The 55,277-nt window shown below is 66.2% G+C and carries 56 protein-coding genes and 2 pseudogenes (1 of these 58 running past the window's edge); 34 read left to right on the top strand and 24 right to left on the bottom strand.

The annotated features are described in order from the left end of the window. Nucleotides 1-558, bottom strand: the 5' portion of a protein-coding gene (locus tag ACIHAX_RS19875) for a M23 family metallopeptidase (RefSeq protein ID WP_364428162.1). The gene continues 159 nt to the left of window position 1, outside the view; the window shows 558 of its 717 coding nt (coding positions 1-558); the start codon lies at nucleotides 556-558; its stop codon lies off the left edge, out of view. 183 nt (nucleotides 559-741) lie between these two features. Between ACIHAX_RS19875 and ACIHAX_RS19870 the strand changes: the two genes are divergently transcribed. After that, nucleotides 742-1,062, top strand: a complete 321-nt coding sequence (locus ACIHAX_RS19870; RefSeq protein WP_397278943.1) for an ArsR/SmtB family transcription factor — start codon at nucleotides 742-744, stop codon at nucleotides 1,060-1,062. A gap of 30 nt (nucleotides 1,063-1,092) precedes the next feature. Here ACIHAX_RS19870 and ACIHAX_RS19865 read toward each other — a convergent pair whose 3' ends face one another. Next, on the bottom strand, nucleotides 1,093-2,079 hold the full coding sequence (locus ACIHAX_RS19865; protein WP_356962128.1) for a glycosyltransferase family 9 protein: 987 nt from the start codon (nucleotides 2,077-2,079) through the stop codon (nucleotides 1,093-1,095). 213 nt (nucleotides 2,080-2,292) lie between these two features. Here ACIHAX_RS19865 and ACIHAX_RS19860 point away from each other — a divergent pair, with 213 nt between their 5' ends. Next, complete coding sequence (locus tag ACIHAX_RS19860) at nucleotides 2,293-2,883, top strand: HdeD family acid-resistance protein (protein WP_355077672.1); 591 nt, start codon at nucleotides 2,293-2,295, stop codon at nucleotides 2,881-2,883. Between the two features lie 172 nt (nucleotides 2,884-3,055). Further along, nucleotides 3,056-3,361, top strand: a complete 306-nt coding sequence (locus ACIHAX_RS19855) for a hypothetical protein (RefSeq protein WP_355077673.1) — start codon at nucleotides 3,056-3,058, stop codon at nucleotides 3,359-3,361. Between the two features lie 108 nt (nucleotides 3,362-3,469). Here ACIHAX_RS19855 and ACIHAX_RS19850 read toward each other — a convergent pair whose 3' ends face one another. Both ACIHAX_RS19850 and ACIHAX_RS19845 read right to left on the bottom strand, forming a co-directional pair. After that, complete coding sequence (locus ACIHAX_RS19850) at nucleotides 3,470-5,305, bottom strand: ABC transporter ATP-binding protein (RefSeq protein WP_397278941.1); 1,836 nt, start codon at nucleotides 5,303-5,305, stop codon at nucleotides 3,470-3,472. Next, a complete protein-coding gene (locus ACIHAX_RS19845) occupies nucleotides 5,302-7,146 on the bottom strand; it encodes an ABC transporter ATP-binding protein (RefSeq protein WP_364428152.1) in 1,845 nt (614 codons plus the stop codon). The genes ACIHAX_RS19850 and ACIHAX_RS19845 overlap by 4 nt, the downstream gene beginning before the upstream one ends. A gap of 1,033 nt (nucleotides 7,147-8,179) precedes the next feature. On the opposite strand from ACIHAX_RS19845, the gene ACIHAX_RS19840 reads away from it, so the two are divergent. The 6 genes and pseudogenes from ACIHAX_RS19840 to ACIHAX_RS19815 all read left to right on the top strand — a co-directional run bounded on the left by ACIHAX_RS19840 (nucleotide 8,180) and on the right by ACIHAX_RS19815 (nucleotide 11,709). Beyond that, a complete protein-coding gene (locus ACIHAX_RS19840) occupies nucleotides 8,180-8,665 on the top strand; it encodes a DUF4383 domain-containing protein (RefSeq protein WP_397278938.1) in 486 nt (161 codons plus the stop codon). 338 nt (nucleotides 8,666-9,003) lie between these two features. Beyond that, nucleotides 9,004-9,330: a hypothetical protein gene (locus ACIHAX_RS19835; protein WP_355080913.1), complete on the top strand. Its 327-nt coding sequence runs from the start codon at nucleotides 9,004-9,006 to the stop codon at nucleotides 9,328-9,330. A gap of 25 nt (nucleotides 9,331-9,355) precedes the next feature. Next, nucleotides 9,356-10,383: pseudogene (locus ACIHAX_RS19830) on the top strand (adenylate/guanylate cyclase domain-containing protein). Nucleotides 10,384-10,421: 38 nt separating this feature from the next. Further along, nucleotides 10,422-10,622 (top strand): hypothetical protein, encoded by a 201-nt coding sequence (locus tag ACIHAX_RS19825; RefSeq protein WP_364428142.1) that lies wholly within the window; start codon nucleotides 10,422-10,424, stop codon nucleotides 10,620-10,622. Next, the gene (locus ACIHAX_RS19820) at nucleotides 10,610-10,789 is read left to right on the top strand and encodes a hypothetical protein (RefSeq protein WP_364428139.1); all 180 of its coding nucleotides are present in this window, start codon (nucleotides 10,610-10,612) and stop codon (nucleotides 10,787-10,789) included. Before ACIHAX_RS19825 ends, ACIHAX_RS19820 begins: the two co-directional genes overlap by 13 nt. A 77-nt stretch (nucleotides 10,790-10,866) precedes the next feature. Continuing rightward, entirely contained in the window at nucleotides 10,867-11,709 is an 843-nt protein-coding gene (locus ACIHAX_RS19815) for a patatin-like phospholipase family protein (protein WP_397278936.1), read from the top strand. Nucleotides 11,710-11,801: 92 nt separating this feature from the next. On the opposite strand, the gene ACIHAX_RS19810 is transcribed toward ACIHAX_RS19815, so the two are convergent. From ACIHAX_RS19810 to ACIHAX_RS19795, 4 genes are all read right to left on the bottom strand, one after another. Next, nucleotides 11,802-11,963: a hypothetical protein gene (locus ACIHAX_RS19810; RefSeq protein ID WP_397278934.1), complete on the bottom strand. Its 162-nt coding sequence runs from the start codon at nucleotides 11,961-11,963 to the stop codon at nucleotides 11,802-11,804. A 91-nt stretch (nucleotides 11,964-12,054) separates the two neighbouring features. Continuing rightward, nucleotides 12,055-12,534: a bacterioferritin gene (bfr, locus tag ACIHAX_RS19805; RefSeq protein ID WP_039801806.1), complete on the bottom strand. Its 480-nt coding sequence runs from the start codon at nucleotides 12,532-12,534 to the stop codon at nucleotides 12,055-12,057. A 58-nt stretch (nucleotides 12,535-12,592) separates the two neighbouring features. Continuing rightward, complete coding sequence (locus ACIHAX_RS19800) at nucleotides 12,593-12,784, bottom strand: (2Fe-2S)-binding protein (RefSeq protein ID WP_355080904.1); 192 nt, start codon at nucleotides 12,782-12,784, stop codon at nucleotides 12,593-12,595. 137 nt (nucleotides 12,785-12,921) lie between these two features. Next, the gene (locus ACIHAX_RS19795; protein WP_397279111.1) at nucleotides 12,922-13,092 is read right to left on the bottom strand and encodes a hypothetical protein; all 171 of its coding nucleotides are present in this window, start codon (nucleotides 13,090-13,092) and stop codon (nucleotides 12,922-12,924) included. On the opposite strand from ACIHAX_RS19795, the gene ACIHAX_RS19790 reads away from it, so the two are divergent. Beyond that, complete coding sequence (locus ACIHAX_RS19790; RefSeq protein WP_397278932.1) at nucleotides 13,013-13,543, top strand: TetR/AcrR family transcriptional regulator; 531 nt, start codon at nucleotides 13,013-13,015, stop codon at nucleotides 13,541-13,543. The two genes, ACIHAX_RS19795 and ACIHAX_RS19790, sit on opposite strands and share 80 nt — an antisense overlap. Nucleotides 13,544-13,669: 126 nt before the next feature. On the opposite strand, the gene ACIHAX_RS19785 is transcribed toward ACIHAX_RS19790, so the two are convergent. Continuing rightward, on the bottom strand, nucleotides 13,670-15,133 hold the full coding sequence (locus tag ACIHAX_RS19785) for a DUF6345 domain-containing protein (RefSeq protein ID WP_397278930.1): 1,464 nt from the start codon (nucleotides 15,131-15,133) through the stop codon (nucleotides 13,670-13,672). Between the two features lie 347 nt (nucleotides 15,134-15,480). Between ACIHAX_RS19785 and ACIHAX_RS19780 the strand changes: the two genes are divergently transcribed. Then, a complete protein-coding gene (locus ACIHAX_RS19780) occupies nucleotides 15,481-17,076 on the top strand; it encodes a GMC oxidoreductase (RefSeq protein ID WP_397278928.1) in 1,596 nt (531 codons plus the stop codon). 27 nt (nucleotides 17,077-17,103) lie between these two features. Here the strand turns inward: ACIHAX_RS19780 and ACIHAX_RS19775 are convergent, their stop codons facing one another. The 3 genes from ACIHAX_RS19775 to ACIHAX_RS19765 form a co-directional block, all read right to left on the bottom strand. Next, a complete protein-coding gene (locus ACIHAX_RS19775) occupies nucleotides 17,104-17,361 on the bottom strand; it encodes a cold-shock protein (protein WP_397278926.1) in 258 nt (85 codons plus the stop codon). A 23-nt stretch (nucleotides 17,362-17,384) separates the two neighbouring features. Beyond that, the gene (locus ACIHAX_RS19770) at nucleotides 17,385-17,525 is read right to left on the bottom strand and encodes a hypothetical protein (protein WP_397278924.1); all 141 of its coding nucleotides are present in this window, start codon (nucleotides 17,523-17,525) and stop codon (nucleotides 17,385-17,387) included. Between the two features lie 207 nt (nucleotides 17,526-17,732). Then, on the bottom strand, nucleotides 17,733-18,152 hold the full coding sequence (locus tag ACIHAX_RS19765) for an HSP20 family small heat-shock protein (protein ID WP_355080895.1): 420 nt from the start codon (nucleotides 18,150-18,152) through the stop codon (nucleotides 17,733-17,735). Between the two features lie 145 nt (nucleotides 18,153-18,297). Between ACIHAX_RS19765 and ACIHAX_RS19760 the strand changes: the two genes are divergently transcribed. Beyond that, entirely contained in the window at nucleotides 18,298-18,675 is a 378-nt protein-coding gene (locus ACIHAX_RS19760) for a MerR family transcriptional regulator (protein ID WP_355080893.1), read from the top strand. Nucleotides 18,676-18,683: 8 nt separating this feature from the next. Here the strand turns inward: ACIHAX_RS19760 and ACIHAX_RS19755 are convergent, their stop codons facing one another. The 7 genes from ACIHAX_RS19755 to ACIHAX_RS19725 form a co-directional block, all read right to left on the bottom strand. Then, nucleotides 18,684-19,103 (bottom strand): ATP-binding protein, encoded by a 420-nt coding sequence (locus tag ACIHAX_RS19755; protein ID WP_364428119.1) that lies wholly within the window; start codon nucleotides 19,101-19,103, stop codon nucleotides 18,684-18,686. Nucleotides 19,104-19,388: 285 nt separating this feature from the next. After that, nucleotides 19,389-19,835, bottom strand: coding sequence for a response regulator (locus ACIHAX_RS19750; RefSeq protein WP_355080889.1), 447 nt, complete (start codon nucleotides 19,833-19,835; stop codon nucleotides 19,389-19,391). Next, the gene (locus ACIHAX_RS19745; protein ID WP_355080887.1) at nucleotides 19,832-21,457 is read right to left on the bottom strand and encodes a CHASE3 domain-containing protein; all 1,626 of its coding nucleotides are present in this window, start codon (nucleotides 21,455-21,457) and stop codon (nucleotides 19,832-19,834) included. The genes ACIHAX_RS19750 and ACIHAX_RS19745 overlap by 4 nt, the downstream gene beginning before the upstream one ends. Then, nucleotides 21,454-22,653: a fused response regulator/phosphatase gene (locus ACIHAX_RS19740; RefSeq protein ID WP_364428565.1), complete on the bottom strand. Its 1,200-nt coding sequence runs from the start codon at nucleotides 22,651-22,653 to the stop codon at nucleotides 21,454-21,456. Before ACIHAX_RS19740 ends, ACIHAX_RS19745 begins: the two co-directional genes overlap by 4 nt. 278 nt (nucleotides 22,654-22,931) lie before the next feature. Continuing rightward, nucleotides 22,932-23,096, bottom strand: coding sequence for a hypothetical protein (locus tag ACIHAX_RS19735; protein ID WP_355080886.1), 165 nt, complete (start codon nucleotides 23,094-23,096; stop codon nucleotides 22,932-22,934). Between the two features lie 161 nt (nucleotides 23,097-23,257). Then, nucleotides 23,258-24,307 (bottom strand): fused (3R)-hydroxyacyl-ACP dehydratase subunits HadA/HadB, encoded by a 1,050-nt coding sequence (locus ACIHAX_RS19730; protein ID WP_364428111.1) that lies wholly within the window; start codon nucleotides 24,305-24,307, stop codon nucleotides 23,258-23,260. Nucleotides 24,308-24,420: 113 nt separating this feature from the next. Further along, nucleotides 24,421-24,750 (bottom strand): DUF732 domain-containing protein, encoded by a 330-nt coding sequence (locus ACIHAX_RS19725; RefSeq protein ID WP_364428108.1) that lies wholly within the window; start codon nucleotides 24,748-24,750, stop codon nucleotides 24,421-24,423. A gap of 372 nt (nucleotides 24,751-25,122) precedes the next feature. Here ACIHAX_RS19725 and ACIHAX_RS19720 point away from each other — a divergent pair, with 372 nt between their 5' ends. After that, nucleotides 25,123-26,643, top strand: coding sequence for a catalase (locus tag ACIHAX_RS19720; protein WP_397278920.1), 1,521 nt, complete (start codon nucleotides 25,123-25,125; stop codon nucleotides 26,641-26,643). Nucleotides 26,644-27,210: 567 nt separating this feature from the next. On the opposite strand, the pseudogene ACIHAX_RS19715 reads toward ACIHAX_RS19720, so the two are convergent. After that, nucleotides 27,211-27,360 (bottom strand): annotated as a pseudogene (locus ACIHAX_RS19715) (hypothetical protein); the annotation flags it as partial. A 278-nt stretch (nucleotides 27,361-27,638) separates the two neighbouring features. Then, entirely contained in the window at nucleotides 27,639-29,003 is a 1,365-nt protein-coding gene (locus tag ACIHAX_RS19710) for a hypothetical protein (protein WP_397278918.1), read from the bottom strand. A gap of 103 nt (nucleotides 29,004-29,106) precedes the next feature. On the opposite strand from ACIHAX_RS19710, the gene ACIHAX_RS19705 reads away from it, so the two are divergent. Next, complete coding sequence (locus ACIHAX_RS19705) at nucleotides 29,107-30,021, top strand: helix-turn-helix transcriptional regulator (protein ID WP_397278916.1); 915 nt, start codon at nucleotides 29,107-29,109, stop codon at nucleotides 30,019-30,021. A 153-nt stretch (nucleotides 30,022-30,174) separates the two neighbouring features. Here ACIHAX_RS19705 and ACIHAX_RS19700 read toward each other — a convergent pair whose 3' ends face one another. The 3 genes from ACIHAX_RS19700 to ACIHAX_RS19690 all read right to left on the bottom strand — a co-directional run bounded on the left by ACIHAX_RS19700 (nucleotide 30,175) and on the right by ACIHAX_RS19690 (nucleotide 34,309). After that, the gene (locus ACIHAX_RS19700; RefSeq protein WP_397278915.1) at nucleotides 30,175-30,345 is read right to left on the bottom strand and encodes a hypothetical protein; all 171 of its coding nucleotides are present in this window, start codon (nucleotides 30,343-30,345) and stop codon (nucleotides 30,175-30,177) included. Nucleotides 30,346-31,292: 947 nt separating this feature from the next. Beyond that, nucleotides 31,293-32,522, bottom strand: a complete 1,230-nt coding sequence (locus tag ACIHAX_RS19695) for an IS256 family transposase (RefSeq protein ID WP_397278913.1) — start codon at nucleotides 32,520-32,522, stop codon at nucleotides 31,293-31,295. A gap of 311 nt (nucleotides 32,523-32,833) precedes the next feature. Then, nucleotides 32,834-34,309 carry a hypothetical protein gene (locus ACIHAX_RS19690; protein ID WP_397278912.1) on the bottom strand — a complete coding sequence of 492 codons (1,476 nt, stop codon included), beginning with the start codon at nucleotides 34,307-34,309 and terminating at the stop codon, nucleotides 32,834-32,836. Nucleotides 34,310-34,604: 295 nt separating this feature from the next. Here ACIHAX_RS19690 and ACIHAX_RS19685 point away from each other — a divergent pair, with 295 nt between their 5' ends. From ACIHAX_RS19685 to ACIHAX_RS19590, 20 genes are all read left to right on the top strand, one after another. Next, on the top strand, nucleotides 34,605-36,173 hold the full coding sequence (locus ACIHAX_RS19685) for an FAD-dependent oxidoreductase (protein WP_397278910.1): 1,569 nt from the start codon (nucleotides 34,605-34,607) through the stop codon (nucleotides 36,171-36,173). Continuing rightward, nucleotides 36,170-37,123 (top strand): ABC transporter ATP-binding protein, encoded by a 954-nt coding sequence (locus tag ACIHAX_RS19680; protein WP_397278909.1) that lies wholly within the window; start codon nucleotides 36,170-36,172, stop codon nucleotides 37,121-37,123. The genes ACIHAX_RS19685 and ACIHAX_RS19680 overlap by 4 nt, the downstream gene beginning before the upstream one ends. Continuing rightward, a complete protein-coding gene (locus ACIHAX_RS19675; RefSeq protein WP_397278907.1) occupies nucleotides 37,120-37,893 on the top strand; it encodes an ABC transporter permease in 774 nt (257 codons plus the stop codon). The genes ACIHAX_RS19680 and ACIHAX_RS19675 overlap by 4 nt, the downstream gene beginning before the upstream one ends. Then, a complete protein-coding gene (locus ACIHAX_RS19670; protein ID WP_397278905.1) occupies nucleotides 37,890-38,681 on the top strand; it encodes an ABC transporter permease in 792 nt (263 codons plus the stop codon). The genes ACIHAX_RS19675 and ACIHAX_RS19670 overlap by 4 nt, the downstream gene beginning before the upstream one ends. Before the next feature lie 36 nt (nucleotides 38,682-38,717). Beyond that, a complete protein-coding gene (locus ACIHAX_RS19665; protein ID WP_397278903.1) occupies nucleotides 38,718-39,878 on the top strand; it encodes an NAD(P)/FAD-dependent oxidoreductase in 1,161 nt (386 codons plus the stop codon). 1 nt (nucleotide 39,879) lies between these two features. Next, nucleotides 39,880-40,473 (top strand): hypothetical protein, encoded by a 594-nt coding sequence (locus tag ACIHAX_RS19660; protein ID WP_397278901.1) that lies wholly within the window; start codon nucleotides 39,880-39,882, stop codon nucleotides 40,471-40,473. A gap of 2 nt (nucleotides 40,474-40,475) precedes the next feature. Next, nucleotides 40,476-41,678, top strand: a complete 1,203-nt coding sequence (locus ACIHAX_RS19655; protein ID WP_397278899.1) for a DegT/DnrJ/EryC1/StrS family aminotransferase — start codon at nucleotides 40,476-40,478, stop codon at nucleotides 41,676-41,678. Next, nucleotides 41,675-42,865: a glycosyltransferase family 4 protein gene (locus ACIHAX_RS19650; RefSeq protein WP_397278895.1), complete on the top strand. Its 1,191-nt coding sequence runs from the start codon at nucleotides 41,675-41,677 to the stop codon at nucleotides 42,863-42,865. The genes ACIHAX_RS19655 and ACIHAX_RS19650 overlap by 4 nt, the downstream gene beginning before the upstream one ends. Continuing rightward, entirely contained in the window at nucleotides 42,862-43,947 is a 1,086-nt protein-coding gene (locus ACIHAX_RS19645; protein WP_397278893.1) for a hypothetical protein, read from the top strand. Before ACIHAX_RS19650 ends, ACIHAX_RS19645 begins: the two co-directional genes overlap by 4 nt. Further along, nucleotides 43,944-45,260 (top strand): aspartate aminotransferase family protein, encoded by a 1,317-nt coding sequence (locus ACIHAX_RS19640; protein ID WP_397278891.1) that lies wholly within the window; start codon nucleotides 43,944-43,946, stop codon nucleotides 45,258-45,260. The genes ACIHAX_RS19645 and ACIHAX_RS19640 overlap by 4 nt, the downstream gene beginning before the upstream one ends. Beyond that, the gene (locus ACIHAX_RS19635; RefSeq protein ID WP_397278889.1) at nucleotides 45,257-46,210 is read left to right on the top strand and encodes an NAD-dependent epimerase/dehydratase family protein; all 954 of its coding nucleotides are present in this window, start codon (nucleotides 45,257-45,259) and stop codon (nucleotides 46,208-46,210) included. Before ACIHAX_RS19640 ends, ACIHAX_RS19635 begins: the two co-directional genes overlap by 4 nt. Further along, nucleotides 46,207-46,869, top strand: a complete 663-nt coding sequence (locus ACIHAX_RS19630) for an HAD family hydrolase (RefSeq protein ID WP_397278887.1) — start codon at nucleotides 46,207-46,209, stop codon at nucleotides 46,867-46,869. Before ACIHAX_RS19635 ends, ACIHAX_RS19630 begins: the two co-directional genes overlap by 4 nt. A gap of 4 nt (nucleotides 46,870-46,873) precedes the next feature. Next, complete coding sequence (locus ACIHAX_RS19625) at nucleotides 46,874-48,175, top strand: condensation domain-containing protein (RefSeq protein WP_397278885.1); 1,302 nt, start codon at nucleotides 46,874-46,876, stop codon at nucleotides 48,173-48,175. 24 nt (nucleotides 48,176-48,199) lie between these two features. Then, nucleotides 48,200-48,481, top strand: a complete 282-nt coding sequence (locus ACIHAX_RS19620) for an acyl carrier protein (protein WP_397278883.1) — start codon at nucleotides 48,200-48,202, stop codon at nucleotides 48,479-48,481. A 101-nt stretch (nucleotides 48,482-48,582) separates the two neighbouring features. After that, nucleotides 48,583-49,509 carry a GNAT family N-acetyltransferase gene (locus ACIHAX_RS19615; protein ID WP_397278881.1) on the top strand — a complete coding sequence of 309 codons (927 nt, stop codon included), beginning with the start codon at nucleotides 48,583-48,585 and terminating at the stop codon, nucleotides 49,507-49,509. Beyond that, nucleotides 49,502-50,482 (top strand): LLM class flavin-dependent oxidoreductase, encoded by a 981-nt coding sequence (locus tag ACIHAX_RS19610; protein WP_397278879.1) that lies wholly within the window; start codon nucleotides 49,502-49,504, stop codon nucleotides 50,480-50,482. Before ACIHAX_RS19615 ends, ACIHAX_RS19610 begins: the two co-directional genes overlap by 8 nt. A gap of 143 nt (nucleotides 50,483-50,625) precedes the next feature. Further along, nucleotides 50,626-52,224, top strand: coding sequence for an AMP-binding protein (locus tag ACIHAX_RS19605; RefSeq protein ID WP_397278877.1), 1,599 nt, complete (start codon nucleotides 50,626-50,628; stop codon nucleotides 52,222-52,224). Nucleotides 52,225-52,304: 80 nt separating this feature from the next. Further along, nucleotides 52,305-53,465 carry a non-hydrolyzing UDP-N-acetylglucosamine 2-epimerase gene (gene wecB, locus ACIHAX_RS19600; RefSeq protein WP_397278875.1) on the top strand — a complete coding sequence of 387 codons (1,161 nt, stop codon included), beginning with the start codon at nucleotides 52,305-52,307 and terminating at the stop codon, nucleotides 53,463-53,465. A 39-nt stretch (nucleotides 53,466-53,504) separates the two neighbouring features. Continuing rightward, nucleotides 53,505-53,903 (top strand): GNAT family N-acetyltransferase, encoded by a 399-nt coding sequence (locus ACIHAX_RS19595; RefSeq protein ID WP_397278873.1) that lies wholly within the window; start codon nucleotides 53,505-53,507, stop codon nucleotides 53,901-53,903. A 673-nt stretch (nucleotides 53,904-54,576) separates the two neighbouring features. Next, entirely contained in the window at nucleotides 54,577-54,963 is a 387-nt protein-coding gene (locus ACIHAX_RS19590) for a hypothetical protein (protein WP_397278871.1), read from the top strand. Nucleotides 54,964-55,277: the final 314 nt, after the last annotated feature.

Here is a 55,277-nt window from a genome sequence, read left to right as displayed (position 1 = left end):
CTGCTGTCCGACGGTGGCGAGGATGTCGTTCACGTGGCCGTAGACGCCGATGGTGCCGTCGTCCTGCTGCACGCGCACCCACAGGCCGAAGCCCGAAGCGGGACCGGCCTCGATCACGACGCCGTCGGTGACCGCGGCGATCGGAGCTCCGAGCGGGTCACCGAAATCCAGGCCCGCGTGCATCGCGCCCCAGCGCGTGCCGAAATTCGAGGTGAGCACGCCCGCTGCGGGCCGGACGGTCATGGGGCGCGCGAAGTTCTGCGCGATGCGGTTCACGTCCGAGGGCGCGGGCATCGGGGCGGCCTGCGGCGCCGGACCGGTCGGCGGGGTGAAGACGGCGAATCGAGCCATGCCCTCGGCCGGGCGGATCTCGCCCGAGGCGATCTTCCCCGCGACGAGACGGGCGGACGCGTCGGTGTCCTCGTCCTGCTGCGCCGCGGCGAGGATGCCGAAGGAGGCGGTGACGACCGCGGAGGCGGCGACGACGCGGGCGGCGGCGCGATCACGGCGCAACCGCGTCGCGGCGCGACGGATCGGTAACGGAAAGGTCACGGGCATGCGTCGAACGTACGGCAGCCGTCTCGGGTATCCGCAATCCTGTGGCAACCGTCACCGCCGGGCAAAAACCCAGCTCGCCGGTCACAGAAAGGTGACGAAAGGCGCCGGATTCCCATGCGAGCTGGGAAGACGATGCCGTGTCGATAGTTGACCGGAGAAAAGCTGGGTGCGCAGACTGTGTGAGTGGCGACTAATGGAGTTCGTGCCATCACGGCGCTGGCGGACCCGACCCGCCGCGCGATCTTCGAGGCCCTGCCGCAGGCCGCGCGCTCGGTCGGCGAACTCGCTCGAGAACTTCGAGTGACCAGCTCGGCGGTCTCACAGCATCTGCGTGTGCTGCGCGAGGCGCGGTTGGTGATGATGCGGCCGGACGGCAACCGCAGGCTGTATTCCCTCGACCCGCGCGGTCTCGCCGACGCCCGCGACTACCTCGAGCAGTTCTGGCCGAGTGCGATCGCCGCCTATTCCGCGGCCCTCGAAACCGCCGCGACGGCGAACGCTTGACCGCGGCGGTGCGACCGCACCGAACGCCTGTCATCCCACGCGTCGATACGCCGTCTTACGGCGGTCGGTACCCGTGCCGGGCCAATTGCGCTTGCTCAGCTGCTTGTCGACGGCGTTGATCACCTCGGTGACGCCGATCTGCAACAGACCGGGGTCGGGGGTGTCGGCGTCCGGATCGCCGACGTGGCCGGTCCACAGCACGGCGTGCCTGCCGAGCAGGTGCGCGGGCGGACCCGCCCACCGCGGCGGCGTCGGGCCGAACAACAGGACGGTGCGGGTGCCGAACGCCGTGGCCAGATGCGCCACGCCGGTGTCTCCGCAGATCACCAGGGCCGCCTCGGCGACGGTGGCGGCCAGATCGATGAGGTTCTGCTGCCCGGCGAGCACCCGGCCCACGGGCAGGCCTGCCCGCGCGGCGATGCCCAGCGCGAGTTGGCGTTCGTATTCGTCCCCGGTGAGAACCACCTCTCGCCCGAGGGCGAGCAGGTGCCGGACGACGGCGGCGAACCGGTCCGCCGGCCAGCGGCGGGCCGGTGCGCCCGCGCCGACGTGCACGACCACGCAGTCGCGGCGGCTGGTCGTCGACACCGGCGGAACCAGTCCGAGGTTGCGGCGATCCGCGCCGATGCCGTCGTACTCGAGCAGGTGACACCAGCGGTCCACCTGGTGCATGTCCGGTTCCCACTCCGGGCCGGACAACTCGGGGAACGCGGGATTGCGGAAGGTGAGTATGCGCTCGGCCCGGGTCTTGGACAGCGTGACGATACTTTCGGCGCTCGAGCCGTGCAGGTTGACCGCCAACTCGGGGGGAGGCGCGTCCCAGCGGAAGCCGCTCGGATCGGCGGTCGGCATCAAGGCGTCGACCGAGGCGATCAGGTCGACGATCGGTTTGAGTCGCAGCGGTGCCGCCAAAACGATGCGATCGTGCGGTTTGGCCCGGCGCAGCGCACGTAGAGCCGGGACCGCGGTGAGTAGATCACCCAGCCCACGCGCCTGCAACACGAGCAGAACCGCCACCCTCTTCTCCTAGCCACCCGAGTCTCACCGAACCCCGACCCACCCGTTCAGCCCAGGGGCGCCAAGGAAGAGTCACTAAGGCATAACTACCCGGACGTTCGAACAGCGAAACGTGAACACCGCGCAACGTTGTCGCGGCTACCGGAAAACCGCGGGGAATCCCACTCAGCAAATGTCCAGAGAACTCATGTGGAGCGGCTATAGCATCAGTGAATGACGACAAACAGCGTGGTAGAGGGTCCACTGCAGTCTCTTGCCCGCCGTGCGTGGCAAACCATCCTGCTGACCGGCGTTTTCGCGGTGATCCTCGGCATCCTGATCCTGGTCTGGCCCGACATCACTCTGGCGGCGGCGGGCATCGTCTTCGGCATCTACCTGGTGGTCACCGGCTTCCTGCAGCTGGTCGCCGCCTTCGGCGCACCGGCGAGCACCGGCCTGCGGGTGCTGGCGTTCATCATCGGCGTGCTGTCCATCGTGATCGGTGTGTTCTGCTTCCGCGACGAACTGGCCTCGTTGCTGCTGCTCGGGTTGTGGATCGGCATCGGCTGGCTGTTTCGCGGGATCGCGCTGCTGGTGGCCGGCATCTCCGAACCGGAGATGCCGGGACGCTGGTGGCAGGTCCTCTTCGGGGTCGTCACCGCGGCGGCCGGTGTCGTGCTGATCGTCTGGCCGGTGCGGTCGGTGGCCACGCTGGCCGTCCTGGCCGGAGTGTGGCTGATCATCGTCGGCCTCATGGAGATCATCGTGGCGTTCGGGGTGCGCCGGGAGGTCAAGGCCCTTCGCGCCGAGGGCGCTGTCGCCTGATCACGAGCCCGCTCGGCGGGGCGCCACCGGTGCCCGGCCGGGCGGTGCCGTGTTCGCGTGCGCCTGACCAGCGCGGTTCCGTCCTGCTGGAACTCGTGACAGAATCACAGGCGCATTTTCACCAGAAGTCGGCTTCGGGGTTGGTCGACATCGAAAAGAACTGGAGGCACGAATGATTCGTACTGCTGGGTTTGTCGGTGCGCTGGCCCTGGCGGGGGCCGCGGCCATGCTGTCGGCGGGGACGGCGCAGGCCGCGGTCGGCACGCTGGGGATCAACGGCGAACTGCACGCGGATCCGGTGGGCTGCCTGAACACCGACGGACTTTTCTACACCACGTTCCAGATCACCGTCGTCAACAGCACCGATCGTGCCGTCACGCTGTACTCCGGAAGGGACTGCACCGGTTCCGTGGTCGGCGAGCTGCCCGTGGAGAAGATCGGGTATCTGCCCAAGGGCGGCAGCGTCTCCGTCAGCTGAGCCGCTCGTCGCAATGGCGGCCGAGGCGTGGCGTCACCCATCGCACGAACTTCGTCGGTGTGGTGCGACCGCCTCGGCCGTTTCCGTGATCGCCTGCCGCGCCCCGGATCACCCGCCGACGTCGGTGGGAATCCGTCGTGAGGGCGACACGGTGTCGCGTGCCCACACCGCGTGGAGGCGCGCGTAGCGCCCGCCGCGTTCGAGCAGTTCGGTGTGGGTGCCGTCCTCGGTGATCCGGCCCTCGTGGAAGAGCAGCACCCGATCGGCGGTCTCGGCCGTGTGCATCCGATGCGCGATCGTGAGGGTGGTGCGGCCGCGGGTGAGGCGCGCCAGCGCGTGTTGCACCCGCACGTCGGTGCCCGCGTCGACGCCACTGGTGGCCTCGTCGAGGACGAGCAGATCTGGATCGACCAGTGCGGTCCTGGCCAAGGCCACGAGCTGGCGTTCACCCGCCGACAAGGCCTCGCCGCGCTGGCCGACCGGAGTCTCCAGTCCCTGCGGCAGAGTCCGCACCCAGTCCCGCAACCCGAGCCGGGCCAGTACGTCGAGCACGGCGTCGCGGGAATCGCCCGCGCGACCGAGCGCGATGTTCTCGCCGACGGTGCGATCGAAGAGGAAGGCGTCCTGCGGGACGATCGCGACCCGCCGGGTGAGTGCTTCGTCGGCGATCTCTGTGAGGTCGACACCCCACAGGGTGAGCGTGCCGCTGGTCGGCAGCAGCTGCCGGGTCACGAGTTTCGCGAAAGTGCTCTTGCCGGAGCCGGTCTCGCCGACGACGGCGACGTGCTCGCCGGGCGCGATACGCACGTCCAGGCCGCGTAACGCGGGCCGGTCGGGGGAGTAGTGGAAGCCGACGCCGCGCAGTTCCACGATGGCCGGGCCGGATGGCAGCGTTGTGCGCCGAGCCGCCGTGGATTCCTCGGGGATGTCCAGGATTTCGACCACGCGCCGCAGGCCGGCCTCGGCATTGCGGGCGTCGGCGAGGCTGCTGACGGCGAACTGCATGGGTCGGACGAAGAAGGTCACCAGGAACAGGAAGGCGACGATGTCGCCCGCGCTGAGCCCGAGCTCCGGTCCCAGCACGCCCATTCCGGCCGCGGTGCCCGCCACCACCACCGAGGTGGTGATGAGCCCGCTGGCGACCTCGCCGATGGAGACGTTGAATCCCATCGGCCACAGGGTGCGCCGCTGGGCGTCGAGAACGGCGTCGATCTGCGCGTCGGCGCGGGCGCGCATCCGTTCCTCGATGCCGTAACCGCGGATGGTGTCGATGCCGACGAGCACTTCCAGCAGGCCGCCGTAGAGTTCGCCGATGCTTCGGCGCACGGCATCGAAGCGGCGCGCCACCCACTGCTGCAACGTGTGGCCCGCGACCGGGACGCCGATGCCGATCAATAGCACGAGCAGCGCGAGCGGCCACGAGTAGACCAGCATCACCACGAGCGCCAGCAGCATCTGAGAGATGTTCTGCACCAGTGTGATTCCGCCGGACTGGGCGTACAGCGTGACCACGTCGACGTCGTTGGTGACGCGCGCGACGAGAGCGCCTGCGGAATCCGCGCGGGGATGGGCGGGGGAAAGGCGCAGGATGCGGGCGAAGGCGGCCACCCGCAGATCCAGCAGTGCCTGCTCGACGGTGCGGATGACCCGGTGGTTCATCAACGCGGAAGCGAGCATCGCCAGCAGTACCGCGAGTACTCCGGCGAACACGGCGCCGGTCACGACGCGTGCGCGGGTGGCCTGGTCGATCGCACCGAGCAGCGCGTGGTCGAGGGCGTATTGGATGGTGACGGGGATGACGATCCGGCCGGAGGCCGCGACGACGGCCAGTAGCAAGATCACCGCGAGAGTGCGGCGGGACAGCACGGTGTCGCGGCGCACCCGGCGCAGTAGACCGGTGGTTCGGTAGTCGGGTCCCGTCGGCTCGGTTGGACTCGTGTTCACCACGCCGGCTCCATGGTGTCGGTCTGATCGGACGCGTGGTATGCGCCGAGCAGCGCGCGATACGCCGGTTCGGTAGCGAGAAGGTCCTCGTGCCGTCCCTGCGCGACGATGCGTCCACCGGCGAGGAAAACCACGGTGTCGGCGAGACCGACCGTCGCGGCGCGATGCCCGACCAGCACCACCGTGGTGCGGCGGTCGTCGCCCGCGTACTCGGCGCGCAGCGCCTCCACCACGGTCCGCTCCACCAGGGGGTCCAGCGCGGAGGTGGCGTCGTCGAGCAGGAGCAGGCCGGGGCGGCGGAAGACGGCGCGCGCCAGCGCCAACCGCTGACGTTGACCACCGGAGAGTTGCACGGTTTCGCTGAGGTAGGTGTCCAGGCCGTCGGGGAGGCGGCCGACGAACCCCGCGGCGTCGGCGATGCGCAGCGCGCGCTCGATCTCTTCGTCCGAGGCCGCGGCGCCGAGGGTGATGTTGGCGCGAGCGGTGTCGGCGAACAAGAAGGCGTTCTGGGTGACCAGCGCGGTCCGGCGGCGCACCGCGTCCGGTGCGAGGCGCCGGGTGTCGACCCCGGTGAGCGCGACTGCGCCCCGGTCGGCCTCGAGCAGATGCGCCAGCAGCGCCAGCAGCGTGCTCTTGCCCGCGCCGGTCGCGCCGACCACCGCCAGTACGGCGCCGGGACGTACCCGTACGGTCAGGTCGCGCACCGCGCGGGTGTCGCCGGTGTAGCCGTAACCGGCTCCGGCGAGCTGCACGGCGACGCCGCGATCGTGCGCGCCGAGTGGGAGCTGCCCGTGCGCCGGGCGGTCGGCGGCGGTGAGTACGTGGTCGACTCGGGTCTGCCCCGCCACGCCCAGCGGTAGCACGCCGAGGAAGCGGGCGATGACGTTGAGCGGAATCGCGGTGGTGATGAGCAGGTAGATCACCTCCACCAGGGCGCCGACGCCGAGCAGCCCGGCGTCGACCCGTGCCACGCCGACGGCCAGGATGGCCAGCGCCGCCAGGGGCGGCATCAGCTCGATCGCGGGGTCGAAGACGGCGCTCGCGTTGCCCATGTGCCGGTTCGCCGCGCGGGAGGCGTCGGCGGCCGCCGCGAAACGATCGATCTCCCGATCGCCGATGCCGAGGGTGCGCACCACCTGCCGTCCGGCGATGGCCTCGTGCGCGAGCCCGCTGACCAGTGCTCGCTGCTGCTGAGCCGCCCGGGCCCGCGGTGCGAGCACCCGTTGGTAGAGCAGATTCGCGGCCAGCACCAGCGGGATGAGCACCAGCGCGATCAGAGCGAGCCAGAGGTCGGCGAGCGCGATGTCGACCATGACCAACAGCAGCATGGCGGTCATACCGACCGCGAAAGGGAAGTGCTGCATGGGATCCCAGGCCGTCTCCACGTCGGAGATCGCGCGGGAGACCAGTTGCCCGGCCGGCCTGCGGCGATGCCAGGCGATGCCCAGCCGCAGGTATTGCGCGACCACGGCTTTGCGGGTCTGGGCCTCGTTGCGGTATTGCACCGTGCCGGTCGCCACACCGCGCAGGATGATCGTCGCGATGCGCAGCAGCGAGACCGCCAGCACGAAGGCCGCACCGGTCGCGGCGGCGCCCGCCAGGAAACGGCCCTCGGCGAAGCTCGCGACCACCACGTGCTCCGTACTCCATCCGACGGCTCTCGCGGCGAGCACCATGCAGCACGCGTTCACCAGGCCGGAGCCGATCGCGACCGCGGCGGCGCCCGGTGCCCGCCCGCACCCGCGCAGCATGATCGCCAGCCCGCTGCGCAGGGTGCGGGGGTCCTGCCCGGCCTCGCTGTCGGCGGCCGCGGCGAGCAGTGCGCCTCTCCCGTAGCTCATGACTCCGGACACCGGAATGTCCGGGCTGATCCGTTCGCCACCACGCCTCCAACCGCCTGCCCGCCCTGGACAACCGTGCCTCGGATCGTGAATCGGCAGCAATGGACTCGATCAGCGTGATCGGAAATCGCGGGGACGACGATGCTTCCCGGCAAAAGTTCGGCGGTGGTGCGGACGATCTTGCCGCCGGTGCGATCCCGATCCGGGGAAGGCTACGACCGCACCTTCGTGCGAACAGAATGCGCCCGAGAGATTCCGAGTATGCCGCTGATGACGGAAGGTGCTAGAGCGAGCAATGCGGCCGCAAACGCGCCTCCGGCGACAGCGGCCGGCGCATCGTCGCTACCGCGCCCGTGCACTCATCCGGGTATCCCTCTTGCGGGCCGGACGTCGCGTTCACCGTGTGCGCGGCCACTCGCCCTGGTTCGGCACGGTGGACTCCGAGGTCACCGACACCGGAACCGGCGTAGCGGCGGCCGAGCGGCGACGCCCCCGCGGATCCCATGCCATCGCCGACGCCGCTCCTCCCAGCAGAACGACCACGATCATCGTCACAACACACCAGACCAACACGGTCCTTGCCTCCCTGGCATCACCATCCGGTTGACAGACTGCGTCGGCTTACCAAGGCGGACAGTTGTTTTCGAGTCGTCAACAGTATTCACCGACCGGATGGCGCGCGCGAGTCCGCGGCGCGGGGCCGATGCCTCCGCAATCGTGTCCGAAAGCCGCGACCGACCCCGCTGCGAACGGAATAACCAGCGCGAACGCCGATGCTTTCGCCGCCGTGGCTTTCGGTGCGCCGAACGGAGGAGATGCTAATCACGAAAGTGCCTCTGTCGCACGGTATGTGGGTGGCGTCTCAGCACGACCATGTCTCGCTCGTTCGTCGCGATGGGCGGTGCTCGGACTCTGCCGCTCGCTGCGGGGCGATGTCGTCCCGCCGGGCTGGGCTGTCGTTGTTTGCCTCGTTGTCGCCCGGGTAGCACGGTGTGGACGGAGGTCCACCCACACCGAAAGGGCTGGTTCGGCGATGTCCAATTCCACACCGGGCGCGACAACGGATCGGCGGTCTCCTCTTCAGGTCGCCGCCATGGCGGTGGGAGCCGCGTTCCTCCTGGTCGGGATCCTGGGGTTCATTCCGGGGATCACGACCGATTACGGCGAACTCGATTGGGCGGGACATCACTCGCAGGCCCAGTTGCTCGGTCTGTTCAGCGTGTCGGTGCTGCACAACGCGGTCCATCTGGCTTTCGGCCTCACCGGAGTGCTGGCCGCCCGCACGGCTCCGTCGGCGCGCGCGTTCCTCCTCGGCGGCGGTGCCCTCTATCTCGTGCTGTGGCTGTACGGACTCGTCGTGAACCCCGGCAGCGACGCGAACTTCGTGCCGCTCGATACGGCCGACAATTGGCTGCATTTCGTGCTCGGCGCGGGCATGATCGCCCTCGGTGCGGTCTTGGCGCGGCGGCCACTGACCCAGGCGCCCGGCGCGGGCAGGCAGACCGGAATTCTGGAATAGCCGACGCATCGGCCGCGTCGTCCATGGGAATGGACCGCCGGTTCGAAGGCTGTGTCCCGACACCACCCCGTGTCCGGTCTGTTACCGAAAAGTGTTGTGGTCCAACAGATCCCATTGCCAGGCGGCGCAACCGGCGCAGCTCGCCCTTCGGCGGTACGCTCGGTGCGGGCGATGCCGGAAAGCCGCTTTGTCGAACGCCTCACATGTTGACATCGACTGCTGTTGACAACATATGATGTCAATAACTTGCTCAGCCTGCAATTCGATGCGCCGACACCGCGCGAGCCGCAGGAGTGCAGGCGCTTCGACTACTTCGGCAACGCGGCAAGGGAGTACCGATGAGGGCCAAACCACCCGCACTGGGATATCTCCGCAAGGACGTCTCGGGTGTGTCCCAGGATTGGGACGAAGCGCAGATGCGGAGTCTGGCCAAACGCCTGGGTTACGAGTTGTGTAAGACGGTGACCTTCGGCGCCGGCACCGACGCGCCGGTGGATCGCCTCGTCGACGTCGTCCGCACCTTCGGCGTCGACGCCGTGATCGCACCGGGTCTGCACCACTTCGGCAATGCGGTGCCGGGCGAACTCGTCGAGGTTTGCGACCTGATCACCGTGACGCCCCAGCAGACGTACTCCCGTTCGGCGCTGTCGCGAATCTGGGCATGAATCATCGGGCGCCGGTCGCCGCCGCATGTGCTGTACTGGCGGGGTGATCGAATCCGGTGCGGTGACCGACGTGGTCGACGCTGTGGTCGAGCAGTCGTTGCTCGGCGGCCCACGACGGTACACGCGCGCCCAGGTGGCCGAGCTTTCCGGAGTGTCTGTCGAACGTGCCAAGAAGCTGTGGGTGGCGCTCGGCTTCCCCGCCACGGCGAGTGACGACGACGTGGTGTTCACCGATGCCGACATCGCCGCGGTGCGCCACTTCACCGCGATGGACCCGGTCGCGGGGGCGAGCGAGCAGAGTCAGATCGCCGCCGCCCGCAGTGTCGGTCAGGCGATGGCGCGACTGGCCGAGTGGCAGGCGGATCTGATCGCCCGTGAGATCGGCAGCCGCATCGCCGCCGAAGGCGGGCAGTCGATGTCCGAATCGAACCGCCAGGCCACTGCCCGGACCATCGCGGTGCTCACCGATCTGCAGCAGTACGCGTGGCAACGACATCTCGCCGCGGCGCTGAGCCGCTCACTCGATCCGATGGCGCCACACGCCAACTGCTCGTCGGCTTCGCCGATATGGTCGGCTACACCCGGCTTTCCCGTCACCTCGACCTCGACGAGTTGACGGATCTGCTGGAGACATTCGAGACCACCACCACCGAAGCGGTCACCGCCCACGGCGGCTGGGTGATCAAGAACGTGGGCGACGAGGTGATGTTCGCCGCCGAGAATGCCCGCGACGGTGCGCGAATCGCCCTGGCGATGCACGCGGCGGTCGCCCGAGCGGCGCAAACCGTTCCGGAAATGCCCCAGATCCGGGTGGGCCTGGCGTACGGGCCCGTCCTCACCCGCTTCGGCGACCTCTACGGCACGGTGGTCAACGTCGCCGCTCGGCTCACCGGCGTGGCCCGCCCTGGGACCGTCCTCCTCGACGACGGCGCCGCCGCGGCTCTGGATGACGACGACCAATTCCTCTTGCGCCATCTGCGCAGCGTGCGGGTCAAGGGATTCTCACGATTGCGTTCCCACGTGTTGCGAGAGCGCCAGCGGAAACAAAGCTGACCGGCTACCGCCCCGTGGCGAGATGATGTGGAGCTTCGATGAAAAGCACTGTCGCCGCACTCGCGCGGCTCGGGGTCGCCGGGATTCCGGTGCCGGCCTTCGTGGCGGTCGCCGGTTCGGGCCCGGCTCAGGCGACGCCGCGGGATTGCGTCGTCGAGCGGGATCTGTTCAGCGCTTCGGCGGTCTGCCAACCCGACGAGCTCGAGGGAGCCGAATACATCTTGCCGTGGAATGCGTAGGCATCTACAGCTCGGGGCCGTTCCCGCTGTACGCGGTCGGTTCCTACGTCCAGCTCAGTTATCCCTTCACGCCGAACGGGCAGCGTACGACGACAGGGTGCATGAACTGGGGTCCCGGTCTCGTCGGGGTGGTCGGCAACGCCGTCGTGGAGATCTATCACCGTTGAGGGATCGCGGGGCCCGGTCGACGAGTCGGCCGAATGAGCAAGCGGTCGGCCGGGGCCGGTGTGGATAGGCTGGCGTCATGTCGGACACGGTGTCATCCAAGGTTTTCTCGGTCGCGCTGGTGCTGGGCGGGGGTGGTCCGGTCGGTCTGACGTGGTTGGCGGGACTGGCTTCAGGGCTGCGGGACAACGGTATCGACTTGACGCTGGCCGACCGATTCGTGGGGACCTCCGCCGGGGCGGTGGTCGGTGCGGTTCTGGCCGACGGTGGCGATCCGGCGCGCTTGTTGCGGCCGCCCTCCACGTCGGCGGCGCCGGTGCGGGCGGATCCGGCGCGAATTGCGGAGATATTCGGCGTGCTGCGCGCACCCGGTCAGGATCCGGCCCAGGCACGCCGCCGGGCGGGGGAGCTGGCGCTGGCCGCGCAGGCCGGTGATCCGGACGAGCACATCGCGCGCATCGGCGGACTGGCCGGTGTGGCGCGGTGGCCGGCGCGCGATCTCGTCGTGACCGCGATCGACATCACCACCGGTGAATTGCGGGCATGGACCAAGGACGGCGCCGCGTCGTTGCCCGAAGCGCTGGCGTCCAGCACGGCGGTGCCCGGTGTCTTCCCGCCGGTCCCGATCGACGGCCGCCACTACTTCGACGGCGGGTTGCGCTCGCCGGTCAACGCGGACCTGGCCGCGGGCGCGGATGTCGTGGTGATCCTCGAACCCTTGGCGCACATGTTCCCGCGCATCCCCAGCGATCGCGAGTTGGGCTCGGCGACAGAGGTTTCCATTGTCCCCGACGAGGAAGGCGTCGCCGCGTTCGGAATCGACGTGTTCGACTCGGCGGCGCTTGCTCCCGCGTATGCGGCGGGCGTGCGCCAGTCTGCCGATGCCGCGCTGCTGCTGAAGGACGTCTGGCCCGAAGGCTGACCGAGCCGTGGCGAGCGCCGGCCGATCGGGCGGGCGTGTCCCGTCGCTACCCGCCCGGCGCCCCTGTGGGCGTCGTCGGCCTCATCCCCTCACTACGTCCCGGTCTCGTCCGGCGCGTACCCGAGGATGCCCTTGATCTCCAGGTGGTCGTGGAAACCGAATTCACCCCATTCCCGATCGTTTCCGCTCTTGGGATAGCCGCCGAAGGGCGCATGGAAGTCGAAGGCGTCGTCGATGGTTCGCCCGCGGAGCACCGGAGGCGGCTGGCCCGGCGATACGCCTCGGCGTGACGAGCGCCGGAGCGTAACGCCGGTCGGCCGCTCCGAGGCGCACCGCGAGGGCAGATCAGTCGTCCGGAGTCTCGGTGAAGCGCTGGAGGTACAGCGGCTCGCCGAGTTTCTCCACCAGATCGAGTTCGGTTTCCAGGTAGTCGACGTGCTGTTCTTCGTCTTCCAGGATCTGCTCGAAGATACGAGCGGAGGTGACGTCGCCGCGTGAACGCATCAACTCGATGCCACGGCGCAGCCGTTCGACCGCCTCCATCTCGATCTGCAGATCGGCCCGCAGCTGCTCGGGCACGCTCTGCCCGATGCGCAGCGGGTTGAGCTTCTGGTAGTTCGGCAGGCCCTCCAGGAAGAGGATCCGGTCGGTGAGGATCTCGGCATGTTTCATCTCATCGATGGACTCGTGCCGGGTGTGCCGGGCCAGCTTGGTAAAGCCCCAGTTCTCCTGCATCTTGGCGTGCAGGAAGTACTGGTTGATCGCCGTGAGTTCGGCCGTCAGCTGCTCGTTGAGCAGCGCAACGATGTCCTTGTCGCCGTCCATAGCAGCGATCGTGGCACAAAATGCGCGCAGCTGCGGACAGACCGCCTGGTGTGTCGGCTCAGGCGGCCGAGGGTTGCGCTCCGGTGGATGCCCGCGCGCGGCCGATCACCTCGGCCAACCGCGCCGTGCAGCTGCCGCAACCGGGCTTCCATCCGCAGGCGTTCTTCACCTGGCGGATGCTGTCGGCGCCCGCCGAAACGCAGGTGTGCACGTCACCTTCGGACACCGCGTTACAGATGCAGACATACATGAAGCCTCACAACCAGGTCACTTTATCGCTGAGGTTAGCCTCGACTAACGAGGTAAGCCTCCCCTAATGTATAGCAGCTCGGAGCAGCGGTGTGAAGTCCGGTGCCGACGCGAGTCGCGGCGCATCGGATAGGGGCGCTAGCCGGCCAGCCGCTTCGCGGCCAGCTGCCGCAACTCGCTGGACTGGAGCGCCCGGCGGACGTTGGTCAAACGCGGCGCCGAGTACGCGATGGTGCGCACATTGGTGGACGCCGCGCTGACGGTGATCAGCGCGGCCGGTACCACCGGACGTCCACGGGTAACGGACATCGTGGCCACCGCCGGGCTGTCCAACGACGCGTTCTATCGGCACTTCCCGTCCAAGGACGCGCTGGGGGCCGCCCTGCTGGAGGGCGGAGCGGAGCGGTTGACCGGCTGTGTGGCCCACCCGATGGCCAAGGAAGCCGACCCGCGTGCGCGCTTCCGGCGCTGGTCGCGGCGATCCTGGCGCAGACCGAAGAGCGGACCGCGGCCGCGACACTGGCCGTGCTCTGGAACGCCGTTGGGCCGGGTCTGGGGGTTGACGGCCGGACCTGATGTGGTGGACACCGCGCCTGCCGGGCTACTGCGCGACACGCTCGCGGAATTGGTAAGCGCCGCATCGGATTCCGACGCGGCGCTTACGCGACCACCGGCACGCTCGCCGAGCGGTTGCGCCGACGCGGCGAGCCCGCTCCCGGCGACGTCGAGCGCATCACGGCCTTATGCCTGCGCGCTCTGACTCCGCCGGGTCCGGAATGAATCCGCGCCTGTCGACGTAGGTGCGGGTGGGCGCGGTTCGTTCTGGTCGACAAACCATCCAGGACTGAGACCCGGAATGCGCGGGAGAGAGGGCGCCGGGCCCGGCTCAGACGGTGATCTCGACGACGTCGCGGATCCGGAAGCGGTCACTGGAGGTGATCTCGACCGCCTGCCGGGCGACAACGATCGCGGCGTCGCGATCGAAGCGGTAGCCGACCTCGAGCGAATCGGGCACGACGCTCGAGCGCGCTCCGTCGCGCAGGCATTCGGCCCGCGCGCTGGTCGCCGCGTCCAGAGCCGCCATGGCGTCGAAATCGTCGCCCGATGGCGGGCGGGTCTCGTCGGCGCCCGCGATCGGGACTGTCGTGTCCGATATCGAGCAGAGCCGACCCGCCGGGTCGAGCGTCACGCTCAGTTGACCATCGCCGCCTGCCACCGCGGCGACGCCGTCGTAGACCTGGCGGTAGTGCAGGGTGTACTCGGCCACCGATGCCGCTACCTCGTCGCCGTCGCGGCTGCCACCGCCGTGGAAGGTGGCCGACATGCCGGCCAACGCCAGGTCGTGGCCGAGGTCGAGCTGCCGGATCGCGCGATCGGCGATATCCCGAACCTCCTGTGGTGCGATGCTGTCGGCAGTGCGGTCCGGCTCGGCGTAGAACACGTGGTACGCGCCGTCCGGATGCATGACCAGTCGCGGTTCGAATTCGACCGGGGCAGAATATTCCTCGGCTGTGGGTGACGCAGGCTCGGCGAGCACGGCCCGCAGACCGAACCGTTCGGCGAGTTCGGCGGCGGTATCCGCGTCGGCGCGACGGCGCGACAAGCGCAGCGCCCGCGGCCGGCGAGGAACGTGAAGGCCGAGGTCGACCTCGATGGGGACTTGGCCAGCCCATCGCCACCAGTACCAATTGTCCGACACCGGCTCGCCGAAGAAGAGACGCTCGTTCCACAGCCGGTCCTGTGCCTCCCGGTCGGTGGCGCCACATGCCGCCGAGGACACCCGGTGATCGTTGTGGAAGATCGACAGCGCCGCGTCCTGCCAGGCCTGGCTGAACGACTTGCCGGTGTTCCACTCCTTGAAGAACCGCGTTCCCTGCTGATCGGTGTCGAAGGTGAGGCTGTCGAACCCGAACAGCATCCGTGCGCCCAGGTTCGGCGTATGCCAGGTGCGAAATGGGCTGTGCCCGTCGTGCATTCGCAACGACTCGCATCCGTGGAGGAACAAGTAGCGCAACCGCTGGTCACCGAAACTCATTCGATCCGACCACGCGTAGATGGTGTCGTCCCAGGTCCGGCCCATCGCGGTGAGGAACACGCCGTCGTCCATGGTCGTGCTGTGCGCGTAGTGATAGAAGACCTTCACCGAGTCCATGCCGAGGCGATCCTGCCAGTTGTCGTACTCCTTGTCGTAACGCCATTCCCGGACGTCGTCGTCCTTGGCGTGGAAATTGATCGTGTTGAACTTCGCGACGTAGTCGAGGAAGCCGTTGACGCAGGCGTGCGGGTGACTCAGTGGGGCGTCCTGGGGGTAGACCTGAACCGACGCGCCGGCGTAGATGTTGTCTGACATGGCTGAATGGTCGCGGGCATCGGCCATCGGAGCACGGGTAGCCGACTACTCGATTCGCGCGGGTCATCGGCCGTTTTCGACCTGGTTGAACGGAACGTCGCGATTACACCGAGTTCTCCGCGTACGTCGAGGACCGCAGGAGGAACCCAATATCCAGTGGTGCCTGCGCGAGGACCGCAGCCGCATCCGGAACTTCATCGAGCACCCGACCACCTCCGAAGCGATTGTGACCTCTGCTACAGATCATGCCACTACCGGACATGCATGTCCGGTTACATTACTGTCCCGTAGCGGCCATGGTGGGCCGCGCGAGATCCGAGCTCGCGTCTGATCTTCGAGGGTGTGTGATGTCAGCAATTTCGCGCCGGTCACTGTTGACCGGAGCAGCCGCGGCGGGCGGTCTCGTGGTCGCCTCCCGCTACGCGAACACGACGAGTCCGATCGCCGCGCGGGTGAACAGCGTTCCGCTCACCCGCGAGGAGCATCGGGTGGTCGTCATCGGATCGGGGTTCGGCGGTGGCGTCACCGCCCTGCGCCTGGCCGAGGCCGGAGTTCGGGTCCTGGTGCTCGAACGTGGTCTGCGCTGGCGGACGGGCCCGAACGCGGAGACCTTCCCGCGCGCTTCGGCGCTGGACAAGCGGGTGCTCTGGTACAAGTCCAGCCCCGTATTGTTCGGCAAGCCGATGGTCTTCGAGCCGTACACCGGACTCGTCGAGGCGGTGCCGGGTACCAACATGACCGCGCTGTGCGCGGCGGGTGTGGGCGGGGGATCGCTGGTCTATCAAGGGATGTCCCTGCAACCGACGCGGGAGGTGTTCGATACCCACTTCCCCGAGGCCTTGGACTGGCCGACGATGAATAGGGTGCACTACCCGCGGGTGGCAGGCATGCTCGGCTTGGCCGTCGCCCCGGACGAGTTGATCGCCAGTCCCAACTACGCGGCCGCGCGGGTCTTCGCCGACCGTGTGCGCCGCGCCGGGCTTCCGCTGTCGAAGATCCCGATGCCCATCGACTGGAACTTCGCCCTGGCCGAACTGCGGGGCGAGATGAAGCCCTCCTACACCAACGGCGACGGCGCCATGGGGGTGAACAACGGCGGCAAGCATTCGGTCGACGTCACCTACATCGCCGCCGCCGAGGCGACCGGCCTGGTGACGGTCGAGCCGCTGCACCAGGTCACCGATGTCGAGCGTGCCGCCGACGGCAAGTGGATCGTCCACGTCGAGCGCCTGGACACCAGCGGCGCGGTGCTGGAGAACAAGATCATCACCGCTGGTGCGCTGGTGCTGGCGGCCGGAAGCCTCAACACCACAAGACTGCTGGTGCGCGCCTCGGCGAAAGGCCTGATTCCCGATATGCCCGACGGACTCGGCCAAGGCTGGGGCACCAACGCCGACCGCATCTACCTGTGGACCGATCCGACCGCGAGTTTCGGTGCGGAGCAGGGTGGTCCAGTGGTCTACGGCAGCAAGAACTGGTCCGACCCGCACTCCGCTCACACGCTGATCCAGGCGTCCATCCCGCCCATGGGCGCCGATGCCAACAGCACCATGATGGTCGGGTACGGCATCAGCGACGGTCGTGGGCACTTCGTCTACGACGCGGCCCGCGACGACGCGATTCTGCAGTGGCCGCAGGACGGTGACAGCTACATCCAGGACAACCACATCGGTCCCGCGGCCCACCGGATCGCCGGTCCGGCGGGCATTCTCACCGACACCAACCTCCTGTTCCCGTCGACCTGGCACCCCTTGGGTGGTGCGAGTATGGGAGCCGTCTGTGATCTGGAGGGCCGGGTGCACGGCCAGCGGGGCCTGTACGTGCTCGACGGTGCTCTCATGCCCGGGAACACCGCGGCGTGCAACCCGTCGATGACGATTGCCGCTGTTGCCGAGCGCGCTTTGGACACCTTGGTGGCCGATGACGTCGGCACGGTCATCTGACCGTTGCCGCCGGGCCCAGGGCCGTGGTCAAGCGTCGGGCAGCATCGGGCGCACCGCCGTGGCCTCGGGGCCGCGCTTGCGCATGGCGGCGGTGAACACCACTGGCTGACCCGCGTACAGCGCTTTGTATCCCGTGGTCTCGATGCTGGTGTACTCGACGAAAACCGGCGTGGGATCGTCTTCGGGCTGTAGAAACCCGAAGCCCTTCTCGATGTTGAACCAGACCACCGTGCCGCGGCGCCAGTATTCCGCCGCGGCACGGGGGCGGTAGGGCTGTTCGGTCACGAAAGTCAAGGATAGAGGCCGGATCACGCGGCGCTGCGCCGCACCGGATCGGAATGCATGATCCGCCGCCACCAAGCGTCCAGCGGACTGGGGTCGGGCCAGACGATCGCGGCGTCGGTCTCGGTCGCGGTGAGCATGGGGTCGGGTGGATCGGTGGCTGCCATAATCGGATGCTCCATCGAGTACGCTCCGTTCGCACGAAAACGCTTGTGCGACAACATCTTCCATATTTCGGCGAGAGGCGGGCCCGGTATTCCGGGCCCGCCCGAAAAAGCGGGAATGACACTCTTCGCAGATTTGACTCCGATATCACTGGCTGCGACATCACCTCGCTTTCGATTGTGCGGGAATCTTGCGGTTTACGCGGCTTCTCAGACGTCGATCGCCTTGTGCCCGTTACCGCGGCCGATTTCGATCTTGCGTGGCTTGGCCTTCTCTGCCACGGGAATCGTGAGGCGGAGAACGCCGTCGGTGTAGTCGGCGCGAATCTTGTCGGTGTCGAGGTTCTCGCCCAGGAACAGTTGACGGCTGAACACGCCGCGAGAGCGTTCCGCGGCGATCATCTCCCGGCCCGAGTCCAGTTCGGGACGACGCGCGCGTACCGTCACCACATTGCGCTCGATGTCCAGGTCCAGGGATTCGGGATCGATACCGGGCAGGTCGAACTCCACGACGAACTCCTCGCCGGCGCGCCAGGCATCCATCGGCATCACCGCGGGGTGCGCCTTCGTGCCGAACACCTGCTGCGTCAGACGGTCCAGATCGCGGAACGGATCGGTGCGCATCAGCATGGTCGCCACCTCCAACTCACTCCATTCTCCATAGTAGGGACCAGATAACCTCTGTTGTCTGGCATAGATTTTTTGTACCACCGGAGAAAGTTGAGCGCAAGGCGCTAAACTAGGAAATCTGTCGGCCGAAGTGAAGTGAGGATGGATGGCGCAGGAGAGGGGCGACTCGGTGCATCTGCCGGATCCCGACCGAGCGGTGTACGGGATTTCGGTCGCTGCCGAACTGGCTGGAATCGGGGTGCAGACGCTCCGGCTCTACGAGCGTCACGGATTGCTGACCCCTGCGCGCAGCGACGGGGGCACACGCCGCTACAGCGGCGACGATCTGGCCCGGCTGCGGCGAATCACCGACTTGGTCGCCACGGGAGCGAACCTGGCCGGCATCCGCCGCATCCTCGACTTGGAGGACGCGAACGCCGACCTGCACGCGGACAACGACCGGCTGCACGCGGACAACGACCGGTTGCAGGCCGACAACGTCCGTCTGCGAGACGCGCGGAACCATCCGCCCGGTGGCGCGTAGGTTCGGGACTATGCCGAAAAGGGTGTGCGCAGATCGACCACCGTGCCGGTATCGCCGGCGGTCACGGTGACCTCTGGAATGAGTGCGCGGATCAGTGGCATGCCCCGACCCCGCAGCGAATCGGCTTGCGGATCAGGGTGTTTCCATCGGCCGCTGTCGGAAATGGTCACCCGGAGTTCGTCGCCGTCGACCGACGCGCGCAAGCGGACCACGCCGCCGTCGCCTTCATGGCCGTGCTCGACGGCGTTGGTACACGCCTCACCGACGGCGAGCAGCACGTCGTAGGCCGGGGCCGCGGCCATGCCGCACTGGGTGAGCCAATCCTGCAAGGTATGCCGGACGGTAGCCAATTGCACCGCCTCGGCGGGGAAGTCCAGCTCCAGCGGCGTCACGGCGTTGGGTAGGGGAACCCGCTCGCCCGCGCTCACGAGCGCGTACCAGCCGCCGGGATCGCAGTGTGTCTGTCGCGGCCCGGTTTTCCCGTCGTCGTGCCTCGCCGATAGCGTCGATGCGCCGTCACCTCGTTACCTCCCTATCGGGGATCGGTGCGCTGTACTCGCCACGCCGAGCACGTGGACCGCCGTCGAGCTCGGCTGTCGTGTTCGCCGTGGATGTGCCGTTCTCCCCGAAGCTATACCCAGTTGATCATTCCTCATGCAAGGCCGCGGTCCCGTCGGTGAGAACCACCGGCACCGGCACCGCGGCGAACGTCATCACAGCATTTGGCGCGGCAGTCGGACGACCTGGACGAAGAACTCGTCGATCTGTTTGATGGCGGCGACGAACTGGTCGAGGTCCACCGGCTTGGTGACGTACGCGTTCGCGTGCAGCCGGTAACTGCGCAGTATGTCCTCCTCGGCCGCGGAGGTGGTGAGCACGACCACCGGGATGTGCGACAGATCAGGGTCGGCTTTGATCTTCTCCAGCACCTGCCTGCCGTCGTACTTGGGCAGGTTCAGGTCGAGCAGGATCAGATCAGGCCGCGGAGCGTCCGCGTGCCGTCCTTGGCGGTAGAGGAATTCGAGCGCCTCCTCGCCGTCCCTGGCGACGTGCAAGGTATTGCCGATCTTGTTGTCCTCGAAGGCTTCTCGCGTCATCAGCTCGTCGCCAGGGTCGTCTTCCACGAGCAGGATGTCGATGGGCTGGCCGGGATCGGTCATGCGGTGGCTCCTTCAGGGGCGGGTACGTCGGCGGTGCGGACGGTGAGGTCGGCTTCGGCGGTGCGCAGGGTGAAGTAGAAGCGAGCGCCCGCGGTGTACTCGGTGTCGATCCAGATCCGGCCGCCGTGATACTCCACGATCTTCTTGCAGACAGCCAGCCCGATACCGGTTCCGCTGTACTCCTCACGATTGTGCAGCCGCTGGAAGATGACGAACACCTTCTCGGCGAATTCGGGCGCGATACCGATGCCGTTGTCCGAGATCGACAGCAGCCAGCCGCTGCCGTTCTCGGCCGGTTCGCAGGTGATCTCGATCCGCGGTACGCGGTCGGGCTCGCGGAACTTGATGGCGTTGGCGATCAGGTTCTGCCACAGCATGGTCAGCAGGGTCGGATCGCCGATGATCTCGGGCAGCTCGTCGGGCCGCTGGATGCTCGCGGTGGTGTCGTCGATCACCGCGGAGAGATTGGTCAGGGCCTTGTCCAAGGCCGGGCCGAGGCCGGTGGGTTCGGTGCGGTCGGTGACGCGGCCGACGCGGGAGAAGGTGAGCAGGTCGTTGATCAGCACCTGCATCCGCTTGGCGCCGTCGACGGCGAAGTCGATGTACTGCTTGCCGCGCTCGTCGAGCTTGTCGCCGTAGCGCTTCTCCAGCAACTGGCAGAACGACGCAACCTTGCGCAGCGGCTCCTGCAGGTCGTGCGAGGCGACATAGGCGAACTGCTCCAGCTCGGCGTTGGACCGGCGCAGTTCCACGGCCTGCAGGTCCAGATCCGTCTTCTGCTCCGCGAGCACCGCTTCCTTGGCGCGGGAGGAATCCAGCTCGGCGACGATGCGGCGGCGCATGCTCTCCACCGCGTTCGCGACGGTCACCAGGTCTGCGGGGCCGTGGGCGTCGATGTGATGATCGAAGTCGCCGCCCGCCACCCGCAGCGACGCATCCGTCAAGGACCCGAGGGGACGGACGATCAAGCGCCGGATCAGCACGGTCAGCAGGACACCGGTCAACAGGAACGCCACGACCATCCCGGCCAGCACGGCGTCCCGGACCGCGCGAGTGTGGGTCAGCTCGTCTTCGTCGTGCGCGATGGTCGCCGCGAGACTGCTGTTCTGGGTGTCGAAACGTGTCCGGAGGTCGTCGAACAGCGGTTTACCGCGGACCGGCGTGGTGGGGTCGGTGCCGAGGGGTGATCCAGAGGCCAACCCCGCGACCAGCGGCTCCGCGTACTCGCCGCGCCACCGCTGTGCGGCCTGCTCCACGGCGTCGAGCTCGTCGAGCAGCGGCTCTCGATCGGCCAGCAGCTCGCGCAGGCGGGTCGCCGACTGCGCCTCGTCCCGGGTGCCGTCCCGGTAGGGCTGGAGGAACTGCGGGTCGGCGGTGATCCGGTAGCCGCGCAGACCGGTCTCCTGGTTAACCAGGGCACTCTGTAACCGGTAGGCTTCGGCCGCCGCGGGCAACGTCCTGTCGACGAGCCGATCGGTCACGCGGTTGGCCTGCGCGATCACCTGGGCTCCTGCCACGGTGCCGATGATCACCACCAGCACCATCGCGGCCAGTACCAGTTGGAACCAGGCCTGGGCGGTCAATCGTGCGCTGAGCGGCGCTCGACCGGTCGTCATCGTCATCGGTCCTGTCCTTGCCCGTCGCCGTTCCATCCCAGATACAGAATGGCGACATCGTCGTCCAATCCGCCGGACGCACCCGCCAGCGCCTCCACGCGACCGATCAGCTCGTCGACGAACCAGTCGGGATCCGCGGCTCGCACGGCGCGCGCGACCTCCATCAGCCCTTGCTCACCGAGTCGTTCCCGGTCGGTCCCGGCGTACCCTTCGAACAGGCCGTCGGTGAACACCATCAGCCCGGAGCCCAGCGGCAGCTCCAGATCGTGGACGGGCCACTCGGCGCGACCGGGCAGAAAGCCGAGGGCGGGCCCGCCGGGGACCTCGACCCAGGTCAATCCGGAAGCCGAGCGCAGCAGCATCCCCGGGTGCCCGGCCCGCAGCACCTGGGCGCGGCGGTCGCCGGGATACAACACCAGGCTCGTGACCGTCGCGAAAGTCTGCTTGCCGGTGCGTTCGGCCAGCAACACTTGCTCGAGCAGCCGCAGTTGCCGTGCGCCGGTGACGCCGCTCAACACCAGGGTGCGCCAGGCCAGGCGCAGTGCCACGCCGGTCGCCGCCTCGTCCGGGCCGTGGCCCGACACGTCGCCGATGACGGCGTGCACCGTGCCGTCCGCGTCCTGCACGACGTCGTAGAAATCGCCGCCGAGCAGTGAATGGGCCCGGCCGGGACGGTAGCGCGCCACGACGTCGACCACCCGCTGTCCCCGCAACAGCGGGGTGGGCAGCAGGCCGCGCTCCAGCCGCGCGTTCTCCTGCGCGCGCATATTGCTCGCCTGCAGGGCCGCGCTGGTGCGCTCGGCCTGCTTGCGCTGGATCGCGTACCGCACGGCGCGCCCGAACAGCTCCGGCTCGACCCGGCCTTTGACCAGATAGTCCTGAGCTCCCGCCGCGACCGCGGCCAACCCGGTCTGCTCCTGATCGAGCCCGGTCATCACCACGATCGCGACCTGGTCGGTGTGCCTGCGGATGCGCTCCACCGCCTCGAGCCCGTTTGCATCGGGCAGATGCAGGTCCAGCAGCACACAGTCGGGCTCGGCGGAGGCGAGGTGCTCGGCGGCCTCCGCCAGCGACCGGACCCAGTCCAGTCGCAGGCCCGGCGCGCCGTCCACGACCAGTTCCTCCACCAGCAGCGCATCCCCCGGGTCGTCCTCGATCAAGAGCACCGAAGGTTGCTGCCACGGCCAATCCGCGCCGACCATCACCTCGGGATCGTCGTCTGTCCCGTCACGCCGCACGGACACCGCCGGTCGTGGGTCCGGTTGCGACGGAACGACTGACAGCACTGATGCCGTCGTCGGCGAACACCGACAACCCGGCCTCCGATCCCCAATGGCGGCACCAGCGCACGCCTACTGTCTCAGCGGCCGCTTGCTGGACCGAGAGGCAGGCAAGATCGTATCCGATCCGCTACCCGACCGAGACATGACGGTGTTCAGCTGGGCAGAAGCGGAGGCTGGGCGCGAAGGGGGCCGGAAGATCAGACCATGGTGCCCGTCAGTCGTGCGGTGCTCCGCTCGTCGTCCCTGGTCGCGCCGTCGCGGCGCGGGGAGCGGACTTCCGCCAAGCTTCGTGCGACGACCGTGGCATGGACCGCGATGACGGCAAGGGAAGCCGAGCCGATCACAGCAAGAAGCACAACCACGACAGATACCGGTCCTTTCGGGTGCGAGCGGGCCGGTTGCCCGCTCGATCGAGTGCCGAGTTCGCGTCCACCGATCCCGGCGGGCGCGTGCTCCGCCTCCAACGTGCCCGCGTCGCTCCGGACCAAACACACCGATGCGGCGGCGCGAACGGGTCGCGCGATCACGCGAGGACGACCTCGGCCGTCGCGCGACCGAAGATCTTGTGGCCGTCGTGCTCGGCGGTGATCGCGACGGTGGCGGTGCGCGTGTCCGCGTCCAGGTGTTTCACCCGGCCCGAGAACTCGATCCGGCCTCCGGTCGCGCCGACGTGCACCGGATTGGTCAGCCGGACGTTGTAGGAGCGCAGGGCCCCGGGGTCGCCCAGCCACGAAGTGAGCAAATCCACACTGAGCCCGATGGTGAACATGCCCTGCGCGACAACCGTTCCCATTCCCATCTTGGCCGCCGCCTCGGTGCTCCAATGGATGGGGTTCGGGTCGCCCGCCACTCCGGCGTAATTGACCAGGTCGCCTTGGCTGACCGTGAGTGTGCGTGGGGGAAGTTCAGCTCCCGGACGCACGGCTTCGAACCGCCGTCCCCGCGGGTTCGCCGATGTGACGGGCGTCTCGCGGGCGGGCTCGCTGCCGTTCCCCACGCGGCGCGGGTCGGGGACACGGCGCTGCTGCCGGGCCTCCGGGCGTACTCCGTGCATCACCACCGCGTCCAACCAGTCAGGCAAGGCCTCGTCGGCCCGCCCGACCAAGCTGGTCCGAGACGTGAGGACCGGCCGATCATCCTGGTCCAGGATGGTCTGGCGCAGGACGATGAGGTCGCCGCCGAACGCGTGCCGGAACGAGTCCAGGGACATCTCGAAACAGATCCGGTCGCCGGCCAGGAGCGGACGGTGGAATTCGATCATCTGGTCGGTCTGGATGGTCCGGCTCAGGTCGTAGCCGGGCAGGATCGTGTCGAACACCTCGGCATAGGCGAGATACCCGGGCACCGCGCCGAAGGTCGGCGGAGCGACCAGGTTGCCGTAGCCGAGGTCGGCAGCGGCGTCCTCCGACCAGTGCGCCGGGTGCTGATTGCGCACCGCGCGGGCGTACTCACGGATCTTCTCGCGGGCGACCTCGTAGTGATCGCCGCTGCGATACCGGCGCCCGACCATAGCGGCGGGCACCGCGGCGTCGGCCGCGTCGTTCGCACTCGATGTAGCAGGGATTCTGGACATCGCGGGGGAATCTACCCAAGGAGAGCCGAATTTCCGGTCAGCCCGCATCGCACGCCGTTTCGCGGCCGGAGACGTCCGCGGACCGGGGCGCCTCGCTCGCCGATCGTGGCGGTTCAGCACAGATTCCGCTCGGCGGCCACCACCACGGCGGCGGCCTCGTCCACCGATTGGTGCGCGCTCACCCGCACGACGATGTCGGCTTCGGGCGTTCCCGCCGCCAATTCCCGGCACACCGCGTAGCCCAGATCGAGCAGCGCCGCGGTCACGCCGTCGCCCGCGGTCCGCACCCCGAGCCGCTGTAGATCGGCGAAATAGCCTTTGGTGGCACCGCGCGGCGCGTGCGCCCGCGCTTCGGCGACGATGAACGCCGCCGCGACCGCGGAGACGGACAACGCGCAGACGACCAGCACCCCGCACAGCGCGAGCTTCATTTCGTTTCCCATCGAAATAATTTGTGGTCGGACGGAATTCGGCATGCGACAGCCGACGCAGCCTAGCCGGGCGCCGGTCGCCTCGCGAAAGAGCCCCCGTGCCGGTCGTGCGCGTACCGAACGCGCGCCGCCGGTGGCGCGGCCTCGGTCGCTCGTCGTCGCGGAAGGCCTGGTCAGCGCTAGTTTGAGCAGTGGTCCCCTGGGAAGTCGATCGACAGGACCGACGGGACGGGTATCGGCCATCGGCCGGCTGCGGCGGCGATGCCGTTCGTCGAGCGCGGGAGCCTACCCGCAGACCCCGTCGCGGTCGTGAAGCGATCGCGCCGCTCGTCTCTGCGGTCTCGTCGCCGGCCTCCTGCCCGCGGCTCGTAGGAGAGGAGAGAGATGTCTGGCCCGAACTACACCACCGATGACGCCGGGATCCCGGTCCCCAGCGACGAGCATTCACTGACCGCCGGCCCGGATGGGCCGATCCTGCTGCAGGACTGGTATCTGATCGAGAAGATGGCGGCGTTCAATCGGGAACGGGTGCCCGAGCGCCAGCCGCACGCGAAGGGCGGCGGCGCGTTCGGCGTCTTCGAGGTCACCCACGACGTGAGTGCCTACACCATGGCCGAGGTTTTCCAACCGGGGAAGAAGACGGAGATGCTGGCCCGCTTCTCCACCGTCGCTGGAGAGCGCGGCAGCCCCGACACCTGGCGCGATCCGCGCGGGTTCGCGCTGAAGTTCTACACCGAGCAGGGCAACTTCGACATGGTCGCCAACAACACGCCGATCTTCTTCGTGCGCGACCCGATGAAGTTCCAGGACTTCATCCGTTCCCAGAAGCGCCGCGCCGACAACAATCTGCGCGACCACGACATGCAATGGGACTTCTGGACGCTGTCGCCGGAATCCGCGCACCAGGTGACCTGGTTGATGGGTGACCGCGGTATCCCGCGCACGTGGCGGCACATGAACGGATACTCCAGCCACACCTACATGTGGGTGAACGCCTCCGGGGAACGGTTCTGGGTCAAGTACCACTTCAAGACCGATCAAGGTATCGAGTTCTTCACCCAGGACGAAGGCGATCAGATGGCGGCGATGGACACCGACTATCACACCCGCGATCTGTGGGAATCCATCGAAGGCGGCGATTTCCCGAGTTGGACGTTGAAGATGCAGATCATGCCGTTCGACGAGGCGAAGTCATACCGGTTCAACCCCTTCGACCTGACCAAGGTCTGGCCGCACGGCGACTATCCGCTGATCGACGTCGGCAGGATGACGCTCGACCGCAATCCGGCGGATTACCATACCGAGATCGAGCAGGCGGCGTTCGAGCCGAGCAGTTCGGTACCCGGCACCGGGCCGAGCCCGGACAAGATGCTGATGGCCCGCTGGTTCTCCTACCCCGACGCGCACCGGCACCGCATCGGCGCCAATTACAAAGAGCTCCCGGTCAATCGGCCGCACGCCACCACCGTCCGCTCGTACAGCAAGGACGGCGCGCTGCGTCACCACAACCCGGGCGATCCGGTGTACGTGCCGAACTCGAAGGGCGGCCCGCACGCCGATCCCGCCGTCGCTGGTCCGCCCGCGACGTGGCACACCGACGGAGAACTCGTGCGCTCGGCCTACACGCTGCACCGGGACGACGACGATTGGGGCCAGGCGGGCACCATGGTCCGCGACGTGCTCGACGACGCGGCACGGCAGCGGCTGGTGGACAACATCGTCGGGCACCTGCTGAACGGCGTCAGCGCGCCGGTGCTGGACCGGGCATTCGAGTACTGGCGCAATGTCGACAAGAATCTCGGCGACCGGGTCGAGGCCGGGGTGCGCGCGAAACAGGACGAACTCGACCCCAAGGCGGCCGGGCAAGCAAATCCGGCTCGCTCGTCGGCGCAAGCGAAAGCCTGACGGACGCCAACAAGCGGCCGGTACCGACCGGCCGCTTGTTCGTTGTCTTTTCGTGATCATTTCGGCGTGTGTCCCGCGCCAGCTCTTCGAATGTGTGCGGGAGCATGACTCTCCGGATCCAGTGGACCGCAAGCACCGTGGTGTTTCGAACGAATTCGAGGCTCGGTGACGTCCCCGTGGTACCGGATGGGTCGTACCGGGCCGGCCGACGCAGATCGGAGGACCGCATCATGGCGTCTGACGCCGATATTCGACCTGATCAACGCGCACAACATAGTTCGTGGGCCGCCCGGACGATCGCCGCGGTATGTGCGGCCGCGGCAGCCGTGCTTCCCGCCGCCCCCGCCGTGGCGGAGCCGTCGTCCGTCGGCGAACCCGATCTCCCGCTGGAGGTTCCCATTCCCGGTGGATTCCGGGGTTTCTCCGAAATCCTGCGATTCGTTCCGCCCGCGCCGCCGGTGCCGCAGATGCCGCTCGGTCGACCTGTGCCGCACCACGGCGGGATATCGGCGCCGCATCAGGACGGTCGTTCGCTGCCACACCACGGCGGCGCGACCGGTCACACGGCGAAGGGATAGGTTCGGGCAATTCCCCGGCTTCCCATCGGGAGGTTCCGTCGAGCGGTTCCAGTGCGCGGGTCTCCTCGATGTGAATCAGCGCGTCGAACCGGTGGGCGATCCGTACTCGGAAGTAGTGACTGCGCCGCTCGGCTCGCGGCCGGTGGCGACGCCCGGTGTGGGCGTGGTCGCGCACACGATTCGGTCCAAGGCGCGACCCACTTCCTGGTACGTGGACTCGGAGCAGCGGGCACGGCCACCACGATTCGCGTCGGACCCGGTCGCCGCACCGCTCCGGCGCGGCGCGCATATTCGCGCCGTTCGCGACGTCGTCGACCAGGGGCATGGTCGTGCCCGCTACGTATCGCCCAATGGGTGCTGTCGGACGTATAGTGCGTCTTCAACCCGCGCATGGCCGGACGAAGGCGGAGGGTACGCCTAACTCGGTTCCATGCGCCCATGTCGAGCCGTCGACGCCCTGGACATCGCGGGTCGCATCGCCGCCATGTCGGCCGGAGCGCGGCGCGGCACGCGGGCTCTTCGCCTCGGAAGAGCGCGGAGAGCGAGTCCGATCCCGCAGCCGACCGCGATGGCGAACGCCGCCCATTCCGAGCCCGACACCACGGTGACCGGGCCCCAATCGTGCAGATGGTGCGGCGACACCATCGTCCAGTCGAACGACTCGGTGCGGGTGGGCGCCACGGTCGAGGGGCGCCACAGGATGGCGATCGCCAGAATGCTGCCCGCCGTTCGTGGCTGGATGCAGACCGCGCAATACCCCGCGACGACGGCGAGCGCGGCCGTGACCACGTTGCGCGTGCCACCTGGTGGGGCAACGGAGGCGAACAGCGCGACGGCCGCGAGCAAACCGGCGCCTATCCGGGGATTCGAGGGTCGGATTCGGGTTCCTACCACATACCCGAGCAGGATCAGGCCCAGCAGGAGCGGCACGCTCCATATCGGTCGCGGACCGTTGCCCACCGCGCTGCCTGTGGCGCTGAGCCCGACCGCGAGGTAGATCGCGATCCCGTCCCGGCGCGGTAGCAGCCAGGCGGCGAGGGTCGTGGCCAGCAGCGTGCACAGTGCCGTCACGATCAGCGCGAGACTGCCGTCGCCGTGACGGAAGCGCCACTCCGCGACGGCCAATTCGGTCAGCACGAGCACGATCGCGGCGATGACCGGGCTGAGCGGCAGTTCCGGATAGATCGGTTCCGGCGTGAAGCGGTGCCGGGTGACCACCTGGCACGTCAGGATGAGCCCGGCCACCGCCGCCAGCAACCACAGAGGTTGCGTTTCCAACACCGACCACACGTGTGGCTCGGCGGTCGCCCGATGCGGGTTGCCCAGCAGCCCCGACGCCTGCGAGAGCGTGATGACCACGAAGCAGCCGACAGCGCCGAGTACCAAGCCCGTCGCGGGCACGCGGCGGCCGAGTACTGCCACGCCCGTCGCGCCGAGCAGGATGCCGCTGCCGATCGCGTCGAGGTTGGCGGTGGTCGTCAGTACGTCGGGCGAGGCACTGTTCGCTTCGACCGTGTGTGTGACGAACAACAGCGATGTCGCCGCCAGCGCGATCCACCACGCGGTACGTGCCCGCGCCAGACTGACCGCGACCACCGCGGTGACCGCCGCGACCAGCACACCGATCGCTGCCTCCCGCGGCACGCTCAACACCAATCGGTTCACCTGATAGGGCGTGCAATGACAGGTCCTGCCGAAGCTGAGCGGCACGACCAGCAACAGCCCGGCCACCGCGGCGGCCAGGAACGCGGTGACGCCTTCGAGTGCTTCACGCCAACGCACCACTTCACAGTCCTACCCAGCCGGGACGAACCGAACATCACCGGCGCCGCGCCGCGCTGAAACTGGTACCAGCAGCACCTGGATACTTGTGTCCCGGTACGGGATGATCTCTGGAATGACCGAAGTCGTCGATGTGCGAGCAGTGCGCAGGGCGCGCCGCGCGGAACTAGGAGCCTTCCTCAAATCCCGGCGAGCGCGTATCGCACCCGAGGATGTCGGCATCCCGACCGGAACGCGTCGACGTACACCGGGGCTCCGTCGCGAAGAAGTCGCCCAATTATCAGGAATCGGCGTGACCTGGTATACGTGGCTGGAACAAGGCCGCCAGATCAATGTGAGTGTTCAGGTGTTGAATGCGGTGGCGCGGACTTTGTCGTTGGATGCGGCGGAGAAGGCGCATTTGTATCGGTTGGCGGATGTGCCGACGGTGCCTTCGGTGGATTCGGGGTCGGCGTTGCCGGAGGAGTTGCAGGTGATCTTGGATCATTTGGAGCCGTTACCGGGGGTGGTGTTGAGTGCCAGGTATGACGTGTTGGCGCACAACTCCTCGTACGAGGCGTTGTGCCCGGGATTTCTGGCGGGGGAGCGGAATGTGGCGCGTCGCGTCTTCCTGACCCCGGAGTGCTGCAACGCCTACCGCCATAATTGGGATGATCTGCGGCGGATGGTGGGGTATCTGCGGGGCGCGTATGCGAAGAACTTGGGGGACCCGCAGTGGGAGGAGTTCATCGCGGAGTTGTGTGGGGAGAGTGAGAGTTTCGCGTCGTTGTGGGCGTTGAATGATGTGGCGGTGCCGGTGAGTCGGACGAAGGCGGTGCGAAATTTGGCGGTGGGGGAGTTGGAGATGTTTTTGACGAGTATGTCGTTGCCGTCGGTGCCGAATGCGTGGATGCAGGTGTATACGCCGGTCGATGAGGTGGCGTGGGGGAAGTTGCGGGCGTTGTTGGCGATGAGTCCGGAGGAGCGGTCGCGTCCGTGGGCGGAGCATCGGGAGTTGTACCACGCTGCGGCGGGGTGAGGGCCAGGTTGATTCGGTGACGTGAACAAGGATTGTGGCGCGTGGGTGCGCCGGATGCATGCTCGCCGAGGACAGCGCCCAGGTGCGCCCCCGTCGTCTTCGTGCACGGAGTCAGGGGCAAGTGCGGTGGGGTTGTCGCTCGGTCGCCGGAATCTAGGTTTCTGGCTCGTCGGTTTGATCTGTGGCGTAGCCGCCTTGCCACCATCGGCGCAGCACGGCGAGTTGACGCTCGGAGAGCGGACCGGAAAGCCGTTGGTGGACCTCGTTGATGTAGGCGAGTTCCTCGTCGGTCCATTCCCGCGAGTGATCGGTGTTCTCGCCCATGTCAGGCCTCCTGTGGGAGCTGCTGGTGAGAGGCCTGGGCCGCGGGAAAAGGGCGGACCGTGCACGCGAATCGGCCTGCCCTGAGCTGCTGGAGATACCAGCGTTCTGGCTTGCCCACTGCGCGCGCACCGACGGGCACCGGGTATGTCGCCTAGTGCGGAGCGCCGGGCGCGAGTGGGTCGAACTCAGGTATCGGTGTGTTCGATTCGCCGCTCACTTTCGACCTTTCGGGTTGTTCGGGCAGCCATCGAGATGCCGACCATGCACGGGCTGAGGCTGAAGATCTGCTCTGATTCTAAGTGCGCGTTCTGTCGACCTACCGGAATCGGCTGCTCGCAGCAGGGCGTAGACGACCGCCGCCAGTGCGATGCGCCGCAGATCTATCATGTGCATACTCAGATATGCGCATCTATCAATGTCATTGCAGTCAACCACCCCAGCGTGAACACGCAGTAGAAGCGGTGCTCGATGCGCTCGCTTCCGATCGGCTGAGATATTGGTAGTCGAGGTGAGCCACCGAGCGGTCTGCCCATGTGGCCGTTACTCCGCCGGTATCGTTGCCGGTTCGGAGGCCTCTGGGAGCCCTCCGTGGCCGACCGTGCTGTGGCACGTTGCTGGGATCAGAGATGTGCGAGCTAGCCTCCGCGTGGGCATCCCCCATGAGGGAAATCTATTGCATGCGATTCATTCCCAGCGTGCAGAATGGCACGGGTCGGAACGGAAATCCTGACACTGAAAGCCTCAGGAGCAAGAACCTGATCAGCGTGCTGGGCCGCTGCGAGTTCCGGACCGCGCCGCTGGCGGCCCGGTTCAGCCGCCGACAAGTGCGGTGCGGCACATGAAATACCAGAAGCCTCGTTCGTATTGATCCGACGTTCGGTTCGGAACCCAGGTCAAGTCCGGGGGCGTGGTGTAGGTGGGGCGGTCACCGCTGATCTGGTTGGTGGTCAGGCGGTGAGGGCTGTGTTGGTGGTTTCCTCCTGTTGGTCTGGGTTGGTGTCGGTGGTGGCGCGGGATCGGGCCAGGACGTCGAGGCCGAGGTAGCGGCGGCCTTCGATCCATTCGTCGTGTTGTTCGGCCAGCACCGCGCCGACGAGACGGATGATCGCGGCGCGGTCGGGGAAGATGCCGACGACGTCGGTGCGGCGGCGGATTTCCTTGTTCAACCTCTCTTGGGGGTTGTTGGACCAGATCTGCTTGGGGAAGGCGGTGAACGCGAGCAGGTCGGCGGGGGCGGTATCGAGGTGGTCGGCGACTTTCGACAGCTTCTCGGCCAACGCGTCGAGCATCCGATCGTACTGAGCTGCAACCGATTGCGGGTCGGCCTGGTCGAAGGCCGAGTGCAGCAGGGTGGGGACCCACGGCCACGAGGTCTTCGGTGTGACTGACATCAGGTTCACGGTGTAGTGGGTGTGGCAGCGCTGCCAACTCGCGGCGGGCAGTGTCGCGCCGATCGCGGCGACCAATCCAGCATGTGCGTCGGAGGTGACCAGGCGTACTCCGGTCAGGACGCGGGCGACCAGGTCCCGGAAGAACGCCAGCCAGCCGGCGCCGTCCTCGCCGGAGGTGACCTGGATACCGAGGATTTCGCGGTAGCCCTCGGCGTTCACGCCGGTCGCGATCAGGCAGTGGACGTTCACCACCCGTCCGTTCTCGCGCACCTTCAACACCATGGCGTCGGCGGCGACGAACGTGTACGGACCTTGATCCGGCGGGCGGGTGCGGAGAGCTTCGACCTGGGCGTCCAGGTCTCGGGCCATCATCGACACCTGGGATTTGGACAGGCTTGTGATCCCGAGGGATTCGACCAGTTTCTCCATCCTGCGTGTCGATACTCCAAGCAGGTCGCAGGTGGCGACCACGCTGGTGAGTGCGCGTTCGGCGCGTTTGCGTCGCTCCAACAGCCAGTCCGGGAAGTAGCTGCCCGATCGCAGTTCGGGGATCGCGACGTCCATGGTGCCGACCCTGGTGTCGAAATCACGATGCCGGTAGCCGTTGCGGGAGTTGACCCGCTCGCTGCTTCGTTCTCCGTAGCTGGCACCGCACACCGCGTCGGCTTCGGCACTCATCAACGACTGGATGAACGTCGAGAGCATGGTGCGCAGCAGGTCGGGGCTGGCGACGGCGAGTTGGTCAGACCACAACTTCGACGGGTCGATAGGCTCGACCGAGGTCATCGCGTGAACTTCTCCTTCGTTGAGCTTGGCGGTTCAAGAAGGATCACGCGGTGACCGCCCACTACCCGGCTACGACACGCTCACACGGTCGCTCCGAAGTCGCTGGTACACCACTCTGCCGGACGCAACCGCGGTCCCGGCGCGTAGTTCGCCCCGGGAGCGGCTCGCTTACCTGATGGATATGCGCGGACACGGCATCGAGCGGCTCGGCGGGCACAGGCCAGTTCGACACACCGCCTCACGGAAATGAACCGCCGAGCCGTGGTTTGCCCTCGCACCACCCTGCGACAAACGCTTTATTGCGTCGGGTCTCATCCCGCGATCGACAGGCTCGACTGCTGCCCATCCAGCCATGCGACGAGTCGTGGCCAGGTGAGCATGAGATCGTGGCTCAGAAACACTTCGTTCTCCGTTGCGGTGATCACTCGTGCGCGCATGAGTTGGCGGAGCGCGGTGATCGCGCCGGTCGTGCCGGTCAGCGTCCGATCCAGCTCGTCCCGGGCAACCCGACGTCTGGTGTCGTCCGCGCCCTCCCGGCACGACACCAGGCTGAGAATCAGGCGCATAGCGTGCGGACGCTGGCTGAGCGACAGGCTATCCCACACCGTGTCCGCGGCTCGGTGGAGCACTCCTTCGATGCCGCCGATTCGTTGATAGCCCGCGACAGTCAGCCGCGTGCCTTCACGCTCGGGCCACAGCGCGCTCATTGTCATCGACAGGATCGCCAGATTGCTCGCTCGGAAGCTGAGGTAGCTCCTGCGGGTCGGACTTCCGACGACGGCAGCGAGCAACAACTCCTCCAACCCCGACTCGATCGTTACGCCGCGCAGCCGTGCCGGTTCCGTGATCGCGGCGCGCAGTTCGTTGGGCTCCATGGCTTCCAGCAGATAGCTGCGGTGTGTCAGCGTATCGGCGAGCAGCGGGCACGCTTTGCTGATGCAGGTCCAATCGGGGCGTAGCGAGATCAGCACCACGGCAGTTTTGGTCGCGGCCGTCAGAAATCGGCGCATGGAATCGCGGGTTGCTTCTTTCAAGGTTGGCGAGAAATAGACCTCGAACCCGTCGATGATCAGCAGGGTGGTGGACTCGGGTCTTACGTCGAGTCGTTTCGAATCGGCGATGACGTCGCTCATGTCATGCGCGGTTATGTCGTTCAAGGACACTGTCCGAATTTGCCACTTGAGTGTTTGTGAGTTCTCCAGTGCGGGAACCAATCCCGCTTCGATCAGCGAAGTCTTTCCTACGCCTGCCGCACCGACCAGCGCGATTACTCGCTTCGGGTCAGCAGCGTCGGCGGCGGTGTGCAGGAGGGTTAGTAGTTCGCGGATCGCGTTCTGCCTGCCGGTGAATACCGCCGCGTTGTCTCGGGTGTAAGGCGCGGAACCGGGGAACGGCGACGTGGTGACGGTGACCGCCCGCCCTGCCTTGAGCGGCTGAGCGTCCAGCCAGAGTCTCTTCCAGAGCTTTACGTCCAGCAGATCCGCTGCGGTGGCACTGCGACGCCGACGAGTGCCACTCACGAGTTCGAGAAGTACTGGCGTGAAGGTCTCGAAGCGAGCCGGCAGCGTTCGTCCGGCCTTCCAGTCACTGATCCGCTGGGCTGATACCGGTCCGGCAACCCGCGTGCCCCTCGGTGACACAACATGCCGTTGCGCGGCCGCGGCCAGCTGCCGGAGCGACGGGTTGCCCGCCGCCTCATACAGCTCACCGAGCCGACGCACGAACTCCGCGCGCGGTGTCTGTGTGATCTCGGTGCATCCTGCCCGGGAAGGAGCAGTTCTGGCCATATTCGGTTACCCCCGTTCGCGCATGACCGCCGCTGACGCAGCGGTCGATTCTCCCCGTCCTCATAACTAGAGACGCAGCGACAGCTCGCGTGGTTCCACGAGTTGTGCGCCGGATGTTCCAGGCTTCGCAAGCCGACGCCGACCGGACCGATCATCATCGGAGCTCAACTCGCGGATCGGTCCTGGTTCGTCCGGTCCGGATGTCCGGACCGGACAGTTGTTTACACGCAGTGACCTGCGTCTCCGCACTCTCGTTCTGCATGCGCCATTGAATACAGCTCGGTAGGGGACGACCGTGGTGAGCGGAGGGGCGAGCGTGGCCGCTGATTGGCCATTCGGGCTATTGATTCAAACGGAGGGGAACTTGCAAAGGCACGGGCAGCGCCGACTGATCTCCGAGGGAACTCCGCGTGACCGACGGTACGACGTAGTGGTCATCGGGGCGGGCCTGGTGGGTTGTGAGGTGGCGCAGCGACTTCGGCGGCAAGGTGCCGACGTCATGGTCATCGAGGCCGGTCCGCACCGAGGCCACCGGCACATCGGCGAACGAGCGGAAACCGAATATCTCGAGAACCGTGACACTGATCCGGACTTTCGAGCTTACTTTCCGTTCGATAGCCACGCGGGCCTCGGAAGCGCCGGGTACCGCCGCCGTGTCGGTGGGCGCGGCTTGTACTGGCGGGGAATCGTCCTGCCGATCGAGCGCAGAGCGCTGGACGACTGGCCCGCGGAGGTCTCGAACAGACTGGCCGACGGGCCGAATCAACCTGGTTCCTATGCGCGGCTCATCTCAGAACTGGATCAGTGGGTCGGTGTGGGCGGAACAAGCGCTCCGAGAAACACGTGTGAATCCAGAATGCTCGACAAGCTGGAGGATTTCGGTTTACACGCCGTGCCGACGCCGCGTGCTGTGCGGACAGGTGTGGACGGCCGGTGGTCGGCATACAGTGCGGTAGGTGAGCTACCCAGCGAATGCGTCCGGTCTGGTGCCCCGGTCACTGCGATAGTTCCCGAGTCCCGAGGTTTTCGGGTTTCCATCGACTTCGACGCGTGTGTCGTCATGGCGGACAGGGTAGTTCTCGCGGGCGGCGCCTTCGAGAACATCAAGCTGGTGGACTCGATGCTGTTGGAAGTGAATGCGTCTCGGCCGTCGGAGTATCCGGTCTTCGATCATGTGGCCACCGGCTCGGTGATGTTCGAACCGAATGTGACATCCGGGTCGGCGGACGCGAGCTCCGGCTCCGTGGACCCCCGCGTGCCGGCCGAGGGATCGGTGTGGTTGGGGTACGTACCAGAGGCCGATTCGAATCTGTTCTTCGAGCAGCGACCGATGCACGGCGGCGTAGTCCACGACAGCTGGACGATGGGGGAATACCCGATACACAGCCCTGCACTGCTCACGGTGTCTCGTGACCGTGGCCTGACGCTCGACGTTCCGGCACGATCCGTTGCCGCGGTATCGGAATTACACGAACGTCAAATCCACGCTCTTCGAGCCGCATTGGATCGCTGCGGCATCGACCTGGCAGGTGGCGCAGTGGGCGGTTACCGAGCTGCCGAAGAGCTTGCGCTCGGGAATCCCGGTGCGGCGTTCCCGTACTTCGAGCCGCCAGGAGACGTCGATCACGAATCCAGCGGGCTCGCGATCGGTGGAGATCTGGTGAGTACCGAAGGAGAACTGCGCGCTATCCCGGGAATCTATGTGTCGGGTTCCGCGCTGTTCCCCCGACCCGGTGCGGCGAATCCGTCGTTGACATCGCTCGCGTTGGCCGCGCAAATGGCCATACATCTCGGCTCCGGCGGCGGTGCCGTGAGCCCGCGCAACGACGTTTCCATTGACCGCGAATTGGGAGTATCGAAATGATCGTCGTCGAAGACCTGGTGCGTGATTTCCGCGGTGCTGGTCGGCGGGGGAAGCCCCGCCGTGCATTGAACGGTCTGTCGTTGCACGTCGGGGCCGGAGAGACGTTCGGGCTTCTCGGACCGAACGGCGCGGGCAAGACGACCCTCACGAAAGTGCTGACAACTTTGCTCGTCCCGACGAGCGGGTCCGCTCGGGTCGCGGGGTTCGATGTCGTGGATCAAGCGCGAGAGGTGCGTCAGCGTATCGGCATAGTGTTCGGCGGGGAGCGGGGACTCTACGATCGGATCACGGCACGCCAGAACCTGGTGTTCTGGGGCACCCTCGCCGGTGTGCGGCGCCGTCAACTCACGATCCGAGTCCAGTATCTTCTGGAACGGGTGGGACTCGCCGAGCGGGCCGACGAAGCTGTCGAAGGCTATTCGCGGGGAATGCGCCAGCGTCTGCACTTGGCTCGGGGACTCGTCGCAGACCCGGATGTGCTGTTCCTGGACGAGCCGACATCGGGAATGGACCCCGCCGCTGCCCACGACTTCCGCAGCCTGGTCAGGGAGTTCAGTGACTCGAAGACAATCCTGCTGACGACCCATGACATGAAAGAAGCCGAGGTGCTGTGCAACCGGGCGGCCCTCATAGACCGTGGCAGGATAATAGGCCAGGGCACGACCGGCGAACTTCGCCGTAGCCTGCCCACTCAGGACCGGGTCGATATGGTGATCCCTGCCGGCAACACCGGTCTGATCGAAGAGCTGACAACCCTCCCTTTCGTTCGCGGCGTCCACGATTCTGATCTGGGTGCGGACGCCCGCCGGGTCGAAGTCGCCCGGCAGGAGGATGCGGCCGTTCTGCTGCGGTGGCTGCTGGACCGAGGCGTGACGACGATCAGTACCAGCCCGCCCTCGCTCGAAGAGGCATACCTGAGTTACATCGGCGCCCGGGGGCTGCGGCTATGAGCACCCGCGCGTTCCTCGCCGCAAGCAGGGTGCAGGTGCTCACAAGCATCAGAGCCCCAGAGCATCTGGTCATCGTGTTTCTCGCACCGTGGTTCTCGCTGATCTTTCTGTCGATGAGCTCGTACGCGGGGCGAATGGACTTGGCCACCGTGATGGTTTTGGGTACCGGGCTTATCGGTGTCTGGTTCGTCGCGGTTAATGTCGCCGCCGGAGCAATTCACAACGATCGCATCATGGGAACGTTGGAGATGGCGATCGTGTCACCGTCGAATTACGCGATCGTGCTGTGCGGGCGAATCATTCCGATCGTCGTCCTGGGTACGCTGGTTATTCCGGAGGCTTGGCTCGTCGGAAAGTTCGCGTTCAATGCGGAGCTCGAGCTGCGAAATCCGCTACTGGTCTCCATCACCCTTGTGATGACCTGCCTCGCGACGGTCGGCACCGCGACGCTGCTGGCGGCCGTGATGGTTATCTCTCGCAATACCCGGATAATCCAGGGAAATCTGGAGTATCCGCTCTATGTGCTCGGCGGGACGATCCTCCCGATCGATCAGCTTCCTGACGTCGCCAGGCTCGTCGCCCGGCTGTTCTATCTGTCTTGGGCTGCGGATCTCCTCCGAGACGCCGCGCTGCGCAGCTCGGTGCCGGATGCCAGGGGACGACTGGCCATCATCGGCGCCCTCGGGGTGGTTGCCTTCATCAGCGGAGCCGTTCTGGTGCGGTACACGATCTACCGAGCACGCCTTACGGCTTCGGTGAGTACGTCATGAAGTCCGTGACGGTGGTGTGTGCGTCGGCGCGTGTGGGGATCCTGGAACTGCGCACCATCTATACCGTGCCGGCTTTCATATCCACGGTGATCCTGCGGGTTGTCTTCATGGCGATCTTCTTCGGTATGACCGCGAAGTGGCTTGGTGGTGGTGATTTCGCCGAGTATGTGCTTCTCGGAAACTGCGTGGCGGTCATCGTAGTCGAGACCATGCAGGCAACGAGTACGGCTGTCCTGGAACAAACGCGCGGAACGCTACCGTACCTCCTTGCGTCCAAGAGTCGTGTCGGAATTGTGTTCCTGACCCGCGGTTTCCATTGGCTGGTGACCGGCGTCGCCACTTCTGTCAGTCTTCTGCTCCTTGTCGCTCTGCATGGCGATGCGCAATGGTCTGTCGCCGATGCGGCAAAAATGATTCCGATCCTTCTGCTGGTTTCCCTGTCGAGTTACTTCCTCGGCGTGGTGATGGGTTCTATCAGCATCCAGTTCGTCAAGGCGCGTGGGATCATAGCCAGCACATCGTTCTTCGCGCTGGCAGCCTTCACCGGAGTGAACGTTCCGGTCGAAACGTGGCCCGCTCCGGTGCAAATCCTCGGGGATCTGTTGCCGCTACGGTGGGGTTTGGCTGCGGTGCGGTCGGTGTCCGATAGTGCACCGGTCGGCGATGTACTGCAGTTCTCCCTGTACGAGGCGCTCGTGGCTGCCGGGTGGGCGACCGCTGCCTTCCTCTGTATGAACGGTCTGGTCGAGCGTGCAAGAAAGAATGGAACCTTGGATATCTCGGTGTGAGCGCACAGATGTCGAATCCGAACTTTGACTAAAACGATGGAAGAGAATATGCAACGAGCGCATGTTGATATCGCCGTTGTCGGCGGGGGACTTATCGGGGCTTCTTCGGCCCTGCACTTGCAGGCCGCTGGACTATCGGTCGCGATTGTGGACAGTGCGCACGAATTTCGCGCTTCGAATGCCGCCGCAGGGATGCTGACACCTGCCTGCGAGTTCGATGACTGGATGCCGAGCGCGTTCTGGGAGTTGCTTACCGAGGGCCTGGAATACTACAAACCGTTCTTGGAACGGTTCGGCTTGGACCACGATGCGACCGGGTATCGTGATTCTGTTTTCACGCTCCTGCAAATGCGTGAGACCGGTGTCGACCTGCGCCCGCGTCTGGATATGCTGCGGTCGCTGAAGGTCCGGTCCGATTGGCTCGACGGGGACGATGTCACATCGGTCGAGCCCAACCTCTCGCCGGGAGCGTATACCGGTGCCATCCGCATCCACGATCAAGGCGTCGTCAACCCGCTGTTGCTACACGACGAGGTCATGAAACGGTTCGTTTCGGACGGCGGCCGGGTCATCAGCAGTCCGGTCGTCGATTTCGGCGAGCGAGGCGACGATGTACTCGTCAGCACCGCTGACGGATTGGTGGTGACCGCGGCGAAGGTCGTGCTTGCGGCCGGTCCGTGGACCGCCCAGGTGGCTGCGCTCGCCGGCCATCAGCTGCCGGACTACACGCCGGTCAAGGGACAGATGGTCGAGTTGTCCGGCCCTGCCCGGCTCACCAACAGCGTGGTGTTCATGCCTGCCGGTGGGTGCGGGTCGATCGTCGAACGCGCGCCGGGCCAATACATCGTCGGTACAAGTGAGGAGTACGTGACACCCTCGGTGGCCAATACCGCGGGGGTTGTCGGAGCGATTCTGACCCGATTGCGGCGAGTGCTCCCTGCGGCCGGCGAGTGGTCGATAGAACGAATGTGGACGGGTTTCCGACCGATGCTCACCGACGAGTTGCCAGCTATCGGAGAAATCGGTGGTGGCGAATTCATCGTTGCCGCCGGACACCATCGCAACGGTGTGTTGCTGGCTCCGTTCACCGGCAAGCTCGTTGCCGATCTTATAGCGGGAACGAGAGATTGGGACCTGTCACCGTACCGACCGGATCGTCCGCAGCGACGGCACGCACGTTTCGCGGGGAAATACTGAAATGAATGAAACAGAAGTCAACTCGGCGCCTGTCCGAGTCCACGGACGGCTCGGCATCGAGAAAGAGCGCAGGCTCCTGCTCGATTGGATGCGAGCGAACCTGCCGATCTGCGAAGACTGGCTGGCACGGCGTGCGCTGCTGGAATCGGCCTCCGACTGCCTGGACGGGTTGCGTGGCCGCGGCATGTCCGTGCCGTCGGCGCCGACGGCGGACGAGCCGGCCGGTGAGGCCGAGGTAGGAGTCGGCGCCCCGGCGGCACTGCCGTCGCGCTGGCTCTCCTTCGTGAGGGCTCTGCGAATCGACCTGCACGAATACCAGGCGTCGATGACAGCGAGCAGACTGCCGAGCATCACGGTGGTGCCGCTCGAGGAGATTCCGGTGCCGGTATTCGATCCGGAATCGCGTGATCTGTTCGTTCCCGGATACGTGCTCGACGCCTCGTTCGAAAGAATGTTCGTGCCCTCTCCAATGTTTTCTCGGCCCCCTGCGATCACGCGATCCTGGATTTTCTTCCAGAGCTTGGTGATCGACAAGCCGCACATGGGCAGCGCCGTCACCGCTGCGAGTCACCTCGGAATCAGAGAGTCGGATTGAAAATGCGGAACGCCTCGGCAATAGAAGTTTCGACGGAAGGTCTGCTCCCGTTCGGGCGGCCGATTCTCGGGGAGGAGGAATGCGATGCCGTGGTCGCGGCCCTCCGCAGCGGCGACCTGGCCACGGGCCGTATCGTCGCCGAATTCGAGGAGGCATTCGCGCGTCGGTTCGGCTTCGCGCACGCAGTCGCTGTGAGCTCGGGAAGCGCTGCGAATTTGGTCGCATTGGCGGCACTGGGAGCCCTCGGTCGTCTCGAGCGGGGCACACCGATCGTGGTCAGCGGGGCCACATTCATCAGCGCGGTGTCGCCGGTGGTTCAACTCGGCTTCGTCCCGGTGTTCGTGGATGTGAAGGCGGGTGAGGTGAATACTGATCTCGCCCTCGCGCTCGCCGCCGTACGAAAGAACGGCGCACGGGGCGCGCTGCTGCCGCACACGATGGGCCAGGCGTTGTCGACGGACGGATTGCGGGCGCTTCGCGACGAGGGTGTCACCGTGATCGAAGACTGCTGTGAGTCATTGGGTTCCGCCGATGGCGATGAACGCATCGGACACGTCGGTGACGCCGCCACCTTCAGCTTCTACGCGGGGCATCACCTCACGATGGGGGAGGGCGGGGTGATCGGCACGAACGATGCGGAGCTCGACGCCAAGCTCAGGAGTATTCGCGCGTTCGGCAGGGACGCCACCTATGCAGGTGAACGCTTCGGGTATCCGGTCGGTGATCGCCGTATCGCCGCGGAGGAACGGTACGTCCATCTGCACCTTGGCTACAACGCCAAACTCACCGATATACAGGCCGCTATCGGGCTCGTCCAGCTGCGGCGGGCCGACCGGTTGCAGGAGGAACGACGGACGCTGGCCGGGCTGCTGTCTGCCGTCCTCCGGGAGAGTGGATGGCGGGTTCTGGGCGATCCGGTGCATCGAGGCTCTTCGCCGTTCGGTATCGCCTGTCTGGTGCCGGAAGGACGCTCGGCTCGCGAAGCCATCCGAGCGTTGTGTGCGCACGGCGTCGACGGGCGCGGATTCCTCGGGGCCTCGCTCACTGAGCAGCCGTGTTTCGATGACGTTCCGCATGTGATCCATGAGCCGTACCGACACGTCTTCGAGCTCGCGGATCGGGGTGTGCTGATCGGTTGCCCGCCTGGAACGGACCGCGCCGCCGCCGTCGGCGCCCTGCGTGGTGCGGTGGAGGACCTGCGATGAAGCTGTTGCTGATCGCGGAGAAGTATCCGCCAATCGTCGGTGGCGGCGAGACCCACCTCCACCAACTAGCGGTCGGACTCTCCGCTCTCGGACACGAAGTCACAGTCGTCACCGAGGCGGTGGGCGAGGCGAACGGTGCCGCGGGTTACCGCGACGGCACCGATGGTGTGCGAGTTGTGGAGGTTCACGGTCTGGCCGACGCTTGCCAGAACCTTGCTCTGAAAGACGGCCTGGAGACCGTCTCGCGCATCTTGCGCACGGAGCGCTACGAGCTGGTGCACGTATTCAATTACGTTCCTGCAATAACGATTTCGCTCATTCGAGATCTGGTGCGGAGTCCGCTTGTCGTTTCGTTGTTCGAAACCCACGTTCCCGGTGTCCGAGTGTTCGACCTCTTCGAGGACTACGAACTGGAACGTAGCCTGCAACGCAGTCTGGCCGCCAGTATCGATGCGGATCTCATCGTCTGCGGCTCTCAGGCGTACGTCGACTGGGCCCGCGACGGCGGATTCCGTGCTCCCACCGAAATGATCGAGTTCGGCACCGATCTGGGCCGATTTGCGGCGGCAGGGGCGATGCGGACTGCCGAGCGGGAACGATACGGCTGGACAGAGGATTTCGTGGTGCTGGTTCCCGCGCGTCCGGTTCCGCGCAAGCGGATCGAAGACGCGATCGTCGGGATAGCACGCCTCGGTGAGCGCCGAGGCAACGCACGTCTCGTTCTGACCGCGCCGACCGGCCGGACCACCGAGGGGTACGCCCGTGTCCTGCGTGAACTGGCCGACAAGCTCGGTGTCACCGACCGCGTGAGCTGGGTAGAGGGCCTCAGCTGGGAGGACATGCCCGGACTTTACGCGGCTGCGGACGCGGTAGTGCTTCCATCGTCACATGAGGGCTGGGGAATTGCACTGAGCGAGGCGATGGCTGCCGGTCGTCCGGTTATCACGACCGACATCGAGGGTCACGACGAGGTTGTCCGTGATGGGGAGACAGGGCATTTGTATCCGCCCGGCGATGTGAGCGCGCTCGCTCGGCAAATCGAACTGGTCATGACGACGGATCAGAGCGCGATCGTCGCCGAGGCGCTCGCAGAGGCGGTCCGCCGATTCGACCGCGCCACCGTCGCGAGTAGGCATTCCGACCTATACGCCGCGGTGGTGCGGCGGACACGAGAGGGGAACATGTGATCGAGGTCTCTACCTGGAACGCCCGCCATGATCTGCGCGGCGCGGCATCCGCGCTGCACGAATGGATCGCAGGGGGGCACACCCAGGACCCCGGCGGCGCGTACTGTGGCTGGGCGAGCGGCGCGGATGGAACTCTGTCCGAACCATATCCGGAGATCACCGGCTATTTCTTGACGTACTGGTCATGGGCGCTCGACCAGTTCGGCGCGCAGACGACGGACAACCACCGGCGGGCGGCCGACTGGCTGGCCGAAAGGTTCTCGCGCGGTGACTACGCGGGGCGCCCGCGGCGTGACGGTGCGACCGTTTACTACTTCGACGTCGCGATGGCGGCGCACGGTCTGCTGCAATGGGGTGCCGCGAACGACTCCGCCCGGCACATCGATGTCGGACTCGATGCGGTGGCGCTCATCGAAAGCGCGTGGCAGGGTCGCGCCCCGCACTGTGTCGACGAAGAGGCGGCGGATGTCGCCACCCGGTCGAAGTGGTCCCTGTCCGGCACGACCCACCTGTGGAAAGTCGTCCAGGCGCTGCTGAGTGCCGAGGTGCACGGGCGCGCGAGCGCGGGTGATCTCGCGGACCGGATCATCGTGGGCGCATTCGAGGCGCTCGGTGCGAGCGATGCCGTCCCGATCCGTACCAGCCCCGGCGGTCCCATATCGATGCATGCGGTTTGCTATGGGGCAGAGGGATTGTGGGTTTGGGGGAAACGCCGTGGTGACTCGCGTGCGATCGACGCTTCCCGCAGCCTCACCGAGTGGTTGACGAATCGGTCGGATACCGATGGCAGCGTTCCCGGCTTCGTGGATCCTTCCGACACGGGTGAACGCACCCTATGCCAAGGGGATGTCTTGGCGCAGGTGTCGCGCTTGAACAGGCTGCACGGTATCGACAATGGCCGCGCCGTGCCGCTGTTGGAAGAACTCGAACGAACCGTGCGTAACGACGAAACAGGCGCGTGGATGCCGTACATGCCCGGTCTCGAACACGAGGACAAGAATACTTGGGCGACCATGTTCGCCGCTCAGGCGCTCGCGTTCGGAGAAGCGGGCGCCGCGCCGCGTTGGGATCAACTGGTATGACTTCGGCGCGGACACAGGCACAACGGCACCGGCTGCTAACCCCCACGCGACCGACAGATCCCATCTCGGTCGAGCACTGCTCGGGTGCCTGGATTTACAAGGAGGACGGTTCCCGATATCTCGATGGATCGAGCGGCTTGGTGTGTGTCAACATCGGGCACGCCAATCCTCGAGTGATCGAGGCGATGCGGGCGCAAGCCGCGACGGTCTCGTTCGCGGGGCCCGCGACTCAATGGCCGGCCCGGCAACTGGAACTCGTTGAGCGCCTCACACGCCTGGTCGGGCGTCCGGAGGACGCCGTGGCCTTGGCATCGAGCGGCACATCGGCGGTCGAGATGGCAATAGCCATCGCGAGGAACATCGGGCGTGCGCAGAACGGACCGCGACGCAGCCACATCCTTACTGCGAATCTTGGCTATCACGGCAACAGTGCGTTGACACTGGGGCTGTCCGGTCACCGTCGGCGCAGACCCCGCGGCGAGGACGGCTTCGGGCTCGCTCCCGCCTTTCCTGCCCCGTACCCGCCATCTCACGGCGGCTGTCGTTGCGATGCGATGTGCGCCGAGGAGGTCGCGGCGGCTATCGACACGCTCGGCGCGGAAAATGTCGCCGCCGTGCTGATCGAGCCCATCAATGGCACGACCGGCGGTGCGTTCGTTCCGCCGGAGGGGTATCTGCGACGACTCTCGGACATCTGCCGTGAACGCGGTGTGCTGGTAATCCACGACGAAGTGCTCACCGGGCTCGGGCGGACGGGGCTTCCGTTGGCGAGCGACCGTTGGGTCGGTGCGGCACCCGACATCTGCGTTCTGTCGAAGGGATTGGGCGCAGGTTATGTGAGCGCCGGTGCGGTCCTTGTCGCGCCGGAGAAGGCCGAATACCTGGGTGGTGCGGGCGCCACTCCTCTCCCGATGATGGGGACGATGACGGCGACACCATTGCAGGCAGCTGTCTGCCTCGCGGTGCTGGACGAGCTCGAGGCGATCGGTGTCTTCCAGACGAAGACACGCGGCGACTTCATCGCCCACGAATTATCGTCGGCTCTAGCAGGGTTCGACATGATCAGAGACATTCGCGGTGCCGGATTCTTCTACGGGGTGGAGCTCCGCGACGGGACGCTCTGGGAGACCATCGCCGAGATCGAACGCCGCGGCGTGCTCTTGTACCCCTTCAGTGGCTATCGCCCCGATGGTGGCGGTGAGGGATTGATCGTCGCACCGCCGTTGAATGTCACCGAAAGCGAACTGCAACACCTGATTTACGCACTCGTAGGTGCGGTAGCGGTGGTCGAGAATGAAGGTGTAGTGAAATGACCCAGCTTGCAGCAGCTCCACGTGCACTGGTCACCGGGGCAGACGGATTCATCGGATCGCATCTGGTCGACGCATTGATCGATGATGGGTACCACGTCATCGCCACGGTACGCCGGACCTCACGATCTCAGATCGACCGTCGCTTCACGAATCTCACGGCCGAGCGGGTCGAGGAGCTCGGTGAACTCCTGTGCATCGACCTCGCGGGCCCCGACGCCATTGATACCCTGGCTCGGGTCGAGGCCGACGTGTGGTTCCACCTTGCCGCCGACGCGTATGTGCCAGCGTCCTTCGGTCAACCTCGCAGCGTTGTGGCCACGAACATCGCCTCGACTGCGAATGTCCTCGAAGCCGCTCGTATTGCCGCGCCGCGACATCTTCTCGTCACGAGCTCCAGCGAAGTGTATGGATCGCACGGCGACCCGATCACCGAAAAGGACGCGCTGTATCCGTCGACACCGTACGCTGCCTCGAAGGTGGCTTGCGACCGGCTTGCCTATTCCTACCACTTCACCTACGGCCTACCTCTGACGATCGTCCGGCCCTTCAACTGCTACGGGCCGCGACACGTCTACGATGTCGTGCCAATATTCCTACGGCGCGCTCTCGCAGGGGAGCCGTTGGTCGTGAACGGGACCGGGCTGCAAACCCGCGATCTCTCGTATGTCGCCGATACTGTCGCGGCATTCATCTCGCTGTCCAGGCTGTCGGGTAGCGGGGAGGTCTACAACATCAGCACTGGTCGCGGCACAGGGGTGCTCGAATTGGCCACAGAAATCGTCTCGCTCACAAACTCCGACAGCCGGATCGTGCACGGCGAACGGCGGCTGGGTGAGGTCGACGATCTGGTGGGCGATTCGTCCAAGTTGCGTCAGGCGACGGGGTGGCGGCCGAAGTGGGATCTGGCCGGCGGCCTGCGGGCCAATATCGATTGGATGAGGGGAATATGAGCGTGACCTCGAGGAGCACCGTAGCGCTGCTCGTCGACGCGGGTGGTGTGCTCTTCAACAATGTCACCGAAGAAAGTAGATTCATCGAGATTCTGGCCGCGCGGTGGAAAATGGGACAGCAGGATCTCTTGGTCGCACTCGATTCCCTCGATGCCGCCTACGAAACGGATTCCGAGGATGTCATCGATGTACTTCGGAAAATTGTCTGTGCGGCAGGTGGTCGATCACTGACCGACGGCGACGCGCGGTGGCTGGAGGAGACTTACGGCGAGCAAGTCACCTCGATCGCACCTGCCTTCGAAGCATTGGCCGCCATCCGGGTGGATCATCCCACTGTATCGCTTGTACTCGCGAACAACGAGGCGCGCAGGTGGGACATGGTGAAGAATGCCCGCTTCGGACATTTCGCCCTGTTCGACCGGATAGCCTCGTCATGGGCGGTCGGTGTCGTCAAGCCTGAACCGGAGTATTTCGAGGCCGTGGGCCGCATGATCGGAATACCATTTAGTTCGACGATCCTCGTCGATGACAATCCCGACGTGCTTGCCGAAGCGGGTGCCTTGGGCATGAGAACCGTACGTGTAATCGACCGCGTCTGGCCGAAACATGAGCTGGATGACGCGATAGCGACTGTGCAGAATTTCGAATCAACAAGGTGAGGCGATGATCGATCGAAAGTCAGTGCCGTTGCTGCCGGAGCAGCGCCGATTCTTGACCAGGGGCCTGCCCGGTGAAAACCATTGGAACCAGGCTGCGGTGTGTTCGATACCCACGTGGATCGGTGCCGACCTGCTGGGTCGGGCGGCAGCCGTTGTCTGCCGTCGCCACGAAGCGCTGCGGGTGCTTCTGGAGCCCGGTAGCGCGGACGTGGGATGGATCAGCGATCCCGCCTCGCTGTTCGAGGTGACAGATGTCGACCTGACCGGCGAGTCCGACACCCGTGTGTTCGCGCGGGAGTGTGACCGGATCCAGGAAAGCCTCGATCTGCGGGCGGGGCCACTGATTCGGCTGGCGCGAATCGGTTGGGGGCGCGGCGAAGCGCGGCTACTCATCGTTGTGCATCACTTTCTCGTCGACGGCGTGGGTTTGGGCATTCTGATCGGCGATCTCGAGCAGGTGTGCATCGCCTTGTCACGCGGCGAACCGATACCCTCGGCGCGACCGGCGCCGGGCGCGCACGAGTTCGCCGCGTGGCTGGAACAATGCGCGGAGACCCCTGCGATCCGCGCCGAGGTCGACGCGTGGGAGCGCATCGGTCGCCCGGTCGAACCGGTGCGCCTCGATCGCGACGCACCGAATACGATGGCCACGACGGAGGTCGTGACCCGATCGCTGGGCGCCGAGACCACGCGCGCGGTCATGGATCTGGTACGCGGTAAGTATCGAGGGAATCCGACGGCGGTTCTGCTGTCGGCGATCGGGCCGACGATCCGCCCGAGCGGCGACGCGCTGCGGACCAACCTCATAGGTCACGGGCGCAGTGGATTGCCTGACCAGCCGAGAGTCACACGCACGGTCGGATGGCTCTCGACGCGCTACCCGGTGACCTTCGAATTCCTGCCGGACCGCCACGGCATCGCCGACCGCGCCGCCGCTATCGCCGCGCAGTTGCACGAGATCCCCAACTCCGGCACGGGATTCGGACTGTTGCGCTACCTCAGCCGTGACGCTGAGATCAGAGGGCGATTGGCGGCTCTCGGTGAACCCGACATCACCCTGAACATTCGGGGTGGCGGTCGGGGGCCGGAGCCACAGCTGTTCCAACCGGCCGCCGAACCGGCCGGTGAATCCGAGACATCGACCGGATTCCGCGAGCATGTGCACGGCATAGATATCGCGTCCCACGGCGGCGAACTACAGCTCGTCTGGTACTTCAGCTCGACTCAGTTCGACCGCACCACCATCGAAGACTATTGCGCCGAAGTCGCGGACCGACTCCGTTCGGGATTGGTTCCGCAGCGCTGAGGCTCGATTCACGGAAAGAGAACAATGACAGAGCAGAACGACACGGCTGTGACGGCCGATCGTATACTGGCCGTTATTCTTTCGGCGGCGACTCGAGCGCTGGGTAGCTCGCCGTCGCCGACTGACAATCTCTACGATCTGGGGTTGGATTCCTTGAGTGCGCTCGAGTTGTGCGCCCTGGTCGAAGACGAAATTACCGATGACTGCACGCCGGACGACGTGATGGGTACGCCGATCCCAGTCGACCTGGCGGCCCTACTCGCCGATCGAGGCGTCGAGATCATCGGCTCGACGCAGGCCGAGTGATCAGCGTGGAGATCACGGTGCTGCGCAGCATTTCCGAGGTCGGGAATGAGGGCTGGGACCGATTGCTCGACGGCGGAGACGGTTCGATGTCGGCCGCTTGGATGGCCGCCGCCGAACGCACGCCGGGGACGAAGTGGGCCTACATCTGCGCGCTCGACGGCGACGACCTGGTCGCAGGAATGCCTCTGAGCTATCGGAAGTACGAGCCGACGCGGGCCTTCACTTCGGAGCACCTTGCGGGCGGGCTCGGTGTCGATCCGGGGCGTTGGGCACTTGCCGGCGCCCGAATGGCCGCTCGGAATTCGGTGGCGGTGGTGGCTGCGGCCGAGGCCGGGGCGGTCCGGCGCAGGCTGCTGGCGGAGGCGAACAGCGTCGCACGGCAATGGGGACTGGACGGTGTCGTTTTGCCGTATGTCCCTGCCGAACATGTGGGGGCATGGGCCGAGCTGGAGCCGTACAGTTCAGCGGTCGCAGCCGATGAGGCTGTGATCTCGTTGCCGTGCGGTGACGAGGAAGACTATCTCGCCATGCTCACGGTCAATCGGGCACGTTCGGTGCGGCGAGAACAGCGCGAGTTCGATGCCGCCGGATATCGGATAACGCGTGTTCCGGCGGATCCGGCGTCGGCGTCGGCGCTTGCCCCGATGCTCGCCGAGGTCGAACGAAAGTACGGTGGCAACGGAAGTCTCGGCGGCCTGACCAAGGTGGTAGCACATTCGCTCGCGGCCTGCGCGAACAGCGGTCATGTGTTGCTGAGTCACGATCCGGCCGGGAATCTATCGATGTGTGCGTTGATGTATCGGTTCGGAGACAGCCTCTACGCGAGATTTGTCGGCCGTCGGCCGGATTCGGAGAGTGGCCCGTTCGAGTATTTCAATGTCCTCTTCTACGAGCCGATCAGGTGGGCGCTGAAGGAAGGGATCGACCGATATTTTCTGGGGCAGGGGTCGATTGCGGCGAAGTCGTCGCGCGGCGCGAGCCGGCAGGAACTCAGCCACTTGCTCTGGCGGTGCGGGCAGGATGAATGATCTCGACGTGCTGAAAGAGGTCAATCTACTGGTCGAGCCGCAACAGGGCAGCGGCTACGAGGCGATCTTGCGATGCGCATTCCACGCCGAGAAACTCGGATTCGGCGGGGTGTTCACCAGCGATCATTTCGTGCGCGTCGGCGACGGCGATCCTGGCGCGGGTCCGCTGGACGTCTGGCTCCTGCTGGCGGCCCTGGCGGTGCAGGTGCCGCGCATCCGCCTCGGTTCGCTGGTGAGTCCCATAACATTTCGGAACCCCGTCGGGCTGGCGGTCGCGGCGGCACAGATCGACCAGATGTCAGGCGGCAGGATCGAACTCGGCGTCGGCGCGGGATGGTTCGCAGCCGAACACCTGGCGTTGGGGGTCGGTCTGCCGCCCGTGCGACAGCGAATGGATGCCCTTGACGAGGCGTTGCGAGTGATCCACGGGGCGTGGGCCGCTACATCGGATGGCGTGGCGTACTCGTTCGACGGACGGCATTGGCGCGTGGACGGCTGGCCGGGCGGTCCGGTGCCGGTGCAACGCCCTCATCCTCCCGTCATCGTGGGAGGTGTCGGTCCCGTCCGCACCATCGATATCGCGACCACCCACGCCGACGAGTACAACGTGCCTTTCCAGACGCCCGATCAGGTATGTGCCGCCTTCGATCGAGCTCGGCGTGCCGCCAGCGACAAAGGCAGGGCGACACCGCGCCTGTCGGCAACTATCGCGCTCTACGCGGGTACGACACGGCTCGCCGCGCTGCGACGAATAGCCAAAGCCGCGGAATCGGTGGAGGAATTGCCGGACTTCGGCGGTTTCGGCACCGTCTCGAAATGCGCGGAGATTCTCGACGGCTACTGGTCCACCGGCGCGGAGCGGATCTACCTACAGATCGTGGATGCGGGCGATCTGGCCCACATCGAGTTGCTTGCCGAAGCCTGTCGGATCAGCCTCGACCGTCGAGCGAGGGAGAAAGGGGGAGCACGGTGATCGAGCCGATCGATCGAACGGAGATGACACCTCGACTGCTTGCCCGATATCTGCTGACATGCACGAAAACGGCTAGCCTGCACGATCCGTCGAGTGGCGATAAGGACATCGCGGCGATTGTCGCCGCGGCGACGAGCGTCGCAGTGCGGCTCCTCGAAGCGGGTCTGGGCCGGGGCGACCTCGTGATCGTGGTCGGTGAGCGTCCGGGTGCGGCATTGCCCGACTTGCTGGGCACGTGGTTGGCCGGATGTATCGCGCATCTGACCTCGTCACTGGCTGCCGACAGGGGAGGCGAGGATGGAGCCGAACTCTGTCCGACCGTCCGGGACGGCGAGGTGAGTTACGTTGCCGCATCGCGACTCATCGGCGCGGTCCGCGCGGAGCTGCGCTCCCGTCGCGAACACGGAACACTTCCCGACGACGCGTGCTACGTCGCCGTGACCTCGGGCTCGACCAGCACGAGCCGGGCGATCCTCGGTAGCGCCCGGTCTCTGCTCGCTTTTCTCGAATGGGAATCATCGACTCTGGAAGTCGGTCCGGCGGACCGGATCGGAGCGGTGACGAGCGGCTCGTTCGACGTCGCCTACCGCGAGCTGTTGTTGCCGCTGCGGTCCGGTGCGGCGCTGGTGACGCCGCCGAGCGACCTACGGGGCAGAGACGCCGTCGACTGGCTGATTGCCGAGAACGTGACGATTCTGCACGCCGTGCCCTCCATTGCCGAAGCGTGGCTGCGGCGGGCTGGTGGGCGAGGCGCGCGAATGCCGCTCCGGTGGACAATTTTTGCGGGTGAGCCCCTACGCGGATCGGTTACGGCCGCGTGGCGGGAACGCTGCGTCGAGGGAGCACGGGTATGCAATCTCTACGGCCCGTCCGAGACGACCTTGGCCCGCTTCTGCCATGTGCTGACCGGACTGGAGGACGGCAATGGCATTTTGCCGGTCGGTCACGCTCTGCCCGGAACCTCCGTCGGGATCGTCGACGAGTCGGGTTTCGCGCTCCCGCCGGGGTCGCCTGGGCGGATCGTAATCGTCACCTCGGACGGCAGCTACGGCTATGTGGGCACACCCGGCGCTGATCCGGCTGCGCCTATGAGCCGTTCGATGCGTTACGAAACGAGCGATCTCGGGGTGGTCGACGAGCGCAACGGCGGGTTGACCGTCCTTGGGCGTTTGGACAACCGGCTGAAGAGAAACGGGGTATGGGTCGACACGGACGCCGTCGCGAATCTGGTCGAGGGGCTGTATCCGGACACGAGTTGCGTCGTTCTCGTGGACCGCGGGCCGCGTGGTCCACGCCTCGCGGTGTTCGTCGCGTTCGCTCTGCCGATCGACGCGGAGCTCATCCGCAGGGAGGTTCTGGCCCGCCTCGGGCCCGCGCACGTCCCGAATAGTGTGGTCGGCGTCGCGGAGTGGCCACGACTTCCGAGCGGGAAGATCGACCGTCTCGGGTTGCTCCGCCGCCATACCGGAGGAGGGAGCCCGGCCGACCCCACCGCCGAGGCGATGGTGGAGCTCGGCGATGTGGTGACCGCTGTGCTCGGCAACCGGGTGCACCGGAACGACAGTCTCATCGAAAAGGGGCTCGATGCGTACGGGGCCGAGTTGATCAGCGAGTTCGTGGAGGGACGTTTCGAGATCGAATTCACCGCCGGCGCGGTGCTCTCCGCACGCACGTTGCACGGCTTGGATGAGCGGATTCAGGCGGCTCGCCCGGAAAGCGGATTACCAACTGATATCCAGTAGCCGTGCGGTAGCCATATGTCGCGTGTCGAGCGCGGGAGCACGGGCTGTACCTATGGGAAGAACACATCGGGGGAAAAGGAATGTCGGCTCGACGTATCGCCGTGCTCTATGGAACGCGGCCGGAAGCAATCAAGGTGGCCCCGGTTGTGCGAGCGCTGCGAAGCTGTTCGTCCACAGATTGCCTCGTGATCTCGACCGGGCAGCATCGAGGCATGCTCGCACACACGGGGACCTCGCTCGATGACGTGGCGGCGCACGATCTGGATGTATTCGAGCCCGGTCAGTCACCGAACATGATCATGTCGAAGGTGCTGTCGAGGCTGGATCCGCTGCTGAAACAACTGGACCCGGACGTGCTCCTCGTGCAGGGCGACACCTCGAGCGCAGCTGCCGGCGGCGTCTCCGCCTTCAATTGCGCGATACCGTTGGTGCACCTCGAAGCCGGACTGCGCACCGGGGACATGGCGTCACCGTTTCCCGAAGAAGGAAACCGTCGGTTGCTCGGTCAACTCGCCTCGTTGCACCTTGCGACGACCGTCCAGGCGCAGAACAATCTACTGGCGGAAGGCGTTGCCCAGAAAAAGATTCGGGTCGTCGGAAACACCGTCGTCGACGCACTCTCGGATGCGCTCGAGCAGTCGGCCTCGTTCTCCGATCCGGCTGTAGCAGAAGTCTGTGGTGCCGCGCCTGATCTCGTGACGATAACCACCCACCGGCGGGAGAATTGGGGAGAGGGCATCATCGGGATCGGCGGGGCCGTCCGCATGTTGGCGAGCCGACTTCCGGATCACGTATTCGTTCTGCCTCTGCATGCCAACCCGATTGTTCGTGCCCCCTTGACCGCTTTGCTGGGCGAAGTCAAGAATGTGATACTGACCGAACCCATGGGATATGTCGAATTCGCGCACCTCATGGCGCGTTCCAAAGCTGTCCTCACCGACTCCGGGGGCGTGCAGGAGGAGGCGTCGAGCCTGGGAAAGCCGTTATTCGTATTGCGTGAGAGCACCGAACGTCCCGAGGTTCTGACCGGGGGATCCGGGAGGTTGGTCGGCACCGAGGCGGAGCGAGTGGTCGAGTCGGTGCTCAGCGTGCTGTCGGACGAGGTCGGGTACGAGGAAATGGTGCGGTCGGCGAATCCGTATCCGCCGGGACGAGCCGCGCCCCGGGTAGTTTCGGCGATCGCCGAAGTGTTGGGCGGCCTGCCGGATCCGACAGCGCACGGTGGTGTGCCATGCTGGTGATGGTTGCTGCGTGAGATCTGTTGAGCCGGAAGGTGTTAGATGACGACCGAGCTTCGTATCCGCTTTCTCGTCGACGACGAGGCGGTGTCGCGCCTGCACACGGAAGCGTTCGGCGGAGATTTTTCGGTCGACCCCTGGCGGGCACGGCTGGAGCGGCACAGCAAGTCCTGGGTCGGCGCCTTTGCTGAAGACCGGCTGGTCGGCTTCGTGCACGCGGTCTGGGACGGTGGACGACACGCGTTCCTTCTGGACACGGCGGTTGCTCTCGATCACCAGCGTCAGGGCGTCGGAACCACGATCGTTGCCGCCTTGATCGATGACCTCCGTGCTGCTGGCCTCGAGTGGCTGCACGTCGACTACGAACCTTACCTCGACAGTTTCTATCGCGGCGCTTGTGGCTTCACCGATACCGGCGTGGGCATCCTCCGCCTCAACTGACCTTCACCCGCCGCCCGTCCATCGGTGCCGAATCGGCGGCCCCTGATCGCAAGAGCACTACGCCGGGTGGCGGCCGGGCTGCGCATCGGTGGCGTCCTCACTGCCGACGATGGCCGCTCGATACACCGCGACCGTGTCCACCCCACGGTCCTCGATCACGACCCGTGCCCCAACGAGGGCCGCGGTGATCTGCTCGTATTGCGGACCTTCGAACCCAGCAGATGTCGTGCGTTCCTACTTGACCCCATAACCACATGTCCCCACCCGGACCGACCAACGGGGTCCCGTCAGTTCGTCACTCACGTCGAGAAGTGGTGCAATACAGCGCCTTCAACAGTGATCGAATCGAAGTGAATGCTTGCAAGGCTTCGGTGGCCAGCGCGGAGGCATTATCTGTTCATTAACCGATCGGTTCTGCACGTCACCGATCTCGCGCGCGTACGCGCAGTTCACCGATCGCGCATCGTGTCCGGATCGTGTCGCTTCGACGGTCCCGGAGTCCGTCTCGGCACCAAGGGACTCAAGACGCTGTGCTCCGCGCATACTCCTGGGCGAGCGCATCTCATAAGTTCTGTCTCGTATGAGCGGCAGGTAGGGGTTCTGCGGGGGGCGGATTTTGAACCCGGCCCACCGAAGTGACGCAGCGGCCAAGGCGAGCAATGGAACATTACGGGTGGCGGCGCATCCTGCTGCCCCCCACACCGTCGAGGCGGTCCGGGAGGCGATCAAGGACCTGGAAGTAGGCGACCGTCCCAACCCGCTGGGGCTGCTGTCTCCGGCCCGAAACGGGTCGCTGCGCAACCCGAACAACTTCGGCCGCACCTGGCGCGCGGCCCGTGGCGAGAACTTCGCGTGGGTGACCCAGCGTACGTTCCGCAAAGGCGCGGCCACCGCGGTCGACCACGCCTACGGCGATCCCGAACGCGCCGCCCGCCAGCTCGGCAACACTCGCGCGGTGGCCAAGACGCACTACATCGATGTCCCGGAGACCGTTCCGGACAATCGGGACCTCCTGGAACGCTGGGCCCGCGGCGATGAAGGCGAAAGTATGAGATTTTGACTGGCTCGGGTCGAATCCGGTCCCATGCTGATGAACAAGAAAACCCCTTCCGAGGCTGGTCGGAAGGGGTTTTTCTATGTCGGGCTGACAGGATTTGAAGGTTGCGTCCGGCAGAGTGGTGTACCAGCGTCGGCGCTGGCAGTTCGCGCGCTCAACAGCGCGGTGGCCCGCCGCGGTGAAGTGGCCGGCTGCAGCCTGCACTCCGACCGCGGGTCGCAAGCCGTATTCAATCGGTCGTCGCAACACCGGTTTGTTGGAGCGATCGTAGCTGCTCGGTGAAGGCTTCAGCGGGCGTCTTCCAGCCGAGGCTTTTG

The sequence above is a fragment of the Nocardia sp. NPDC051929 genome (assembly GCF_044548645.1).
GTDB classification, from domain to species: Bacteria; Actinomycetota; Actinomycetes; order Mycobacteriales; family Mycobacteriaceae; genus Nocardia; species Nocardia sichangensis.
Note: the sequence above shows the minus strand (reverse complement) of the source record. Positions and strands in the feature narration are given on the sequence as shown.

Excerpts from the sequence above, each read along its gene's own strand:
- ACIHAX_RS19860 (WP_355077672.1), top strand. The coding sequence starts at position 2,293 with ATGACGACAAACAGCGTGGTAGAGGGTCCACTGCAGTCTCTTGCCCGC.
- ACIHAX_RS19855 (WP_355077673.1), top strand. The coding sequence starts at position 3,056 with ATGATTCGTACTGCTGGGTTTGTCGGTGCGCTGGCCCTGGCGGGGGCC.
- ACIHAX_RS19845 (WP_364428152.1), bottom strand. The coding sequence starts at position 7,146 with ATGAGCTACGGGAGAGGCGCACTGCTCGCCGCGGCCGCCGACAGCGAG.
- ACIHAX_RS19840 (WP_397278938.1), top strand. The coding sequence starts at position 8,180 with ATGTCCAATTCCACACCGGGCGCGACAACGGATCGGCGGTCTCCTCTT.
- ACIHAX_RS19835 (WP_355080913.1), top strand. The coding sequence starts at position 9,004 with ATGAGGGCCAAACCACCCGCACTGGGATATCTCCGCAAGGACGTCTCG.
- ACIHAX_RS19825 (WP_364428142.1), top strand. The coding sequence starts at position 10,422 with ATGAAAAGCACTGTCGCCGCACTCGCGCGGCTCGGGGTCGCCGGGATT.
- ACIHAX_RS19815 (WP_397278936.1), top strand. The coding sequence starts at position 10,867 with ATGTCGGACACGGTGTCATCCAAGGTTTTCTCGGTCGCGCTGGTGCTG.
- bfr (WP_039801806.1), bottom strand. The coding sequence starts at position 12,534 with ATGGACGGCGACAAGGACATCGTTGCGCTGCTCAACGAGCAGCTGACG.
- ACIHAX_RS19800 (WP_355080904.1), bottom strand. The coding sequence starts at position 12,784 with ATGTATGTCTGCATCTGTAACGCGGTGTCCGAAGGTGACGTGCACACC.
- ACIHAX_RS19790 (WP_397278932.1), top strand. The coding sequence starts at position 13,013 with ATGGTGCGCACATTGGTGGACGCCGCGCTGACGGTGATCAGCGCGGCC.
- ACIHAX_RS19795 (WP_397279111.1), bottom strand. The coding sequence starts at position 13,092 with ATGTCCGTTACCCGTGGACGTCCGGTGGTACCGGCCGCGCTGATCACC.
- ACIHAX_RS19785 (WP_397278930.1), bottom strand. The coding sequence starts at position 15,133 with ATGTCAGACAACATCTACGCCGGCGCGTCGGTTCAGGTCTACCCCCAG.
- ACIHAX_RS19780 (WP_397278928.1), top strand. The coding sequence starts at position 15,481 with ATGTCAGCAATTTCGCGCCGGTCACTGTTGACCGGAGCAGCCGCGGCG.
- ACIHAX_RS19770 (WP_397278924.1), bottom strand. The coding sequence starts at position 17,525 with ATGGCAGCCACCGATCCACCCGACCCCATGCTCACCGCGACCGAGACC.
- ACIHAX_RS19765 (WP_355080895.1), bottom strand. The coding sequence starts at position 18,152 with ATGCTGATGCGCACCGATCCGTTCCGCGATCTGGACCGTCTGACGCAG.
- ACIHAX_RS19760 (WP_355080893.1), top strand. The coding sequence starts at position 18,298 with ATGGCGCAGGAGAGGGGCGACTCGGTGCATCTGCCGGATCCCGACCGA.
- ACIHAX_RS19750 (WP_355080889.1), bottom strand. The coding sequence starts at position 19,835 with ATGACCGATCCCGGCCAGCCCATCGACATCCTGCTCGTGGAAGACGAC.
- ACIHAX_RS19745 (WP_355080887.1), bottom strand. The coding sequence starts at position 21,457 with ATGACGATGACGACCGGTCGAGCGCCGCTCAGCGCACGATTGACCGCC.
- ACIHAX_RS19740 (WP_364428565.1), bottom strand. The coding sequence starts at position 22,653 with ATGGTCGGCGCGGATTGGCCGTGGCAGCAACCTTCGGTGCTCTTGATC.
- ACIHAX_RS19730 (WP_364428111.1), bottom strand. The coding sequence starts at position 24,307 with ATGTCCAGAATCCCTGCTACATCGAGTGCGAACGACGCGGCCGACGCC.
- ACIHAX_RS19725 (WP_364428108.1), bottom strand. The coding sequence starts at position 24,750 with ATGGGAAACGAAATGAAGCTCGCGCTGTGCGGGGTGCTGGTCGTCTGC.
- ACIHAX_RS19720 (WP_397278920.1), top strand. The coding sequence starts at position 25,123 with ATGTCTGGCCCGAACTACACCACCGATGACGCCGGGATCCCGGTCCCC.
- ACIHAX_RS19705 (WP_397278916.1), top strand. The coding sequence starts at position 29,107 with ATGATCTCTGGAATGACCGAAGTCGTCGATGTGCGAGCAGTGCGCAGG.
- ACIHAX_RS19700 (WP_397278915.1), bottom strand. The coding sequence starts at position 30,345 with ATGGGCGAGAACACCGATCACTCGCGGGAATGGACCGACGAGGAACTC.
- ACIHAX_RS19695 (WP_397278913.1), bottom strand. The coding sequence starts at position 32,522 with ATGACCTCGGTCGAGCCTATCGACCCGTCGAAGTTGTGGTCTGACCAA.
- ACIHAX_RS19690 (WP_397278912.1), bottom strand. The coding sequence starts at position 34,309 with ATGGCCAGAACTGCTCCTTCCCGGGCAGGATGCACCGAGATCACACAG.
- ACIHAX_RS19680 (WP_397278909.1), top strand. The coding sequence starts at position 36,170 with ATGATCGTCGTCGAAGACCTGGTGCGTGATTTCCGCGGTGCTGGTCGG.
- ACIHAX_RS19675 (WP_397278907.1), top strand. The coding sequence starts at position 37,120 with ATGAGCACCCGCGCGTTCCTCGCCGCAAGCAGGGTGCAGGTGCTCACA.
- ACIHAX_RS19670 (WP_397278905.1), top strand. The coding sequence starts at position 37,890 with ATGAAGTCCGTGACGGTGGTGTGTGCGTCGGCGCGTGTGGGGATCCTG.
- ACIHAX_RS19665 (WP_397278903.1), top strand. The coding sequence starts at position 38,718 with ATGGAAGAGAATATGCAACGAGCGCATGTTGATATCGCCGTTGTCGGC.
- ACIHAX_RS19660 (WP_397278901.1), top strand. The coding sequence starts at position 39,880 with ATGAATGAAACAGAAGTCAACTCGGCGCCTGTCCGAGTCCACGGACGG.
- ACIHAX_RS19655 (WP_397278899.1), top strand. The coding sequence starts at position 40,476 with ATGCGGAACGCCTCGGCAATAGAAGTTTCGACGGAAGGTCTGCTCCCG.
- ACIHAX_RS19650 (WP_397278895.1), top strand. The coding sequence starts at position 41,675 with ATGAAGCTGTTGCTGATCGCGGAGAAGTATCCGCCAATCGTCGGTGGC.
- ACIHAX_RS19640 (WP_397278891.1), top strand. The coding sequence starts at position 43,944 with ATGACTTCGGCGCGGACACAGGCACAACGGCACCGGCTGCTAACCCCC.
- ACIHAX_RS19635 (WP_397278889.1), top strand. The coding sequence starts at position 45,257 with ATGACCCAGCTTGCAGCAGCTCCACGTGCACTGGTCACCGGGGCAGAC.
- ACIHAX_RS19630 (WP_397278887.1), top strand. The coding sequence starts at position 46,207 with ATGAGCGTGACCTCGAGGAGCACCGTAGCGCTGCTCGTCGACGCGGGT.
- ACIHAX_RS19625 (WP_397278885.1), top strand. The coding sequence starts at position 46,874 with ATGATCGATCGAAAGTCAGTGCCGTTGCTGCCGGAGCAGCGCCGATTC.
- ACIHAX_RS19620 (WP_397278883.1), top strand. The coding sequence starts at position 48,200 with ATGACAGAGCAGAACGACACGGCTGTGACGGCCGATCGTATACTGGCC.
- ACIHAX_RS19615 (WP_397278881.1), top strand. The coding sequence starts at position 48,583 with ATGGCCGCCGCCGAACGCACGCCGGGGACGAAGTGGGCCTACATCTGC.
- ACIHAX_RS19610 (WP_397278879.1), top strand. The coding sequence starts at position 49,502 with ATGAATGATCTCGACGTGCTGAAAGAGGTCAATCTACTGGTCGAGCCG.
- wecB (WP_397278875.1), top strand. The coding sequence starts at position 52,305 with ATGTCGGCTCGACGTATCGCCGTGCTCTATGGAACGCGGCCGGAAGCA.
- ACIHAX_RS19595 (WP_397278873.1), top strand. The coding sequence starts at position 53,505 with ATGACGACCGAGCTTCGTATCCGCTTTCTCGTCGACGACGAGGCGGTG.